Annotated in this window: 49 protein-coding genes and 1 tRNA gene (1 of these 50 running past the window's edge); 28 read left to right on the top strand and 22 right to left on the bottom strand. The window is 42.1% G+C overall.

Features of this window, described 5'->3' with window-relative positions:
* A protein-coding gene (locus tag ACEW80_RS25560; protein WP_373529326.1) for a 4-hydroxybenzoate solanesyltransferase crosses the window boundary here: on the top strand, window positions 1-790 show its 3' portion. Its footprint begins 92 nt before the window's first position; the window shows 790 of its 882 coding nt (coding positions 93-882); its start codon lies off the left edge, out of view; it ends in the stop codon at window positions 788-790.
* A 436-nt stretch (window positions 791-1,226) separates the two neighbouring features.
* Here ACEW80_RS25560 and ACEW80_RS25555 read toward each other — a convergent pair whose 3' ends face one another.
* Window positions 1,227-1,703, bottom strand: coding sequence for a hypothetical protein (locus tag ACEW80_RS25555; RefSeq protein ID WP_373529283.1), 477 nt, complete (start codon window positions 1,701-1,703; stop codon window positions 1,227-1,229).
* 267 nt (window positions 1,704-1,970) lie between these two features.
* Here ACEW80_RS25555 and ACEW80_RS25550 point away from each other — a divergent pair, with 267 nt between their 5' ends.
* Both ACEW80_RS25550 and ACEW80_RS25545 read left to right on the top strand, forming a co-directional pair.
* Window positions 1,971-2,387 (top strand): XisH family protein, encoded by a 417-nt coding sequence (locus ACEW80_RS25550; protein WP_373529282.1) that lies wholly within the window; start codon window positions 1,971-1,973, stop codon window positions 2,385-2,387.
* Window positions 2,375-2,710: a XisI protein gene (locus ACEW80_RS25545; RefSeq protein ID WP_373529281.1), complete on the top strand. Its 336-nt coding sequence runs from the start codon at window positions 2,375-2,377 to the stop codon at window positions 2,708-2,710. The genes ACEW80_RS25550 and ACEW80_RS25545 overlap by 13 nt, the downstream gene beginning before the upstream one ends.
* 76 nt (window positions 2,711-2,786) lie before the next feature.
* On the opposite strand, the gene ACEW80_RS25540 is transcribed toward ACEW80_RS25545, so the two are convergent.
* Genes ACEW80_RS25540 through ACEW80_RS25530 form a run of 3 tightly spaced genes read right to left on the bottom strand, consistent with a single transcriptional unit; the run spans window position 2,787 to window position 6,475 of the window.
* A complete protein-coding gene (locus ACEW80_RS25540; RefSeq protein WP_373529280.1) occupies window positions 2,787-3,011 on the bottom strand; it encodes a type II toxin-antitoxin system HicB family antitoxin in 225 nt (74 codons plus the stop codon).
* A gap of 2 nt (window positions 3,012-3,013) precedes the next feature.
* Window positions 3,014-3,235 (bottom strand): type II toxin-antitoxin system HicA family toxin, encoded by a 222-nt coding sequence (locus tag ACEW80_RS25535; protein WP_373529279.1) that lies wholly within the window; start codon window positions 3,233-3,235, stop codon window positions 3,014-3,016.
* Window positions 3,236-3,250: 15 nt separating this feature from the next.
* Window positions 3,251-6,475: an NACHT domain-containing NTPase gene (locus ACEW80_RS25530; protein ID WP_373529278.1), complete on the bottom strand. Its 3,225-nt coding sequence runs from the start codon at window positions 6,473-6,475 to the stop codon at window positions 3,251-3,253.
* A 152-nt stretch (window positions 6,476-6,627) separates the two neighbouring features.
* Here ACEW80_RS25530 and ACEW80_RS25525 point away from each other — a divergent pair, with 152 nt between their 5' ends.
* Together ACEW80_RS25525 and ACEW80_RS25520 are read left to right on the top strand one after the other, a co-directional pair.
* A complete protein-coding gene (locus tag ACEW80_RS25525; RefSeq protein WP_373529277.1) occupies window positions 6,628-7,407 on the top strand; it encodes a Uma2 family endonuclease in 780 nt (259 codons plus the stop codon).
* A 175-nt stretch (window positions 7,408-7,582) separates the two neighbouring features.
* Complete coding sequence (locus tag ACEW80_RS25520; protein ID WP_373529276.1) at window positions 7,583-8,437, top strand: HIT domain-containing protein; 855 nt, start codon at window positions 7,583-7,585, stop codon at window positions 8,435-8,437.
* Between the two features lie 109 nt (window positions 8,438-8,546).
* Here the strand turns inward: ACEW80_RS25520 and ACEW80_RS25515 are convergent, their stop codons facing one another.
* Window positions 8,547-9,266 carry a Uma2 family endonuclease gene (locus tag ACEW80_RS25515; RefSeq protein ID WP_373529275.1) on the bottom strand — a complete coding sequence of 240 codons (720 nt, stop codon included), beginning with the start codon at window positions 9,264-9,266 and terminating at the stop codon, window positions 8,547-8,549.
* 683 nt (window positions 9,267-9,949) lie between these two features.
* Here ACEW80_RS25515 and serA point away from each other — a divergent pair.
* The gene (serA, locus tag ACEW80_RS25510) at window positions 9,950-11,530 is read left to right on the top strand and encodes a phosphoglycerate dehydrogenase (protein ID WP_373529274.1); all 1,581 of its coding nucleotides are present in this window, start codon (window positions 9,950-9,952) and stop codon (window positions 11,528-11,530) included.
* 117 nt (window positions 11,531-11,647) lie between these two features.
* Window positions 11,648-12,568, top strand: coding sequence for a 50S ribosomal protein L11 methyltransferase (gene prmA, locus ACEW80_RS25505; RefSeq protein ID WP_373529273.1), 921 nt, complete (start codon window positions 11,648-11,650; stop codon window positions 12,566-12,568).
* A 407-nt stretch (window positions 12,569-12,975) separates the two neighbouring features.
* Here prmA and ACEW80_RS25500 read toward each other — a convergent pair whose 3' ends face one another.
* Window positions 12,976-14,532 carry a cellulase family glycosylhydrolase gene (locus tag ACEW80_RS25500; RefSeq protein WP_373529272.1) on the bottom strand — a complete coding sequence of 519 codons (1,557 nt, stop codon included), beginning with the start codon at window positions 14,530-14,532 and terminating at the stop codon, window positions 12,976-12,978.
* Window positions 14,533-15,164: 632 nt separating this feature from the next.
* On the opposite strand from ACEW80_RS25500, the gene ACEW80_RS25495 reads away from it, so the two are divergent.
* Window positions 15,165-15,968, top strand: a complete 804-nt coding sequence (locus tag ACEW80_RS25495; RefSeq protein ID WP_373529271.1) for a hypothetical protein — start codon at window positions 15,165-15,167, stop codon at window positions 15,966-15,968.
* A gap of 455 nt (window positions 15,969-16,423) precedes the next feature.
* On the opposite strand, the gene ACEW80_RS25490 is transcribed toward ACEW80_RS25495, so the two are convergent.
* On the bottom strand, window positions 16,424-17,218 hold the full coding sequence (locus tag ACEW80_RS25490; protein WP_373529270.1) for a hypothetical protein: 795 nt from the start codon (window positions 17,216-17,218) through the stop codon (window positions 16,424-16,426).
* 213 nt (window positions 17,219-17,431) lie between these two features.
* Here ACEW80_RS25490 and ACEW80_RS25485 point away from each other — a divergent pair, with 213 nt between their 5' ends.
* From ACEW80_RS25485 to bcsA, 5 genes are all read left to right on the top strand, one after another.
* Window positions 17,432-19,195 (top strand): carbohydrate porin, encoded by a 1,764-nt coding sequence (locus ACEW80_RS25485; protein WP_373529269.1) that lies wholly within the window; start codon window positions 17,432-17,434, stop codon window positions 19,193-19,195.
* Window positions 19,192-21,549, top strand: coding sequence for a tetratricopeptide repeat protein (locus ACEW80_RS25480; RefSeq protein ID WP_373529268.1), 2,358 nt, complete (start codon window positions 19,192-19,194; stop codon window positions 21,547-21,549). The genes ACEW80_RS25485 and ACEW80_RS25480 overlap by 4 nt, the downstream gene beginning before the upstream one ends.
* 119 nt (window positions 21,550-21,668) lie before the next feature.
* A complete protein-coding gene (locus ACEW80_RS25475; protein WP_373529267.1) occupies window positions 21,669-22,928 on the top strand; it encodes a glycosyl hydrolase family 8 in 1,260 nt (419 codons plus the stop codon).
* Window positions 22,929-23,096: 168 nt separating this feature from the next.
* Window positions 23,097-25,436 (top strand): cellulose biosynthesis cyclic di-GMP-binding regulatory protein BcsB, encoded by a 2,340-nt coding sequence (locus ACEW80_RS25470; RefSeq protein WP_373529266.1) that lies wholly within the window; start codon window positions 23,097-23,099, stop codon window positions 25,434-25,436.
* A gap of 51 nt (window positions 25,437-25,487) precedes the next feature.
* Complete coding sequence (gene bcsA, locus ACEW80_RS25465; RefSeq protein WP_373529265.1) at window positions 25,488-28,100, top strand: UDP-forming cellulose synthase catalytic subunit; 2,613 nt, start codon at window positions 25,488-25,490, stop codon at window positions 28,098-28,100.
* Between the two features lie 504 nt (window positions 28,101-28,604).
* On the opposite strand, the gene trxA is transcribed toward bcsA, so the two are convergent.
* The gene (trxA, locus tag ACEW80_RS25460) at window positions 28,605-28,922 is read right to left on the bottom strand and encodes a thioredoxin (protein WP_373529264.1); all 318 of its coding nucleotides are present in this window, start codon (window positions 28,920-28,922) and stop codon (window positions 28,605-28,607) included.
* Between the two features lie 245 nt (window positions 28,923-29,167).
* Here trxA and fabG point away from each other — a divergent pair, with 245 nt between their 5' ends.
* The 5 genes from fabG (at window position 29,168) to ACEW80_RS25435 (ending at window position 37,394) form a co-directional block, all read left to right on the top strand.
* On the top strand, window positions 29,168-29,935 hold the full coding sequence (gene fabG / locus ACEW80_RS25455; RefSeq protein WP_373529263.1) for a 3-oxoacyl-[acyl-carrier-protein] reductase: 768 nt from the start codon (window positions 29,168-29,170) through the stop codon (window positions 29,933-29,935).
* A 506-nt stretch (window positions 29,936-30,441) separates the two neighbouring features.
* Complete coding sequence (locus ACEW80_RS25450) at window positions 30,442-33,015, top strand: GAF domain-containing protein (RefSeq protein WP_373529262.1); 2,574 nt, start codon at window positions 30,442-30,444, stop codon at window positions 33,013-33,015.
* A 17-nt stretch (window positions 33,016-33,032) separates the two neighbouring features.
* Window positions 33,033-33,458 carry a response regulator gene (locus ACEW80_RS25445; protein WP_373529325.1) on the top strand — a complete coding sequence of 142 codons (426 nt, stop codon included), beginning with the start codon at window positions 33,033-33,035 and terminating at the stop codon, window positions 33,456-33,458.
* Window positions 33,459-33,463: 5 nt separating this feature from the next.
* A complete protein-coding gene (locus tag ACEW80_RS25440; protein WP_373529261.1) occupies window positions 33,464-35,755 on the top strand; it encodes a response regulator in 2,292 nt (763 codons plus the stop codon).
* 82 nt (window positions 35,756-35,837) lie between these two features.
* Window positions 35,838-37,394, top strand: a complete 1,557-nt coding sequence (locus ACEW80_RS25435) for a glycosyltransferase family 39 protein (RefSeq protein ID WP_373529260.1) — start codon at window positions 35,838-35,840, stop codon at window positions 37,392-37,394.
* A 103-nt stretch (window positions 37,395-37,497) separates the two neighbouring features.
* Here the strand turns inward: ACEW80_RS25435 and ACEW80_RS25430 are convergent, their stop codons facing one another.
* The 4 genes from ACEW80_RS25430 to yidD all read right to left on the bottom strand — a co-directional run bounded on the left by ACEW80_RS25430 (window position 37,498) and on the right by yidD (window position 39,388).
* A complete protein-coding gene (locus ACEW80_RS25430) occupies window positions 37,498-37,632 on the bottom strand; it encodes a hypothetical protein (RefSeq protein WP_373529259.1) in 135 nt (44 codons plus the stop codon).
* 13 nt (window positions 37,633-37,645) lie between these two features.
* On the bottom strand, window positions 37,646-38,737 hold the full coding sequence (ychF, locus tag ACEW80_RS25425) for a redox-regulated ATPase YchF (RefSeq protein WP_373529258.1): 1,092 nt from the start codon (window positions 38,735-38,737) through the stop codon (window positions 37,646-37,648).
* A gap of 45 nt (window positions 38,738-38,782) precedes the next feature.
* The gene (locus ACEW80_RS25420) at window positions 38,783-38,968 is read right to left on the bottom strand and encodes a hypothetical protein (RefSeq protein WP_196517717.1); all 186 of its coding nucleotides are present in this window, start codon (window positions 38,966-38,968) and stop codon (window positions 38,783-38,785) included.
* A 183-nt stretch (window positions 38,969-39,151) separates the two neighbouring features.
* Entirely contained in the window at window positions 39,152-39,388 is a 237-nt protein-coding gene (gene yidD, locus ACEW80_RS25415) for a membrane protein insertion efficiency factor YidD (protein ID WP_373529257.1), read from the bottom strand.
* Between the two features lie 61 nt (window positions 39,389-39,449).
* On the opposite strand from yidD, the gene ACEW80_RS25410 reads away from it, so the two are divergent.
* Complete coding sequence (locus ACEW80_RS25410) at window positions 39,450-40,151, top strand: diacylglycerol/polyprenol kinase family protein (protein ID WP_373529256.1); 702 nt, start codon at window positions 39,450-39,452, stop codon at window positions 40,149-40,151.
* 262 nt (window positions 40,152-40,413) lie between these two features.
* Here ACEW80_RS25410 and ACEW80_RS25405 read toward each other — a convergent pair whose 3' ends face one another.
* Window positions 40,414-41,805 (bottom strand): hypothetical protein, encoded by a 1,392-nt coding sequence (locus ACEW80_RS25405; RefSeq protein WP_373529255.1) that lies wholly within the window; start codon window positions 41,803-41,805, stop codon window positions 40,414-40,416.
* 60 nt (window positions 41,806-41,865) lie between these two features.
* Window positions 41,866-42,765, bottom strand: a complete 900-nt coding sequence (locus ACEW80_RS25400) for an alpha/beta fold hydrolase (RefSeq protein WP_373529254.1) — start codon at window positions 42,763-42,765, stop codon at window positions 41,866-41,868.
* A 449-nt stretch (window positions 42,766-43,214) separates the two neighbouring features.
* Here ACEW80_RS25400 and ACEW80_RS25395 point away from each other — a divergent pair, with 449 nt between their 5' ends.
* The 4 genes from ACEW80_RS25395 (at window position 43,215) to ACEW80_RS25380 (ending at window position 46,537) form a co-directional block, all read left to right on the top strand.
* Window positions 43,215-43,775 carry a thioredoxin family protein gene (locus tag ACEW80_RS25395; RefSeq protein WP_373529253.1) on the top strand — a complete coding sequence of 187 codons (561 nt, stop codon included), beginning with the start codon at window positions 43,215-43,217 and terminating at the stop codon, window positions 43,773-43,775.
* 65 nt (window positions 43,776-43,840) lie between these two features.
* Complete coding sequence (gene pyrH / locus ACEW80_RS25390) at window positions 43,841-44,569, top strand: UMP kinase (RefSeq protein WP_069074277.1); 729 nt, start codon at window positions 43,841-43,843, stop codon at window positions 44,567-44,569.
* Window positions 44,556-45,104: a ribosome recycling factor gene (frr, locus tag ACEW80_RS25385; RefSeq protein ID WP_373529252.1), complete on the top strand. Its 549-nt coding sequence runs from the start codon at window positions 44,556-44,558 to the stop codon at window positions 45,102-45,104. Before pyrH ends, frr begins: the two co-directional genes overlap by 14 nt.
* A 311-nt stretch (window positions 45,105-45,415) precedes the next feature.
* Window positions 45,416-46,537 carry a geranylgeranyl reductase family protein gene (locus tag ACEW80_RS25380; RefSeq protein WP_373529251.1) on the top strand — a complete coding sequence of 374 codons (1,122 nt, stop codon included), beginning with the start codon at window positions 45,416-45,418 and terminating at the stop codon, window positions 46,535-46,537.
* Between the two features lie 81 nt (window positions 46,538-46,618).
* On the opposite strand, the gene ACEW80_RS25375 is transcribed toward ACEW80_RS25380, so the two are convergent.
* From ACEW80_RS25375 to ACEW80_RS25365, 3 genes are all read right to left on the bottom strand, one after another.
* Entirely contained in the window at window positions 46,619-47,239 is a 621-nt protein-coding gene (locus ACEW80_RS25375) for a hypothetical protein (protein ID WP_373529250.1), read from the bottom strand.
* Window positions 47,240-47,375: 136 nt separating this feature from the next.
* A complete protein-coding gene (locus ACEW80_RS25370; protein WP_373529249.1) occupies window positions 47,376-48,182 on the bottom strand; it encodes a lysostaphin resistance A-like protein in 807 nt (268 codons plus the stop codon).
* Window positions 48,183-48,433: 251 nt separating this feature from the next.
* Window positions 48,434-48,874, bottom strand: a complete 441-nt coding sequence (locus tag ACEW80_RS25365; protein WP_373529324.1) for an AbrB family transcriptional regulator — start codon at window positions 48,872-48,874, stop codon at window positions 48,434-48,436.
* Between the two features lie 1,445 nt (window positions 48,875-50,319).
* Here ACEW80_RS25365 and ACEW80_RS25360 point away from each other — a divergent pair.
* A complete protein-coding gene (locus ACEW80_RS25360; RefSeq protein ID WP_373529248.1) occupies window positions 50,320-51,327 on the top strand; it encodes a succinate dehydrogenase/fumarate reductase iron-sulfur subunit in 1,008 nt (335 codons plus the stop codon).
* 107 nt (window positions 51,328-51,434) lie between these two features.
* Here the strand turns inward: ACEW80_RS25360 and ACEW80_RS25355 are convergent, their stop codons facing one another.
* The 4 genes from ACEW80_RS25355 to psbX form a co-directional block, all read right to left on the bottom strand.
* Window positions 51,435-51,953: a TolB family protein gene (locus tag ACEW80_RS25355; RefSeq protein ID WP_373529247.1), complete on the bottom strand. Its 519-nt coding sequence runs from the start codon at window positions 51,951-51,953 to the stop codon at window positions 51,435-51,437.
* Between the two features lie 85 nt (window positions 51,954-52,038).
* A complete protein-coding gene (locus ACEW80_RS25350; RefSeq protein ID WP_373529246.1) occupies window positions 52,039-52,599 on the bottom strand; it encodes a TolB family protein in 561 nt (186 codons plus the stop codon).
* A gap of 47 nt (window positions 52,600-52,646) precedes the next feature.
* A complete protein-coding gene (locus ACEW80_RS25345; RefSeq protein ID WP_373529245.1) occupies window positions 52,647-53,567 on the bottom strand; it encodes a Ycf66 family protein in 921 nt (306 codons plus the stop codon).
* A 254-nt stretch (window positions 53,568-53,821) separates the two neighbouring features.
* Window positions 53,822-53,941, bottom strand: coding sequence for a photosystem II reaction center protein PsbX (gene psbX / locus ACEW80_RS25340; protein WP_373529244.1), 120 nt, complete (start codon window positions 53,939-53,941; stop codon window positions 53,822-53,824).
* Between the two features lie 304 nt (window positions 53,942-54,245).
* Here psbX and ACEW80_RS25335 point away from each other — a divergent pair, with 304 nt between their 5' ends.
* The gene (locus ACEW80_RS25335) at window positions 54,246-54,539 is read left to right on the top strand and encodes a YggT family protein (protein ID WP_373529243.1); all 294 of its coding nucleotides are present in this window, start codon (window positions 54,246-54,248) and stop codon (window positions 54,537-54,539) included.
* A 114-nt stretch (window positions 54,540-54,653) separates the two neighbouring features.
* Here the strand turns inward: ACEW80_RS25335 and accC are convergent, their stop codons facing one another.
* A complete protein-coding gene (gene accC / locus ACEW80_RS25330; RefSeq protein ID WP_373529242.1) occupies window positions 54,654-55,997 on the bottom strand; it encodes an acetyl-CoA carboxylase biotin carboxylase subunit in 1,344 nt (447 codons plus the stop codon).
* A gap of 438 nt (window positions 55,998-56,435) precedes the next feature.
* On the opposite strand from accC, the gene ACEW80_RS25325 reads away from it, so the two are divergent.
* The 3 genes from ACEW80_RS25325 to ACEW80_RS25315 all read left to right on the top strand — a co-directional run.
* A tRNA-Leu gene (locus tag ACEW80_RS25325) sits at window positions 56,436-56,516 on the top strand.
* A 135-nt stretch (window positions 56,517-56,651) separates the two neighbouring features.
* A complete protein-coding gene (locus tag ACEW80_RS25320; RefSeq protein WP_373529241.1) occupies window positions 56,652-57,275 on the top strand; it encodes a chorismate lyase in 624 nt (207 codons plus the stop codon).
* Between the two features lie 207 nt (window positions 57,276-57,482).
* On the top strand, window positions 57,483-57,671 hold a 189-nt coding region (locus ACEW80_RS25315; protein ID WP_373529240.1), incomplete at its 3' end, for a Uma2 family endonuclease.

The raw sequence follows: 57,671 nt of genomic DNA, 5'->3' as shown, positions 1-57,671 counted from the left end.
AATGATTCCTGCACTTTGGGCTGTGTTTTTGGCTGCTTCTGGGAAACCGCCTTTACCTCTGGTTGGTGTAATTATATTGGGTACTCTCGCCACAAGTGCCGCCGGGTGTGTAGTCAATGATTTGTGGGATCGAAATATTGATACAGAAGTGGAAAGAACACGCTCACGCCCCCTCGCTTCTCGCGCCCTATCGGTAAAAGTTGGGATTGTAGTCGCTATAGTTTCGTTAGCGTGTGCAGCTATCCTGGCCTTTTATCTTAATCCCCTGAGTTTCTGGTTATCTGTGGCAGCAGTGCCCATAATTTTGCTTTATCCCGGTGCAAAACGAGTGTTTCCTGTGCCGCAACTGGTGCTTTCTATCGCCTGGGGTTTTGCCGTGTTGATTAGCTGGAGTGCGGTAACACAAACTATCTCCCAAGCAACTTGGTTACTTTGGGGCGCGACTGTATTATGGACATTGGGATTTGATACTGTTTATGCTATGAGCGATCGCGACGACGATCGCCGCATTGGAATTAATTCTAGCGCTCTATTTTTTGGTAATTACGCCCCTGTAGCTATTGGAATTTTCTTTGCTGGCACAATTTTGTTATTAGCTTGGTTAGGTATAGTGATAAATCTTCACCTGACTTTCTGGATTAGCCTTGCAGTTGCTACTATCGGCTGGGTTTGGCAATCTCTGCGCTTAAGAGGGCGAGATTTACCTAACCCTGTTTATGGTGAAATGTTCCGACAAAACGTGTGGATTGGTTTTATCTTACTTGCTGGGATGATTACTGGCTCTTGGTAATATGCTTACATCGCAACTTGAAAGTAATTGATTAAACCGCAGAGGCGCAGAGAGCGCAGAGTCAAGGGTTGAGGAATTTTAAAGCTCGTTGACGGAGTTCTAATACCATATAGATTTCTCGTAGGGGCATGGCATTGCCCATTGGTGTCAACTTCAGCTCAAACACTAGAATTTATCGTCGTTTTAGATCCCCCAACCCCCTTAAACAGGGGGCACAAGATTCTAGTTCCCCCCTTTTTTAAGGGGGGTTCTTCTTATCAGAGCAAGCTTTCACGTTAAGTTGACACCTATGGGCATTGCTATGCCCTTATCAACGTATTTGTATCATTATTAAAGTGAAATAGTATAAGATGGATAAACGAAGCTAAAAGACTCGTTAATGAGTATCAAAGGTGGATGAATGGAGTTCAAAGACTCGTTCACGAGTATTAATTTATCAAGATCCGGAAGTTTTTGCAGTTCTGCCTTTACTAATAGCCTTAAAGCGATCGCTCAACAGTTCTGCTACAGTTTTTAAACCTGGAGTCTTTTTCGCTGCTGTCTTGACGTAATTATAAACTGTCAAACTGCCGAGCATTGCTTCGCTACCGACTGCCAACAGAGTATCATCTATTTGTTCGGTGAGTTGCCGGATTGAGATTGAAAGTTCGCTGAGGGTGGTAGCTAGTTGATAACCCTGGATAAATTCTTCAATGTCAAAGCTGGCTGGGAGAATCTCACGGTTAGATTGAGCAGCGTTGACGCTATTGGTAACAAAAGCTAGGCTTTTATCGCCCATTTGGAATAACTTGCGGCGTTCTTGTGCGGTTAAAGCAATGAGAAAGGGGATCTTTTGTTCAATTATTTGTAGGGCTGCTTTAATTTCTTGGATATCTTCTGGCGAAAGAGTGCCTGTGATATTGCGATCGTCCATCGTATAATTACCTGGGGGTAGTAGAGATTAAGTAGCAAGATTTGCTAAGTATATGATCCGCATTTCTCACAAGCTTCAGGCGTTTGATAGAGCACAGGGGCAGAGGGGAAAGAACTTGGTATCTGAACTCTCCCCTGCTCCCCTGCTCCCCTGCACAAGCACAGGCTTTGAGAGGTGTGGTGAGAAATCCGGGATGATTCCCAAAGTAAATGCGATGGTACATCTTTTTATTAGAATTTTTAGTATATTTGATTAAGATGTTGTATTATGCCAGCCAGAGATATCTTTCATAATGCAGTCAAGCAAGCATTAGAAAAAGAAGGGTGGAAAATTACCCATGATCCCTTACCAGTTAGTTTTGAGTTAGGGGATATGTACATAGACTTGGGAGCAGAAAAAATTCTTGCAGCAGAAAGAGAGGGAGAAAAAATTGCTGTTGAAGTTAAAAGCTTTTTTAAAACGTCTGTAATTTCAGAATTTCACACAGCTTTAGGACAGTTTATTAATTATCGACTAGCATTATCTGAACAAGAACCAAACCTGACTCTTTATTTAGCAGTTCCCATCGATACATACACGTCATTTTTTACCATCAGACTTGTACAAAGCATTATTAAAACATATCAACTTAAATTGATTACTTATCAGCCTGTGACGGAGGATATTGTCGAATGGATAAACTAACACAATATGAAAAAATAATTCAACAACTTTTCCAAGAATATGCTGCAATTGCTAGTCAAGATCCCGAAATTGAAACTCAATTAATTTTTGACAAAGAACATCACCATTACCAACTTGTAAATGTCGGTTGGAAAAATCAGCGCCGTGTTTATGGTTGTTTTTTACATATAGATATTAAAGATGGTAAAGTTTGGCTGCAACATAACGGTACAGAAAATGAAGTAGGAGAAGACTTAGCGAATTTAGGTATCCCCAAGCAGGATATAGTCGTCGGCTTTCATTCACCATTCAAACGACAATTTACAGATTATGCTGTTGGTTAAACCAACGAGCTAGAACTTTAGATTATTTTGGTAGATGTTGAGCGATGCCTACGGTGGTAAACTACGCACTTTAGAGTTATGCTACTTTTAACGACTTTTCTAGCGTTTTCGGCTCTGGTAGAGCTTGACCGTCCGCCAAAGATGATTCAATCACCATTTCTAAAACTTCTTGAGCATTTTTGAAAGCTTCTTCGTAAGTATCTCCGTGAGTATGACAAAACTCTCCCCATTCAGGAAGACTAACAACAAAACACTCATTTTCATCAGACCACTGAATAATTATTGTGTAGTGAGAATTCATTCTTATTCTTCCTCTTGAGCCTTTTTTATTTCTTCTAACCTTTGAAGTGCATTATTAACATCTTTCTCTTGGTAAGCTTTAGCATCATTCCCGTCTTTACCTGATATAGTAACTCTCCCAGATAGCAGGGGATGATACCAATTAGTGTGGCTACCTTTTCCAGAACGGTATCTAAACCCTGCTTGTAGCAACAAGCTTTTCAATTCTCTGATTTTCTTAGGCATATACTCAGCTTACATTTACCCTTCCCACTCCTTTAACTTCTGTTGAGCAAACTCTCGCACTTGCTCATCTGGGTCATTTGCTGCTTTGTCGCGCAACAGTGGTAAAGTTTGGGGATGTTGAGGAAATTGCTTGATAATTATCTCCAGTGCAACGCGCCGAGGGTTGGTTTCATAGTCTTGCTCACGCTCAAAGGGAGCATTGACAGCGCAGTTGTAGTAAATCTCAAACAACTCAGGCTGATATCTGAAGTGTTTCGCTAATGCTTGGATGGCTGCACCTCGCACATACTCTTCATTATCAGCAGTGGCGCGGTCTTTGAGAAACGTGCGGGTGTCCGGGTCATCTTTGAAATTGCTAGCTAATGCTTGGATGGCTGCACCTCGCACATTCCCAGAATTATCAGCAGTGGCGCGGTCTTTGAGAATCGCGCCGGTGTCTGGGTCATCTTTGAAATTGCTGGCTAATGCTTGGATGGCTGCATCTCGCACATTCCCATCATTATCAGCAGTGGCGCGGTCTTTGAGAAACGTGCGGGTGTCCGGGTCATCTTTGAAATTGCTGGCTAATGCTTGGATGGCTGCACGTCGCACATCCCATTGATTATCAGCAGTGGCGCGGTCTTTGAGAATCGAGCGGGTGTCGGAGTCATCTTTGAAATTGCTGGCTAATGCTTGGATGGCTGCATATCGCACATCCCCATGATTATCAGCAGTGGCGCGGTCTTTGAGAAACGTGCGGGTGTCTGGGTGATCTGGGAAATTGCTGGCTAATGCTTGGATGGCTGCACGTCGCACATACCCATGATTATCAGCAGTGGCGCGGTCTTTGAGAATCGAGCGGGTGTCGGAGTCATCTTTGAAATTGCTGGCTAATGCTTCGATGGCTGCACGTCGCACATTCCGATCATTATCAGCAGTGGCGCGGTCTTTGAGCCAGTGTAAGGTATTGCCGTTATCTTTCCAAATTGCGGCGATTGTTGCAACTGCTTGAGTGCGAATTTCCCGAACTAACTTAGTTTCTTCATATTGATCGGGTGTGTAATAGTACCAGAGGTCATATTTAGTTAAATCTTGTAGCTTGTCAAATAATTTATTAGCCACTGACCCAATCACCAAGCGATTTCTCACTTCTGCAAGGCACTTAGCCGCTAAAAAGAGGTTGATAAATTTTTCCTCTTCGCCATCTTGCACCATTAAGTAATCAATAATTTCACCAACAAATTTCGCATCAATCATTCCGGCAATTAACAGCAATACCTCATGCCAAGTTTCATCTTGCCAGTGTTTGCCAAAAACTTCAGTTTTAAGATACTCAATTGAAATACTGCGTTCCTTCTCAAACTGCCAGACAAACTCCCAAGCACAGAAATATTCTAAAAAAGTCCGATGCACAAAGGCATAGTAATCTGCACCCAAGAAACATAAAATAAAGGTGCGATCGCGCAGTTGTTTCATCAACCGTCTGGCTTTATCTCTGGCATCACTCACAGGTATGCTTTGCAGATATTTAGTGAAGAGTGCTTCTAAATCATCCGCATAGATAATGTTGCCAGCTAAACCTTTTTCACTGGTTTGCATAAGATAAGCAACTTGACGCAGCATTGCCTGTTTATCTTTATAATCAATAAGATCCAGACGTTCATCCGGCTTTAAATTACGTCCATCGTCCCAATTATGCAACAGAACCTCTGAAGCATCTTTATACAGTTCACTTCTATCTCTGGGTAATTCTCGCTTGAGATTGAGAATTGCCATCATAGTTAACAGCAGAGGATTTTGTGCTAGTTCTGCAATCGCTTTTGATTCATTAATTACTCTTTTAAGACGCTCGCGTTTGATATTTTTATCTCTTTCTTCCGCTTGACTAAAAGTTTTATCATGCCAGCGTTCAATAAAATCTTCAATCTGTCCTGGTTCTAAATCTTGTAACATAAAGTGGCGAAACTCTGCATCTCGCAATTGTTGCTGCTTATAGCCGATGATCCGAGAAGTGACAATAACCTGCACATCGGGATATTCATTAGTAAAGCGATGAATACAGGTAATTACTTCCTCCCGCTTCGCCTGTTCAAAGATTTCATCCAAACCATCAAACATGACTAAAGCGTTACCAGCCTTTAGCTGTTCATGCAATTTATGCTGATTCAGATGATAAAAGCAATTGGGACTATTATGGTAAAATTGGAGAAAATCATTACAACTACCAGCATTGCGATCGCGCATATAATTGCGTAATTCAATCAACAAAGGAATTGGCAGATTAAAATCCTTCTGATCGAGAGTTTTTTCTACCCAATCTAACGCTAGATATTGCAACAATGTAGACTTACCAGAACCAGGATCGCCTAAAATAACTAGATAATTCTTGCGTTGCCGATCTCGGATAACATCTAAGACTGAGCGGATTGGCTGTTCAAAATAATTGCGTTGATAGCGTTCTGTTTCTTCTTGAAGTTTTTCTATTTCAAATTCTGCATCTACTTGGTTACTTTCTTGTAGCTTGCGGAGATGTTCTTTAGGCAGTTCTGGTAAAACCTGATAAACTTGACGCACATTTAGCGCGATAAACATTTGCCATAAATTTACCGGATGTTCGCGGGCTGTAGTCTCTAAACTATCTAACTTCAGATTGCCGTAGCGTTCCCGAATAGTTTCTAAATATTGCGGTAAATTAAAATCCTTAGAAATATCAGCGTTTTCTTTTAAAGTCTTATCAATACTGGATAACTTTTGAAGCTCCAGGATATAACGTAACTCTTCTGAATCAGAAAGAATATCTTGAACTTGTATGAGATACTGCTCTGTAATTGTTTGCCAGTTAAATTTAGGCGGTAGAGGTTCGAGTTGAAGTCTTTTCCAACTATCTGCTAGTGTTTTAAAATCTAGAGAATCACATTTAATATCAAAAGCCTGACCAAGAATTTCTTTAACCAACTTATCACGGATAAATTTATTGATATCTTCAGCGCAATTTTGAATTTCAGCTTCAGAAAGTTTGCAACGAACCTTTAACTGCTGCTGCATCAGTTGCAAAAATTCTGTCAGCGCCATGACTACAACTTTCTGAAGCGATTCTTCTGGTTTAAAGGGCGCGGTTACAGCATTATTAAAGATATATTTGAAAAAATCTTTAGCGTAGTCCTTGACTAAATCCTTGACAAATTCTTCGCTGATAATAGTTTTGACAAGAAACCCAACTGCTTTTTGACCTATCCAGAGAGTGAACCACTCAACTATCATACTCACACCTGCTAAGTGCTTGACTACGAGTAGTATATACACCTGTGAGAGAAATCTTTCCAGATTACTGAGTTTTTAGCTTAAAAGCGATGCTGGCTAAAGATTTGTTAAAAATAACTAATATACTAGGCATTGAGATTAGGAGTAGTTTTATGGTTCTACAAGTTAACCCCATCCAAAAAGAACCTATTGTTACTTGGGAAGCACTTCCTGCCGACTTCATTTTACCAGACGATCCAGTGGAAAATATTCAACAACCCGCGATCGCTGCGGCACTTACCGATGCTTTGGGAAGCACAGGATGCATCCAACCCCAGATGCTGATTGGCTCTAATTTCGGACTTGTAGCCACAGTCAAGAAAAAAATTGTTGTTAAAGCCCCTGATTGGCTTTACGTTCCTCAAGTGCAGTCTGTAGGAACAAATGTAGTTCGTCGCAGCTATACCCCAAATTTAGAAGGCGCTGCTGTGGCTGTAGTGATGGAATTTCTCTCAGACACAGAAGGGGGAGAACTATCAGTCCGCTCAACTCCACCCTACGGTAAACTCTATTATTACGAAAAGATTCTCCAAGTTCCAACCTACGTAACCTACGACCCTTACGAACCAAGTCTAGAAGTACGGTGCTTGCAAAATGGAGAATATACTTTGCCGCAAGCAGATACCAATGGACGTTACTGGATTCCTGAGTTAGAGTTATTTCTCGGAATTTGGCAAGGTGAAAGATTATGCCAAACCATGAACTGGCTGCGCTGGTGGGATAGAGAAGGAAATTTGCTGTTGTGGAGCAGCGAACAAGCTGAACAAGAACGCCAACGCGCTGAACAAGAACGCCAACGCGCTGAACAAGAACGCCAACGTGCTGATGTATTAGCAGCTAAGTTACGTGAACTAGGTGTTGACCCTGATGCGACGCTGAATAGCGCGTCGTAGACACAATACGGTTCAGATCAGCCCAAAACCCTGATGTAGAGACGCGATAAATCGCGTCTTTAAAGATCAATTATCTACACCAATAACCCTTAACCCAAGCGTATTGCTTGTAAACATCGCATAACCTAAAGGGATGCTGGGAATAATAAATTTGGGACATTAGCACCAAAATTCCATGAAACAGCAACAAAATCAATTTAGTCATCTTACTGCGATCGAAAGAAGTTATCTCTCATTTCCTGCACAGCTTTTATTAAATCAAAACCTGTTACAAGGCAAAATACTAGACTTTGGTTGTGGCTTTGGTAATGATGTTAAAATATTGCGCCAAAAAGGTTGTGATATTACAGGCTATGATCCTTCTTATTTTCCAGAATATCCTGATAATAAATTCGATACAATAATTTGCTTTTATGTTTTAAATGTTTTATTTACTGAAGAACAAACTAATGTTCTTATGGAAGTATCGCACTTATTAAAACCAGGAGGTAAAGCTTATTATGCTGTAAGAAGGGATATCAAAAAAGAAGGGTTTCGAGAACATTATATCCATAAAAAACCTACCTATCAGTGTATTGTCAAACTTCCCTTTCCTTCAGTTTGTTTAGATGAACATCGGGAATTATATGAGTATGTTCACTATAATCATCAGCGAAATTCATCTAATTATTGCATATTCTGTAATCCTCATAAAAATCTAAGACTATTAACTGAATCTGCAACTGCTTATGCTATTTTTGATGGCTTTCCTATAAGTAAAGGACATATTTTGGTTATTCCCAAACGCCATGTTAGCAGTTATTTTGAATTACCAGTTAAAGAGCAATCTGCTTGCTGGTTTATGGTGAACAAAGTACAAGAAATTATCAAAACGGAATTTGAACCTGATGGTTTTAATATAGGAATGAATATCAACCGAGCCGCCGGTCAAAATATTATGCACGCCAGTATTCATATCATTCCTCGTTACAAAGGTGATACTGTCTCTACTAAAAGTGGAATCAGGAACGTTATTCCTAAAAGGCAATAGTTTTTCTTTACTGATAGCTTTCAGTAGAAAAACCGGATTTATAACATATACATAAATCTGAAAAAACCAGTTTTTCGATCTTGTTGAAAATATTTAGTAATAAATTCAGTTAACCCAGATTATCTGGATTTATTCCCAGCGCTCTTAATTGTTCTGTTAATTGTTGCACCCGTTGTTCTGCTTGCTCGGCGCGTTGTGTTTCTTGTCGAGCGTGTTGTGCTTCTTGTTTTATTTGTTCAGAAGGCGTGAGATACCGTTGTCCTAGCTCATCATACCAATACATCCATTCCCTTGTTACGCCGCAATAATTTCCCCTCTCACAACCAATTCCTAAGCTAATTTCTGGTAGCCAAACAGGGTTTCCTTGCTGCAATTCATACTTACCATTAACTAACTTATGTACTTCCAGATGCGGTTTGCGGCGGCGACGGGAGGAATAAATCACATAATAAAGTACACCCAAAGCCTCATATTCATCCAATTTAGTAGTGTATTCCTTACGATAATTTTGGGAAACCACTTCTAGCACGAAAATCGGCACAACATTTTCATCCCACAGCACATAACTGGGACGCAGTTCCTCATCATAAAACCGCTCTACCCTTAAGCTCAAAAACCCATCTGGCACAATAGGCGGCTTATCGGGGTGATAATAAATACCCATATCTATGGCAAAAAGCCAGTCCATGCGTTCTGCCCAAAGTATCAGCAGGATTGCCTTCAGCAAGCCTGGTATCAATTCTTGCAGTTCATTATCCACAGGTGTTTCATCAGAGTCTGGTAGTTCCTCGGCTGAGGGCAAGTACCTTGGCAAGTTGTACTCTAACATGGCTGGTTTCCTCAAAACTCAAAGGATATTTAGCTCTCCAGAATTATAACGATTTCTCAGTTAGCGATGCCTCTGGTGGTAACTGAGCAGCGCCGTACCCTTCTCCTGTCGGAGACGCTACGCGAACGGGATATTGTCTCGCAGAGAAGTGCAGCCTCTCAGAGAGAAGTGCGAACTACGCCAACGCGCCTACGCATAACTATATCATTATTTATACTATTAGATGAAGGGACTCTACTGACACTAAGCAATTCTAAATCTGTCGCAATTATCAGCCAAAAAATTTATCTGTAGGCACGGTGAAAATCACGCTACCTTTTAAAATAGTGAAAAAGCTTAGAATATAAGTCTTGTAACTTCTGCGTAGCAGCACTAGTGTCCAAATTCTAACGCTTGACCTGACAAGATTTTGGTAACTCTTAACTATATAATAAATATTTAAGTGCTTAGTACTATTCATGCTTTATATTTAGCGGCAAGTGGCACAAACAGCCACTCATCTTTAAATATTAGCAGGCAGTACCACATTATCTCTGCGGCTCACGCTCTAAGACCATCGCTACCAAGTGTAAAGTTAAGGTTAAGTTGATATTAAAACGAATAATTTTTGCGGAATTGCAACAGATAAATACTAAACTAAAAAGTCTTGTGTAGCAAAACCTGTAGCTTTTAATGAAGTAATCATGTCTAAGGTTCTTGTCTCCGATCCTATTGACCAAGCTGGAATTGACATTCTTTCGCAAGTTGCTACCGTTAATGTCAAAACAGATCTAAAACCAGCGGAACTGATCGAAATTATTGGTGAGTATGACGCGCTGATGATTCGCTCTGGTACGCGCGTCACTCAAGAAGTTATTGAAGCCGGTACGCAACTAAAAATCATTGGTCGTGCTGGTGTGGGTGTGGATAATGTGGATGTTTCCGCTGCCACACGCCGGGGAATTGTGGTAGTCAATTCTCCAGAGGGAAATACAATTGCCGCCGCTGAACATGCGCTAGCCATGATCTTGGCTCTATCTCGCCACATCCCCGATGCTAACGCTTCGGTGAAACGCGGTGCGTGGGATCGTAATAGTTTTATCGGCGCGGAAGTCTACAAAAAAACTCTCGGCATTGTCGGCTTGGGTAAAATCGGCTCCCATGTTGCCGCAGTGGCTAAGGCAATGGGGATGAAACTCCTAGCTTATGACCCTTTTATTTCCACAGACCGAGCTGAACAAATTGGCTGTCAGTTGGTAGAACTTGATTTGCTCTTCCAGCAAGCAGACTATATCACCCTACACATCCCTAAAACCCCAGAAACCACCCACTTAATCAATGCCGTGACCCTGGCAAAGATGAAACCCACAGCCCGGATTGTCAACTGCGCTCGTGGTGGCCTCATTGATGAAGTAGCTTTAGTAGCAGCTCTGAAAGCTGGTAAAATAGCAGGTGCAGCCTTGGATGTGTTCGAGTCAGAACCACTGGGTGAATCTGAATTGCGATCGCTAGGCAGGGAAATTATTCTCACTCCCCACTTGGGAGCCTCTACCGCTGAAGCTCAAGTGAATGTGGCGATTGATGTTGCCGAACAAATTCGGGATGTACTTTTAGGACTACCAGCACGTTCAGCCGTCAACATTCCTGGACTCGGCCCCGATGTGTTGGAAGAACTCAAACCCTATATGCAGCTAGCAGAAACTCTAGGTAATCTGGTGGGACAGCTAGCTGGCGGGCGAGTGGAAGTACTTAATATTCGACTGCAAGGGGCACTAGCGACCAACAAAAGTCAGCCTTTGGTAGTAGCTGCCCTCAAAGGATTACTTTACCAAGCTTTACGCGAACGGGTAAATTACGTAAATGCCAGCATAGAAGCCAAAGAACGGGGAATCCGGGTGATTGAAACCCGCGATGCTTCCATTCGAGACTATGCCGGAACTCTCCATCTTGAAGCCACCGGGACTTTAGGTACTCATTCTGTCACAGGCGCTTTGTTGGGTGAAAAGGAAATCCACTTAACCGACGTTGATGGTTTCCCGATTAACGTTCCCCCCAGCAAATATATGCTCTTTACATTGCACCGTGATATGCCAGGGATTATCGGCAAACTCGGTTCTTTACTCGGCAGTTTCAATGTGAATATTGCCAGTATGCAAGTAGGTCGCAAAATCGTCCGTGGTGATGCAGTAATGGCTCTCAGTATAGATGATCCTTTACCTGAGGGAATTTTGGATGAAATTATTAAAGTCTCTGGTATCCGGGACGCATATACAGTAACTTTATGAGTGCTGAGTGCTGAGTGAAGAAAAAAGTCAAGAGTGAAGAATTAGGAGCATAACTCATAATTCATAACTCAGCACTCATAACTCATAACTCAGCACTCATAACTCAGCACTCTAAAGATGGCAAACACCTGGTGGGAACTACAGATTTTATGTGAGCCAGACCTAGAAGATTCTATCTTTTGGCGACTGGAAAATTTTGGCTCTCGTGGTACAGCGAGTGAAAACAAGGGAAACTTATCTTTAGTAAGGGCTTACTTGTCAACAATTCAAACACAGCTACTAGATTTAGCGGCGCTGTCGCTGTGGTTACGCCAAGATGCCCTCTGTATAGGACTGTCATCTCCCTTAGTACAGTGGCAATTGATTGATGAGGAAGATTGGGCGACTAGCTGGAAACAATATTGGCATCCGCAAGAAATAGGCGATCGCTTTCTAATTAACCCGGCATGGCTACCATCACCAGAAGCATCGGAACGATTAGTAATTCGTCTTGACCCTGGTGTAGCATTTGGTACGGGCGGACACGCCACTACTCAGCTATGTTTGGAATCCTTGGAAATGCGGTTGAGTGGTCTTCCTCAGTCGTTTGTAGGTACTGGCGGCAAACAGGAACATCTGGTAATTGCGGATATTGGCTGTGGTTCTGGTATCCTCTCCATTGGGGCGTTGCTACTGGGAGCAGAGAAAGTTTATGCAGTGGATACTGATCCTTTGGCAATACAATCAACTATCAGTAATCGCGATCTTAACGATATTAGCTCAGAACGTTTATTACCTGCCCAGGGAAGTGTAGACGTTTTGACAAAACTAGTTGAAAACCCGGTGGATGGGATCGTCTGCAATATTTTGGCTGACGTGATTATTGAGTTACTCCCACAAATAAGTGCGATCGCTAAACTTGAAACTTGGGCTATCTTCAGTGGTATTTTACTGGAACAATCTACAGCTGTTGCTGATGCCTTAGAGCAGAATGGTTGGGTCGTTGCTACTCTATGGAAAAGAAAAGAATGGTGTTGTTTGAATGTACGACGTTCTTGAGCAAAAAAGATGATATACACAGAAAGTAGCCCGTCTTAGACACGCCCTACAGATAAGTTAATTGTTTCTTTTGGGTGAGTTACTATAGCAATCCTATTTGAGATCCGAACAGGATGCATACTGATGTAGCTTGGGAAAATCAAATTCTTGATGATTAGTAAAGAACTTAAACAGCCACTTACCAACAGGAAAAGATTTGCACAAAGGCCAAAACTTTCTTAAAAAGTTCTTAGTTTGTAACCAAACATATCCACACACATCATTGCACTAATTAATTGATTGAATCCCAGCAATAAATTAGAATTTGGGAAAATATGTATCCAGGGATAAATCAACCAAAATTGAAAATTTTTTAAATTAAAAAGCCCTGAGAAAAATCCAGGGCTTTGTTTTATGAGCTTTAGTTTCTAATTAAGGATTCGCACTTGCTGCGGTTGGTAGTCAAAACCAAGTTTATTGGCACAAAAGCCATTATTCCGTACTTGATTTGGTTCAATTATTTTTCCCCAGTCCAAAGGAGTCACTACATACTGTATCCCTCCTTGCTGCTTAAAATCTGCGTTCCAAGAGTTATTAATCTTAACTTGATTCATATTAAATGCCAGTTGCCAGTTGTTAACCTTGGTATTGCCCTGATTTGTAATTTTGAAGCTGACACAAAATCCAGTTTCCCAGTTGGAATTGATCTCAGTAGTGACTTTTAGTTGGACAGTACTAGTAGGAGTTGCAGAAACAGAAGGAGATGGGGAGACAGAAGGAGTAGGAGTTGGAGAAACAGGAGGATTACTCGGTTGGTCTGGCGATTGAACTTGTACAGGTGGGAGTAGTTGGGACAGTAATTGCTGCTTGGGTAGATCAACACTTTGCCAATCATCTAGTAAAATTCCGGCTGTATCACTACTATTCGGATTCCAACTCCAGTAAGTAAAGCTCAAGTTATTTTTTTGAATGTATTTCACCAACTCATTTTGCCAAATTCCTTCTTTGGAATTTAAGTCTACTTTCCGTCCCCCAAACTCCCCAATCCAGATAGGAGCAATATTCTCACTAGCGATATAGTTAAATCCTATTTGCCAGCGATCAATTAGATTATTAGGAAAGTTAGAGTCATAAAAGTAGGGCTGATTGTACACCCCAGCACCATACTCATGAGGAGAATAGACTAGCTTATTAGAATGAGATAAACGTACTGGGTAGCGCTTCACACCTTCTAAATTCCCACCATACCAGTGCTGTAGCAGTTTTTGACCAGGAACATTCTTTTCTACTCCTTCAACAACAATCAGCCAATTAGGATTAACACTGAGAATCGCATTACCTGCGCGTTCTGCTGCTAGTCGCCAGTCGGTATTGATGTTGTTATCACCCCAGCTAGCTTTCCCGTGAGGTTCATTTTTTAAGTCTGCGCCAATAACGTTAGCTTGATTCTTGTATCGGATTGCTAACATTGTCCAAGTATCGATCCAGTCTGCTTCCGTAAAGCCGTCTCCATACCACAATTCAGGAATTTGCTGGTCGTTGAGACGGTGGCTGTCGAGCAGGATTAGCAATCCTTGACGTTGCGCTTCCTGAATAACTGAGTCCATTACCTCCAAGGGGGTTTTACCTTGAAGTTCTATGTTGCTACCAATTCCAAAGTCAATGCCACTGATATTAAGCGATCGCAATGCTGCTACAGAATAAGGCAACCGGATAACGTTATATCCTAAGCTTTTAATCTGCGCCAGCATTTCTTTATAATCTCGTTTCCATAAACCGTGAGGGGCGTGCGTATCAGTTTCCATACCAAACCAATTAACACCTCTGAGCAATACAACCTTGTCTTTCGTATCCACAATTGTTCTACCAATCGTTGAAAGTGGTAGCTCTATTGGCGTCGCAGCCATAGAAGCATCTAGCTGGATACTAGCAGGTGATTTAGTCAAAATAATTACTAAAAACACCACTAAACTTAGGGAAAACATCAGTAATTGCTTATGTAAGCTCAATGTTCTTGGTTTATTTTTATGGATAATTTGCATACTATATTACTTTTCTTGTAGAAGAATATCTAAGTTAACTTAACATATAAAGTATATAAAGCTTTTTACAAGGAAAATTTTTTTGCAGTATCTTTACGTAAAAGCTATTTTTGTAAATCTGATTTTTAGCCACTGATAAATTTTCGTATTATGATTACAAAGCATTTACTTTACAGCTTTTTATATTACTTAATTAATCTTCCGTACATCCGACCATCCTAATAATCTTAGAGCAATAATTGGCTACGATTGTTTCTGTATCTGCAAAAATTGGATAGTGGAGGTGAAAAACGCTAAAATATATGACTGGCAATACGTATAAATTTCTATCTATGTTTTGCATTTCCCCTTATATAATCTGTGTTAGTTGCTTAATTTACAAAAAATTTACGTAATTTACTGACTTCTTCATGAGTTTTCTATTGAAAACATCTCGGATAGAGAATAATTTAGATACTAAGGGAGTACAGATACTGAGCGACCGTGAAAACTCTATAAAAGCTAGATGTTATGAGCGGTAATTATATCTGATGCAATCTATCCATAGTCTTTTATTTGACAAAAACTTTTTTAATATGACACTTTCTGCACTGCAAAAATTATTACTACCATCTGCGATCGCTTCTCTAAGTGTATTTTCCTTAATGTCATTTCCCCTTGCTACACTAGGCGATAAGCAAATAGCCATCAAATTTCAGGAAGAACCTATTTTTGACGGGAAACTTAGAGATATTGCTATTCCTTACGTAGTTTTTGCAACTGCACTTAGTATAGGGTCTGGAATTTCAGCACTCGCTTTCTGTGGTTGGCGAAATTCTTCTTTCAAATCAGCGAAAATTCAGCAGGAATTATCTAATTTAGAACAACACCTACAGCAAAAAGAGGCATTACTAAAAGAATGGCAAGTTTCCGAGCCTCGGCTGCAAATTTCTGGATTGAACGCTTTTTTAGATGACGAGATACCTTTTGATCAAGCTTTCAGCTCAAAAAACTCTGCAATAACTGCATCTCAATCTATTGGAGCGCAAACCCCGATGCCAATGCACGCACAGTCAGTAAATCCTGTACCAAAAGTTGCAACTCAAAACACCCCTACCACTATAAGAGATAGTGCTGCTACTTCTGCATTTGCATCTGCCCAAACTTTCCTTGGCTATGCTCAAGAAAATCCCAACAACATCAAAGAAATTGCTGCTGCTGGTGAAGTAAATCAAACAGCAATCATGCCATCAGAATTTGAAGAGTTGCAAAAACAAATTAAACAGATGATGTTACAGATGCAGGCAATGCAGAAGAATTTGCAACTAACGTCTCAAGCAACAAATACTGAAGTAGAATCCACAGCTAAATTTCAGATTTACTATAATACTGTCCTTTAAAATCTACTCAAACCTGTTTATCAAAGAACAAAAGCTGAAGATAAACAGGTTTAATGTTCATTACCTACATCTTTATGTAATAGACAAATAACCAAAAAAACAAAGCATTAGAGAAGCAGAGGATAAGATTTAAACCACTCAAGAGCATAGAAGTATAGAGCAAGTGTCTTTAGGTATGAATTTTCTCTCTGCCTCTTTCATGAAGCTTCCGAAATTGCCATAACTCTTTTAATAAAGACAAAGCACTTTTCTCTATAGACAATGCCCACTGAATTAGTGGTTATTGGGTAATTAATATCTGGATGCCAGCGCTCATATTGAGGCTGGTATTCCTGTTTTTATCTATTAAAAAGCGAGTAATGGAGGGCTACAGTATCCCGTCCTCAATCAAGTAGGAAGTAGAGTAGGGGTACATAGACAGGATTATTTGATAGGTTTGATGCCCATCTTAATTCTCACCTGAGAAACTCTGAAGGAGTCATATAGGCATTCGTTTGCCTATTTTTAACCTGTGGAAGTAGGGTAGTTTTAGAAGCTACGGATTGCGGCGGGATTTGATATCGGTTTCCCCAACCACCATTCAAGTCTTCCGGTTGCGGACGAGGTGGTATTGTTTTCCCCGTAGGTAGGGGTATTGTTAAGGTTTGGCTAACTTGTAAATATTTTTCACCTTCGTTAGTAAAGCGAATCAACTTGCTTTCAAGCTTTTCAAGCTGTTGATTTTGTGACTTTAACTTTTGAGAGTTTTGATTATCTGGCTGTTCCCACTGACTAGCAGGATCGAAAATAGCTACAAATGTAACGCCATCTTCTGGAAACAGTCGTATTTGTGCTGGATTTGCTTGCCAGACTTCTTGGAAAGTACCATCGGGTGAAACTTGCCACAGATTCAGCGCAGCCTCCCATTGTCCCTGTTTCACTTCCACAATTTGACGAGCCAGAATTGAACGGTTAGTATTCGTGTCTGAGTTTAGCAAAGCTTCTGCTTGTCCTGATACTGGACGCAAATAACGCACAGCAGCTACTGTAATCTTGCTAGACTCAGGCAGATTGGTACTACCAACGACATTGTATACACCTTTACTTGATACAGGTTGTACATCTCCAATTCTCATCTCCACCTTTTCTTGTGCTTTTTGAACACATCCATAACTGGCAGCTAAAAGCATTAGGCAAATGGCTGTCTGGAGATTAGTAGGATATAAAGCTTTAAATTTAGTCAAAATAGTCTTTAAAGCAAGATTTTTCATGATAAAAGGCATTTTTATTTGGATTTTTTCCAATTAACTTAGGTTTTTACCTATTATGCCCAATTTATTTTTATAAATAACAAGTTTTATCGACTCTTAATCAATTAATTGAAAATTGCAAAGTTTATTCTATCTAGTGGTTAATACTCATTTAATTTGCTAAAGTAGCGACATTCAATAACCTAAATATGTAATTGTTACCCAACTAGGCTGATGAGGCAAACAGTACTCGATTGTTATAAATTTACTTTTCCAAGCCAGTACCACAAGGTTTATCTACTGCTTTGCACTGTCGCCGTCTCGATTTGCTGGGTACTGGCAGTGAGCGAAAAATCTTCAGCTCAAGTTAACCCATCTCAGCTACAGACTAGCGACTACCAATTAGGTTTAGTAGAACCGCTACCAGTGCCTAAATTACCCGTCAATAAGAGTCAATCGCAGCCAGCGCAAACATTGCCTCCTCCACCCCTAACGACTGGTGTAGCAGTTGCACCGATCGCCAATCCAGTGTCCAAAGTTGTAGAACCCAAACCAGTCAACGATCTCCAACAGCTAGAGAGTGTCTTCATCCAGCAGCAGGTAACTGGAAAAGCCCCGGTAGCAGCACGTAGTTCTGTTGCACCACAAGTGGCAGCAGGTGGGGACACTTCTGACCTTAATTTAGGATTGCAGGGAAAGATGAACGGCTCGGAGCCACTAAGTAGCTCAGTCCCACTGCCACCACTCCCCAACTCGGCTGCAACGCAAGAATTCACTGCACCAGCAGCACCAACTTTTAATCAACTACTCAGTTCTCAAACAGCCCCTCTGCCACCACTTCCCAACTCGGCTGCAACGCAAGAATTCACTGCACCAGCAGCACCAACTTTTAATCAACAATTACTCAATCCAGAGATAACACCATCAGTCCCTAGTATTATTCCCACTCCAAGCACAGCAGTGCCAGTTACCCAATCAGTAACGACTCAACAACGCCGCCAGCTCGCTAGCACTAGTTTAAGGGAACCCTCTTTACAATTCCAAGGAGTTTATATCACCCAAGGCGGCGACACCTCAGCACGAGCGAGAGTCACCGGAGTCTACCCACTGTCTCCTCAAGCCTTGGTTGGGGCAACCCTGGATTTAACAAGCGAAGGCAGCAACTTGGATGACTCCCGAAACGAGGGTTTGAACATTAACGAGCTGTATTTGGCGACTTCACTGGCAGGAGTGCCTAATCTGCGGTTTGTGATCGGTCAAATAGATTTAACGTCTTATTTTGATCGCAACAGCTTTGCTAAAGATGGAGCAAGTCAATTCTTTAATCCGGTATTTCAAACCAACCCAGCACTGGCGGCGACAGGGATTAGTTCACGTACTGGTTTGTTAGCCGATTGGAGTGTCACCGACAATATTGAAGCGAAAGCAGCAGTCTTTTCATCAGCAGACAAAATCGGTGACTTTTCTTTAGATGGATTTGCTGGCGAAATCGGCATCCGTTACGGCAATGCGATTATTCGTGGTACTTATGCCAGCGATCGCGACGCTGGTGTCCGTGATAGCTTCCTCGAAAGCTTTAGCATTGCCAGAGGTAACAATCAATTTGGCCCTGATGAAAACGATCGCGAAGAAGCATACGGTGTCAACGCCGAAGTCTTTATTCCCAATCTGAAATTAGGTTTGTTTGGGCGCTATGGTCGTTACGAAAACCGTACTTTAGGAGAGGGTGCAAATACTTACGTCTTGGGAGCTAGTTTTGTGGATCTGTTTACCCCAGATGACCGAGTAGGAATAGCTTATGGACGCGCTCTCTCTAATGATCGCCTCCGTCGTGGAGATCGTCCAGATGTATTGGAAATGTTCTATGATTTTAAATTTCTTGACAATCTCCGGCTAGGCTTTTCGGTTCAATCACGTGATGATTTCTCAGAAACAGTCTTCGGTATCAGGGTGAAATCAGAACTTGATGTCACTCCCAGAGGGAGAATCACTCAATGAGTCAAAACAATATAGATAAAAGGCAAAAGGCAAAAGCTAAAAAAATTAAATATCGTTCTCTTTTTACTTGTTCATTTTTCCTTTTTACTTACTTGCTAACTGTGCCACCCTTGGGCAGCATTGCCCCTGCTCAAGCGCAGAACTTATCGGCGTCAGCACAAAAGGGTTTTGCATTGTTAAAAAAAGGCTTGATTAATGATGCGATCGCAGCCTTCAAGCAAGCCCTCAAAAGTCAACCACAATCTTCCCAAGTTAGGTTAGGATTAGCGATCGCCTATCGTCGAGCCGGACGTATTCCCGAAGCTTGGAGTGCTTATCAACAAGTATTGGCAGTAGACTCCAACAACCAACTAGCTTTAAAGACAGTTGGTCTATTGGCTACTTATCGTCCTGAGTGGAACTTAAAAGGAATTGAGGCTCTGACAACTTTATTAGAGTTAAATCCTAATGACTCAGAAGGTCGTGGTTATCGGGCTGTACTCTACTCCTCTCCAGGACGATTAACTGAGTCCCTGGCAGACTACCAAATAGTACTGAACAACACCCCCACACCAGAGGCAGTCGTTGGTGCAGCTCAAACTTACAGTTATAGCGGGGATTTTCCTAAAGCACTGGAGTTGTTTAACCGCTATCGCTCCACTGGTAAAGCCATTACAGGGTATGCAGCAGTAGCCTACGGTCGCACCTTACGAGAAACAGACAATCCTGGAGGGGCAGTACAGGTGTTAGAAGCGCAGTTGCAGCGCTCCAAAAAACTTGACCAGATCGGGATTGAAACCCGCAAAGAACTGGCTGTAGCATACCTTGTCAATCAACAACAAGCTCAAGCGTTGGCGGTCTTAGATGTATTACAGGGAAGGCCAGATGCGATTTTGCCCTTAGCGCGATCACTCAATGAAATTCGCAAGTACACCAATAACCCCACCCTCACCCAGCAAGTTTTCAATCTCTACCGTCAAGCCCTCCAAACCGATCCCAACCCTTCCCCCAAACTAATGCGCGAAGTCGCTGATGTCTTTAGTGGGTTTCCTGAAGGACGACAAACAGCGCTGCAATTATATCGACGGGTGGCGTTAGAATTTCCTAACGATCAAAGTTTGCTGGTGCAGCAATTAGCTTTGGAAAATCAGCTAGGTTTACTCGGTAAAAATGACTTGAAACAGCGTTTGGCGACTGTAATCCAATCACTGCCGAGCGATCGCGTGCAGTTACAACAGCTAGCTAATGCCTTAGTGAACATTGATCTTCCCGACCCAGAATTTTTACCTGTGTATCAAAATATTTTGCAAACAGGGGTCAACGTACCGTTTTTGAATTTCCGGGTGGCGCAGATGTATGTGCAGCGCCAAGATTTGAATGGGGCAAGGCAAGCCTTGGCGGCTTACACAGCTACCCCCGCAGGTGCTAAAGACCTCGCACCCCAGTTATTGGCAGCAGAAATTGAGCGTCGTGAGGGTAGTCTCGAAGCTAGTGCCCAACGTTACCAAGCTGTGGTTGCTAGCAAGCCAAATAGTAGCGATATTATTGATGCTGCTTTGGGCGGACTGGCTGGAGTGCGACTGCAACAAAAGCGTTTTGATGAGGCTGTAACAGTTTATGACCAATTGATAGCTCGCAATCCTCAAAATTTGTCGATTCAATTAGGGCGTGCTAGTATCGCCTATCAAGCCAAGCGAATCTCCCAACCAGAAGCAGAGGCAGTTCTCAACAATTGGTTAGCCACACAACCTGCAACCAATACTCCTCCAGAACTATACAGTTTGTTAGGAGCGCTGCCTACTGATCCGCAAAGAGAAGCTTTATATAGTTACCTGCTAGAAGTTGATCCTAGTTCCATACCACTACAACTGCGCCTCTTACAGGTGATAGCAAAACGCAATCCTGCCCAAGCACAAGCGCGGATGAAGCAGTTGATTGCTCGCATTCCCAACACTCCTGACTCATACCAGTTGCAAGCCGAGTTGGCTCGATCTGTAGGTGATTTTAATTTGGCTAGCAGTACCTATCAGAAGATTTTGGCGCAGCAACCAGATAACATCGATGCCCTAGCGGGTTTGGGCGGAATTCGCTTTGAACAGCGCCGCTTTGAATCGGCACAGGAGATTTATGCTCAAGTGTTGGCACAAAAACCGGAAGATAAAGGCGCACGCCGCGCCCTCGCTGGATTGAATGCAATTTTAGATCAGCCTTTGACAGCAATAGCACAGCTAGAACAACTGCAACTAGAAGCAGCCGCAGAAGGAGGAAACGATAGTGATGCATCTCGGCAAATACAGCAAATCCAAACAGACTTTCTGCTACGACGAGGATTTCAGCCCCCTTGGGAAGACTATCAACGTCGAAACAGAAATTAGCTTAAATTCCTTCATGAAAGTTAATTTTCAACAACTACAAGGGAACAATAAGGGCAGGAAGATCGCACTCTTGCACTCTTCCCATCAGCTAATGTTTTACAAATCAAACTGTTCTTAGGATGTGGTACCTCCCAAGAGTGGCAGCTATTGCCAGCCTGATTGGTTTATCTGCCTGTATCTCTAGTTACTGGGCAGCAAAACCTAAAACACCGGATCAGCAAACACCGGTGGCAAACGTCCCCACTGAAGGTAGTAGTCAAAATCTCGCTGGATTATTAGCTGATCTCCCTAAATCCACCCCCAACCGGGAATTACTAGCCCAAAGTTGGGATAGCTACCGCCAAAGATTTATTCAGTCAGATGGGCGAGTAATTGATTACGAAGCAAGCGATCGCTCAACTAGTGAAGGTCAAGCTTATGCTTTGCTACGAGCAGTACTGATTAATGATCCGGCAACTTTTGCCCTGACTTTAAACTGGTCGGAAAATAACCTTCAGCGCCAAGCGGATGGTAAACGCACAGATCATTTGTGGGCTTGGAAGTGGGGACGAAAGGAAGATGGTAATTGGGGTAGCATCGACACCAACTTTGCCAGTGATGGGGATATAGATGCGATTACTGCCCTGATTTTGGCATCACGGCGTTGGAATCGTCCCGAATACCTGGAACTGGCAAAACTTAAACTGCAAGATTTGTGGAACTTGTCCACCATCTCAAAAACCCAAGGTAAGCGCTACCTCTTACCAGGGCCTGTAGCTGCATTTGTCCCGAATGCATCTACCCTTTACCTGAATCCCTCTTATTTTGCACCCTATGCTTTTCGCATCTTTGCACAAGTTGACCCCCAACATGATTGGTTGAGTTTGGTAGACAGCAGCTATCAAGTGCTAGAAAATTCCGCAAAGCTTTCTAGCGTAGGTTTACCCAGTGACTGGGTAGCTCTAAATACCAAAACAGGACAATGCCAAATCCTACCAGCATCTAGCACTCTGAAGAGTTTGTATGGCTTTGATGCCTATCGGGTGTGGTGGCGTTTGTCGTTGGATGCTGCCTGGTTCAACTCACCCCAAGCGCAACGCTATCTAGCGACATCCACTCAGCACCTGCAAAAACTGTGGATTAAACAATCGAGTCTACCAGCACGCATTGATCTCCAAGGGAAAGCATTAGTGGATTACGAAGCTACATCCCAATACGCTATGTTGTATGCCGCTATGCAGTTGGTGGAACCAGCGATCGCTCAAGAACTGCTTGTGAAAAAAATACTGCCTCAATACAAGCAGGGAATTTGGGGTGATCAATCTGCTTATTACACCCAGAATTTGGCTTGGTTAGGATTGCTACCTCCAAAGACAATTCCCCAGCGACTGCTTAAATAACATTCGTTGAGGCTGAGTTAGAGCCACGGGCTTCCCAGATACCTCTTACTCCCGTTGATTTCCTTTAAAAAATTCGATGGGATGATTTTTAAATTCTAAAAGCAACAAAATACTTGTGCTTTTTGCATAAAAAGTTTGAGTAAATTAACCCTAAAATCACGCTCTACCATGAAGCATTTGTTTCATCTTTCCCAAATTAGTAAAAAAGCAATTATTGTTACTTCTTGCTTTTTTTTGTTTCCTAGTTCATTATTGAGCGCTCAAGCTGAAACTAAAGGCGAGCTGCAACAACAAGTAACTTTATTAGCTCAAGCAACGACATTAGAAAGTACTAGTAAAGCAGACTTAAAAGCTCCTAGTGCCAAGAATCTGGCAACTTACACCCTAGAATTTAATCGTAGTCCGATTGTGGGCAACCGGATGCGCTTGCGCGGGGTTTACTCAGAAGGTCGTCTTGCCTTTACCCGTCCTCGTGGCTGGAAACTAGATCGGGGTAAGGTACAAGCTTTAATCCGTTTTCAACACTCACCATCGCTGTATGCCAATCGCTCTAACCTGACCGTGCTAGTCAATGGCACCAGTGTTGGTAGCGTACCACTCAACCGCAAAGAGTCCCAAGTAGGTCAAGTACTGTTCAATATCCCACCAAAGCTGGTTCAAGACTATAACGAACTCATATTGGTAGCACAGCAGAATAACACCCTCGAATGTAGCGACCCTAGTAGCCCCGACTTGTGGACAGAGATTCTGCCAGATTCCAAATTAATCTTAAACTATGAACGGCAGCCGATTCCTTTGAATTTCAGCCGCTATCCTTATCCTTTCTTTGACGAACTCGGCTTAGAAACTAACCAAATTGCTTATTTGCAACCGAGTCAAGTTAATCAATCCTGGCTGACAGCAGCAGCTCGCTTACAAGCGGCATTGGGCAGAATCGCAGATTTTCGCCCAATTCAGACGAGTTTGGTGTCTGATGTTGCAAATGTGAAGGCAAGCGATCGCTTGGTAATCATTGGTACTCCAAATGAGCAACCAACCCTAAATACTTGGAAGAATTTGCCCCTGAAAGTCGTTAGCAATCAAATTCTTGATCGTGATAACAATCCCGTACCAGATGAAACTGGGGTATTGATGATCACTAAAACTGAAAAGAACGGGGTTCCGGTTTTAATTGCCACTGGCAACAGCACAAAAGCTGTGGAAAAGGCAACCCAATTTTTATCACAGCCAGACTTGCGGAAAATGGGGACTGGTCAGGTAGTTTTCGTCGATACCCTCAAGGAAGGCTCGATACCAGGACTCCGCCAATGGCCTCGTTATTTACCAGAACAAAATTCTTTTAAACTGGGCGACATCAAAACCCAGGTCAATGGTGAGCCGTTTAATGATGTAACTGTACGTGGGATGGGAGCGCCGCCAATTGAAGTTGATTTTCGCGCTTTGCCGGATGATAGATTTGTCCGGGGTAGTTCTATGAATCTGGTGTACAGCTACGGGCCGCAGGTTAATCCGCGAACTTCTGCGATCGAAGTTTTACTGGATGGAGTTTTCATCGGTGGGGCACGTCTTGATTCGGAGTCGGGAGAAACTCGCAAAAACCTCAAAGTCAATTTGCCGGAAAACTTGATCAAACCCAACTCGAAACTGCAAGTTTTCTTCAGGATGAATCCTAGAGAACCGTTTGATAAACAGAACTGTCTTCAGCCACCAGATCAACAACTTACAGGGACGGTGCATTCTGATACTAGCTTCGACCTGAAGCGGGAAATTTCTACACAACTACCAGACTTAAACCTGCTGAAATTTGGTTTCCCCTTTGCTGCACCACAGGATTTGTCTCAGACGGCGATTGTCGTGCCACAAATCCCCTCGAAGACAGATATCTTGACCTTGTTAGCTTTTAGCGAACGCTTAGGAAGGCTCAGTCAAGCAGATGCTGTCAAACTAAATGTTTATACATCGGATGCTTTGCCCACAAAAGTCCGCAAAAATGACCATTTGGTAGGAATTGGAACGCGAGAAGATTTTCCTTTTCCCGAAGTGTTTAATTCCACTGGCTTCAACTTGAACCAAGCATTTTCCCGCTCCTCTGCCAATGCTGTGGTTCAGACCCCACAGGACACACAAGGCATGATTAAGCAAATTATCTCTCCTTGGAACAGCGATCGCGTCGTTCTAGCTTTAACATCTCAAACCGAAACTGGTTTAGAGCGAGTGCGGCAAGTCCTCAATCAAGATCCGTGGTTCTTCCAACTTAAAAAGGATACGGTGCTAATTAGTAGCGATCAAAAAGACTCAGTTTCCGACGATGCTGATGCCTATCAACTACAGTTTTTTGAAAGCGCCCCGAATAGTCGTCGCTGGGAAAATACCACTCCCCTGAGCAAAGCATCACGCTTTTTACAAGAAAATTGGCTATTGCTACCTGTAGGCATTTTCAGTGTGTCTCTAATTCTTTACGGGATTCTTCAGTTGTATCTCAAGCGGCTGACTGCTGAGAAAAAATAGACACTTTCGGTTAGGTATCGCCAATTTTAAATTTCAAAATTTAGATCCAAAATGTCTTCTTCTCCACACACATCGCCCCGGAAATCACGCGATCGCCAGCGCTTAAAATTGAGCAATTGGTTGATTGATATTACCCCCCGCTTTTTTGACCGCACTCTTCAAAAGGTGGGTGTTAAACAATTTAAGTGGTTGATCCTGCTGCTATTATTGCTCTCAGTGCCACTGATTGTTACCCCGATAGAAGTTTGGCAGCAGGGATTGGTAGCAGTGTTTCTCGTGCTACTCGGTCAACTGCTTATACACGCAGAGTTTCAAGAGTCCTCTTCAGAAATCAGCCAGTATTATCATCTGTTTATGCTGTGGCTGAGTATGGTAACAACGCTGCGTTATTTGTACTATCGCACCAGCTATACCCTCAACTTTGATGGTTGGCTCAACAGCATCGCTTGCGTATTGTTATTAGCGGCCGAACTTTATGCCATCCTCACCTTGGTATTGGCATACTTTCAAACCCTGAAAATTCAAGAACGCGAACCAGTTAATCTCACAACCATTCCTGTTGACGAATGGTTCAAAGTTGATATCTACATCCCCACTTACAACGAAGACGTGGAGATTGTTCGTAAGACTGCCGTGGCAGCCTTGGCCTGTGATTATGCTCCTGATAAAAAACAGGTTTATATTCTTGATGATGGTCGTCCAGAAAAATATAAAGAGAACGACCCACGCCGTGAACAGTTTAGCGCCAGACGGGAACAGCTACAGCAAATGTGCGAAGAACTTGGCTGTACACACATGGCGCGGGACAATAACGACCACGCTAAGGCTGGTAATATCAATACTGCCTTTTATAAAACTGACGGCGATTTAGTATTGATTTTGGACTGTGACCACATTCCATCGCGGCAAATTCTCTTGCATACAATGGGTTTTTTCTTCGATCCCAAAGTATCGTTTGTCCAAACTCCTCACTGGTTCTATAATCCCGACCCCTTCGAGCGTAATTTGGTCACCAAAGGTAGAATACCCGCAGGCAATGAACTGTTTTACAAGGTGCTGCAAAAAGGTAACGATTTTTGGAATGCTGCTTTTTTCTGCGGTTCCGCAGCATTAATCCGCAAATCCCACGCTTTAGAAGTTGGGGGAATTGCGGTGGAAACCGTGACGGAAGATTGCCACACCGCCTTGCGATTGCATTCCCTGGGTTACAAATCTGTCTACTACGACAAAATTATGGTGGCTGGTTTAGCGCCAGAAACGTTTTCTTCTTACGTAGGACAACAAGTGCGTTGGGCAAGGGGGATGGCGCAGATTCTGCGATTGGAAAATCCCGTTTTTAATCCGAAGCTGAACCTGACATTTGCTCAGAGGATTTGTTATTTCAGTGCGACTTCCCACTTTTTGTATGGTTATCCCCGTCTAATATATGCGATCGCTCCCACGCTATTTTTATTATTTGGCGTTAACTCTGTCCAAGGTTTGGGTTTAGAAACTCTAGCCTACGCCCTACCCCATATTCTCCTCTCCCTTTTTACCAACTACATCATTTACAAAAACGTCCGTTTCTCCTTCTGGAACGAAATTTTTGAATTTGCGATGGCTTTCCAGGCTGGGTGGGTGACGATGTTAGCACTGTTTAATCCCAAGCTGGGTTCATTTAATGTTACCGACAAAGGAACGTCTATAACCAAACGCACCTTTGACTGGGAATCGATGCGTGGTCTTTTGGTGGTGACAGGACTTGTAGTCTCTTCCTTGCTAGCTGTTCCCTATTGGCTGCTGCTACATCCTGAAGATTGGCAAGCAGTCTTAGTCAACACCATGTGGTCTATTTTTAATCTGGTTTTGCTGATAGCTGCTTTGCTGGTTGGCTTTGAACAACCACAAGTACGTACTGCCCACCGTTTACAGCGTCGTCTCCCCATCTTAATTACCAGTAACGGTCAAACAATCATGGGCAAAACGGTCAATATTTCAGAAACTGGGGCATTAATTTCTTTGGAAACTTGGCCTAATTTACTGGATGAAGTAGAAGTTGAGGTGATGGGAGATTATACTGCTAGCGCCTCTTTAACAGCGCAGATTGTCCGAGTCTCTCCTATTAATGACACAGAAACGCTTTTGGCTGTTGATTTTGTGAAGCTAAACAATGCCCAACGCGATGCTTTAACTCTAGTTTTGTATTCTGATGTCCGGGAGTGGTATTCTCAAAAAGGGCAGTATGTAGACCGACCCATAGCTTCCCTGGGATTCCTAGCCACGAGTCTGACTCGGGCCTTGCGTGACGTGAAACAAACTAGCGGTAAAAAGGTACGCAAGCAGGTAAATACCAATAGCCAACTCTACTGGGATGGTAACTTTTTCTTTGGAGTAGCCACAGAGCTAGGAACAACCGGTTTGCGCTTGGAAATAGAGGATAAAAAAGCCGTGTCTTCTCACAAAATGCTCGGACAACAGGATTTGCATACGATGCGAAGTGTTAAACCATTGGTTGGTTTACTGTTAAATCAGGATGCCGATAATTTATCATCTAACCGATTTGTTGCCGAAATTTATGCAGTAGAAGAACAGGCAAATGGCAAGATTACGCTCGAGTTAATTTTTCCAGAAAAATTCAAGGAACGCCAAGACACCAAAATTAAACAACTGTTGCAGGTTCTGTAGCAACTAGGACTAGGGCGTGTTTTCAAACCTCTCCTTAACACCCCAGTCTTTGAAGATCCCCCCAGCCCCCCAATTTATCGGGGGGCTTTTAGAGTTTCTTTCCCCTCTTTTTAACAATGGGGGTTTAAGTCCCCAGCAAGATAGGTGTAGCGAACTGCAAACATAAACGCTTCAAACCACAAACAAGGCATTTTTGAAACCACCAGAACTTACGCATTGACAAAATTCACCCAAATATAGGCTTTGTCAGGTGCTTCCCGCTTAAATAGCATAAATTATCTCACTTGTCAATATATTTTGTTATATCTATACCATATAGCGATTTCAATTTCTAAACTACTTTCTGAAGACATATAGGTAGATATACTTAATATTTGCTTCAGGTTTTATCTGCTAGGAGTTTAATCAAACGGTGATTTTTAGGTAGCGCAGATAGCTGCGCTACTGAAAAAGATGCAATATTTCGCGCATCAAGGAGCTAAAAGCTAAATTCTTAACGCTAGCTTAAATAATTGTTTGTAGATGTCTTACCAAATCTGCTGCTTGTTTTACACCCTCAATCCGTTCCACAGGCTGACCCTGCTTAAATAAGACTAAAGTTGGTAGAGCGGAGATTTCATACTGACTAGCCAACTCCGTGTACTTTTCGGTGTCGATTTTGACAATCCGCAGGCGATCTTTGAGTTGGGCATTGACTTGTTCTAAAATTGGCACCATCATTTGACACGGGCCACACCATTCAGCATAAAAATCTACCAATACAGGTACATCAGAAGCAGAGAGCATCTCTTCAAAGCTGTTAAATTGTTTTTTAGTTGCCATGTCATACACACCGATTTTCTATTGTTTGATTCCAATATTAATACTTGCTATCTGGAATCAGTGTAAACTCATTTTATTTTTATTGTTGTTGGATTTTACTACCAATCCAAAAGGTATAGATACCTTGTTTCGGGTGGTGTAGTTATAGGGTAATATTTAAATTTAACATTCAAAGTATATAAGTATTAAGTACAAATCACCATAAGATAATTAGCGCGGTGATTCAAAATGTTGAGGAATATTTCATGGAAGTTTTGAGTGAAAATTTGCAGGGCTTACGGGGACAGGTAGCTATTATTACGGGTGCTTCACGGGGAATTGGGCGAGCGATCGCAATTGAATTAGCCGCACAGGGAGCCAATATAGTTGTTAATTATGCCAGTTCTAGTGCAGCTGCCGACGCAGTTGTTACAGAAATTATCGATGGGGGAGGTCAAGCGATCGCTTTTCAAGCTGATGTTTCTAAAATTGATCAAGTAGACGCACTGGTTAACGCCGTCATGGAAAAGTTTAGCCGTGTGGATATCTTAGTCAACAACGCAGGTATTACCCGCGACACATTGCTTTTGCGCTTGAAGTTAGAAGATTGGCAAGCTGTGATAGACCTTAATTTGACTGGTGTTTTTTTATGTACACGCGCCGTCAGTAAAATCATGCTCAAACAGCGATCGGGGCGGATTATCAATATTACCTCCGTAGCTGGACAAATGGGCAACGCAGGTCAATCAAACTATAGCGCCGCTAAAGCAGGTGTCATCGGCTTTACCAAAAGCGTTGCCAAAGAACTTGCTTCTCGTGGCATCACAGTTAACGCCGTCGCCCCTGGCTTCATCGCCACCGACATGACCAGTGATCTCAAGAACCCCGAAGATATTCTCAAATACATCCCACTCGCTCGTTTCGGGCAACCAGAAGAAGTCGCTGGGATGGTGCGCTTTCTCGCCGCCGATACTGCCGCAGCCTACATCACCGGACAAGTATTTAATGTCGATGGCGGTATGGTGATGGCGTAAATAGTCCTTACTTAGGAGTTAGTAATTTTTGTAGGGTGCGTTACGCCATAAGCTAACGCGCCATCTTAATACCAAATCCCTAAAAATATGATGCATATTATAAAAGAGTTTAACTAGTATGCAAGATTTATTTAAACGTTTAAATAATATAGGTTATGAGAGTGGTATCTCAACTTTCTCAAAAGTAAACTTAACATAGAAGTCAAGAACGGAAATACCTTGCTAATATAGGACTCATATTTGATTTTTGAACAAACTCAGTACAACTTAAAGGGACTTCTTCCCTACTTCCCACTCCTAGCCTACGCAAATAATTTCAGAAATCAAATCGGATTGCTATATGCATTACTTTTAATGTAGATGTAGCATTTTGAAAAAATTTAAACAGACTTCCCTGAACAGTCAGAGGTGGGGAAATGACTAGGATTGTTAAAAAATGTTAATCTGTTCTTTAGATAGCCATGCTGCGGACTAGGTATAACATTTAAATTTATTAATAAAAGTTAATGAAAGCTGCACACATTGATACAGAAATGGCAAGACTAGAAGCTCTGCGCCAGTATCAAATTCTTGACACTGAACCCGAAGAAGCCTACGACAATCTTGCTCAGTTAGCGGCATTCATTTGTGGCACTCCTATCTCCTTGGTAAATTTTATTGATGAAAACCGTCAGTGGTTTAAGTCAAAAGTAGGCTTAGATATATCAGAAATGCCTCTGAGTAGTGGGTTCTCATACCTTTGCCAAGAGCGGCGTAACGTTGTAGTGGTTACGGATACTCTAGCTGATGAAAAATTGGCAAAGAATTCGCTAGTGACTGGCTATCCCTATGTGCGGTTTTATGCAGGTGTACCCCTAATTACTCCTAAGGGAGATATGCTGGGAACTCTGTGTGTAATTGACCAAGTTCCACGGCAATTGAGCCAAAAACAAATGGAGGCGTTTGTAGCTCTAAGTCGTTTGGTAATCGACCAACTAGAACTCAGGCGTCATGTAATTGAGATATCTCAAATTACCGAGAAACTAATGACGCACGAGCAAGCAGCTCGCGCTCAATCTGAAGCTGCGAGAACCCGGATGACTAATCTGCTCGAAAGCATCACTGATGGTTTTTTTGCCCTGGATAAAAAGTGGCGATTCACCTACGTCAATGGTCAAGCAGAACGGCTGTTGCAAAAAAACCAGAATGAAATATTGGGTCAAAGCATCTGGAAAGTGTTTCCAGAAATCATTGGCACAACATTCTATCGTGAGTATCATCGGGCAATTTTAGAACAGGTAAGTGTGGAATTTGAGGAGTTTTATCCGCCACTAAACTGCTGGCTTCAAGTCCACGCTTATCCCGCAAGAGACGGCTTATCTGTTTATTTCCAAGACATTACTGAACGACGGAAAACAGCAGAAGCACTAGAAGAGAGTGAAAAACGCTGGCAATTAGCATTAGATGGTAATAATGATGGGATTTGGGATTTGAACCTCAAGACTAATCAAGTGTTCTTCTCAACTCGATGGAAAAAAATGTTGGGGTATAAAGACGACGAAGTTTCCAACGGTTGGGATGAATGGAAAAAACGAATCCATCCCGATGAGCGAGATTGGGTACTTCAAGCCTTCCAAGACCACTTTGCCAAGAAAACACCGTTTTACGTCTGTGAATATCGAGTCCAATGCCAAGACGGCAGCTATAAATGGATTCTAGATCGAGGACAGGCACTTGGGGACGCATTAGGTGATATAGTACGGATGGTCGGTTCTTATACTGATATCACAGATCGCAAGCAAGCAGAAGAGGAATTAAAACGGCAAAATCTGCGATCGCAACTATTTGCTGAAATCACTCTGAAAATTCGAGAATCTTTACAAATTGAGGAAATTCTTCAGACTGCGGTTACTGAGGTGCAAAAACTACTACAAGCTGACCGAGTTTTGATTTTTCAACTAGAGACTGACGGTTCGGGAACAGTGGTACAAGAAACGGTGCTACCTGGTTGGCCGGTAATTCTAGGAAAAAATCTGCTCGACACCTGTTTTAAAGAAGAATACTTAGAAAGATATCGCCAAGGAAGAGTTAGTAAAATTGAAGACATTGAATCTTCTGATATTAGCCCCTGCCATCGAGAATTTCTTGGGCAGTTTGCTATCAGAGCTAACCTCGTAGTACCAATTATCGTCAGGCAAGGTATTTGGGGCTTGTTGCTGGCTCATCAATGTGCTGCACCTCGACAGTGGAATAACTTTGAGACGGAGTTGTTAGAACAACTAGGTAACCAAATTGGAATTGCTTTATCTCAAGCGCAACTATTAGAAAAAGAAACCCAGCAAAGTCAAGAACTGGCGCGTTCTAATGCGGAATTAGAACAGTTTGCCTACGTCGCTTCCCATGATTTGCAAGAGCCGTTGCGGATGGTAACTAGTTATTTACAGCTACTAGAGCGAAGATACAAAAATAAACTAGATGCCAATGCCGATCAGTTTATCACCTACGCTGTAGATGGGGCACACCGGATGCAGACGCTAATTAATGATTTATTGAACTATTCCCGCGTCAGCAGCCGTGGTCAGCCTTTTATGCCAGTTGATGGTAATGTTGTGTTAGGAGTTGCGATCGCTAATCTTCAACTGGCGATCGTCGAAAGTAAAGCAGTTGTCACTCATGATCCTCTACCGGAAGTGATGGCTGATGCCACCCAATTGATCCAAGTATTTCAAAACCTCATCGGCAACGCCATCAAATTTTGCCAGAATCAGCAGCCACAAATTCATATTGGGGTAGTGAAGAGAGATATAAAAGCTGGGGAAGAAAATACTACCTCATCCTTCCCACTCCCCACTCAACTCAACGAATATTTGTTTTGGGTGCGCGATAATGGTATAGGTATAGAAGCCCAGTATGTTAAACGAATTTTTATAATTTTTCAACGCTTGCATGGTATAAACAAGTATCCAGGTACTGGAATTGGTCTAGCAATTTGTCAGAAAATTATAGAACGCCACGGCGGACATATCTGGGTTGAGTCGAAACCGAGTCAAGGCTCGACTTTCTACTTCACAATTCCAGATAGAGCAGGTAAGCAATCGTGAGCAGCGAAAAGGCAATTATGCCTATTGAGGTTTTGTTAGTAGAAGATAATCCTGGCGATGCCCAACTCACACGCATCGCCCTGGAAGATAGCAAAATTTCGGTTCACTTAAACGTGGTTGAAGATGGTGTAGAAGCAATAGAATTCTTGCGAAAACAAGAAAAATATGCTCAAGCAGCCCATCCAGATATTATACTACTCGATTTGAACCTTCCTAGAAAAGATGGGCGGGAGGTACTGGCAGAAATCAAAGGAGATGAAAATCTTAAACGAATTCCTGTGGTGATTTTGACGACTTCCCAAGCTGAAGAAGACATCCTTGAAGCTTATAACCTTTCTGCAAACTGTTATATAACTAAGCCAGTAGATTTTGATCAATTTGTTAAAATTGTAAAATCAATAGAAAATTTTTGGTTTGCGATCGTAAAACTGCCACCGGAGTAATGGAAATGGCAGCTAATAATATAAAAGTTTTGTTAGTAGAAGACAACCCTGGTGATGTCTTTTTGTTACAAGAGTTATTAAAGGAAGTTACCACAGATGTAGTTGAGTTAATGCCCGTTGAACGCCTTTTGGAAGCTCTCAAAGACTTATCTAGAGAAGATTTTGATGTAATTCTGTTAGACCTTTCGCTACCAGATAGTCAGGGATTAGAAACCTTTATCATCGCTCACAATCAGGCAAAAGCGACTCCGATAATTGTACTGACGGGTATAGACGATGAAACCCTGGCAATTAGGGCAATGCAAGAAGGAGCGCAGGATTATTTAGTCAAAGGGCAAGTCACTGGCGACTTGCTGGTGCGCTCAATGCGTTATGCAATCGAACGTCAACGGGCAGATAACGCACTGCGACAGAGTGAGGAACGATTTCGGGTTGCTCTCAAAAACTCCCCAATCTTTGTTTATAACCAGGATATGGAGTTACGTTACACCTGGGTTTACAATCCCTCTTATGGATTGACGGTTGAGGAAATATTGGGCAAACAAGACTTAGATATCATCCCAATTGAAGATGCTCAACGTCTTACCACTATTAAACTTCAAGTATTGACCACGGGCATAGGAACACGAGAAGAAGTATCAATTACAATCAAAGAAGCAACTCGATATTACGACTTAACTATCGAGCCATTGCGGAATGAAACGCAAGAAATTGTTGGGGTGACTTGTGCGAGTATTGATATTAGCGAGCGACAAGCTGCGCTACGGGAACGCAAGTTAGCAGAAGAAAAAATCCGCGAACAAGCAGCATTACTTGATGTCACCACAGATGCTATTTGCGTAAGAAATTTAAACAATCAAATTATTTTATGGAACAAAGGTGCAGAGACACTTTACGGCTGGCTAGCTACAGAAGCTTGGGGCAGAAATGCAAGTGAGCTTTTGTATGACGAACCTTGCCCGGAAATTGAAGCGGCTCTATTGCAAGTTCTTAGTAAAGGGATGTGGCAGGGCGAATTAACTAAACTTACTAAAACTGATAAGGAAATCCTCGTTGCTAGTCGCTGGAGTTTGGTGTACGACGAACAAGGGAAACCTAAATCAATTCTCACTGTTGATACAGACATTACCGAGAAAAAACAACTAGAAGCCCAATTGTTTCGCGCTCAACGCCTGGAAAGTATTGGCACCTTGGCTAGTGGCATTGCTCACGACCTCAACAATATTCTGACACCGATTTTGGCAGGAGCGCAACTGTTACCGCTCAAATTTCCCGATGTGGATGAGCGGACTCGTCATATACTAGAGATTTTAGAAATTAATGCTAAACGTGGCGCTGATTTAGTTAAACAGGTGTTGTCATTTGCGCGGGGTGTGGAAGGGAAACGCATCACTTTGCAACTCAGACATATAATTGTGGAACTTGCCAAGGTTCTTAAAGAGACATTTCCCAAATCCATAGAAATCAGCACTGATGTACCACAGGATTTGTGGATGGTTTCTGGAGATAGTACCCAACTGCATCAAGTGCTGATGAACCTCTGCGTCAACGCCCACGATGCTATGCCTAATGGTGGTACTTTAATAATCTCTGCCGAAAATCTGTTAATTGACGAAAATTATGCCCGGATGAACTGGGGAGCTAAAGTTGGGCATTATATAGTAGTTACTGTCTCTGATACGGGTATCGGAATTCCTAGAGAAATTTTAGATAGAATTTTCGAGCCATTTTTTACCACAAAAGAAGTGGGTAAGGGTACAGGGCTGGGACTTTCCACTGTGCTAGGTATCATTAAAAGCCACAAAGGTTTTGTGAACGTTGATAGCGAACTGGGAGCTGACACCAGCTTTAAGGTTTACTTACCAGCAGTGGAAGGAATGGAAACACTAAAGCAAGCAGATTTGATACCGTCGACAGGAGAGGGAGAATTGATTCTGGTTGTGGATGATGAACCCGCCATTTTAGAGATTACGAAAACATCGCTAGAAACTCACAACTACAAAGCTATAGTAGCCAGTGATGGCATTGAAGCGATCGCACTCTATGCTAAAAACATGGAAAAAATTAGTGCCGTACTGATGGATGTAATGCTGCCCTCTTTGGATGGTTTAACTGCCATCCGTACTTTGCAAAAAATCAACCCAGAGGTTAGAATTATTGCCACCAGTGGCCTAATGTCTAGCAATAAGCTAGGCACAATTGCTGCCCTTGGTGTCAATACCTTTTTGTCGAAGCCGTATACTGTAAACGAATTATTGCTTTCTTTACAGAAAGTACTAAGTAAGCAGGCAAGATAAATGAGAGTAGCTGATATTGAGAAATCCGTCACAGAATGCTAGAATCATTTATTTTGTAGAAAGTTTTTCAAGCTTTATAACTATGAAAAAGCCTCTTATTTTATTCAATATTCTTTTCATCGCTGTCTTAACATTAGGGATATTTTTTAGATTTTATAATTTAGATAAGAAAGTTTATTGGTTTGATGAAACAATTACATCATTAAGAAGTGCTGGTTATACAGAAACCGAATTAATTCAGCAGACTTATGATGGTAATGAGATTGGCTCTGATAAACTAAAAGATTATTTGAAGACAAATTCAACAAGAGGATTTTTTGATGTGATTAAATCTCTTGCTAGAGAAGATTCACAGCATCCACCTCTATATTTTGTGATTTTGCAACTGTGGATGAAATTATTTGGAAGTTCAACATCTGTAATCAGAAGTTTATCGGCAATATTCAGTTTTTTGACACTTCCCTTAATCTATTGGTTATGCGTAGAACTTTTTGAATCACATTTGACTGCGAAATTAGCAACCCTTCTGATCGCTATTTCTCCGTTTCATATATTATATGCTCAGGAAGCGAGAGAGTATAGTTTATGGATTGCCACCACTCTTTTGTCAAGTGTAACTTTTTTAAGAGCAATTCGGATAAACACAAGATTTACTTGGTGTATCTATGCCATATCTGCCATAGCAAGTTTGTACGCCTTTTTGTTTAGTGGGTTTATCTTAATTAGTCATCTCACATATCTTTTAATTAAACAAAGTTTTAAACTTAATAAAATTATTATTTACTCTTTGCTTTCATATACATCTGCCATCATAGTTTTTATGCCCTGGCTAATAATTGTACTTATTAATTACAAAAAAGTTAATAAAACTACAGATTGGTCTACTCAGCGTTTGCCTATACTTCTATCTGCAAATGGTAATGATAGTTTGGTATACAGATGGATGCTAAATATCAGTCGCCTGTTTATAGATATAGACAATAAATCAGGAAATTTTTTGACATTTATCCTGATTGGACTAACTACTGCTTTAACTATTTACTCTCTCTATTTCTTATATAAAAAGTCTTCTCCAAGAATCTGGATATTTATCCTAACCCTAATTGCCATATTAGCTTTTTCTCTGATGATTCCCGATGTAATTTTCCGGTGGCAGCGCTCGGCAATGTCTCGATATTTATTTCCCTCGTACTTAGGAATTCAAATTGCTGTTGCTTATCTTCTTAGTAAGAAAATTGTCTCCCAACAAATTTGGCAAAAAAGGCTATGGTCGAGTGTAATGGTGATGTTAATCTCAAGTGGAATTATTTCTTGTATTTTGAGTTCTCAATCGGAAGGATGGTGGAGTAAAATACAAAGTTATTCAATTCGCCCTGTAGCCCGTACAATCAATGCAGTTGCTCGTCCATTAGTTATTAGTGATACTTCAGTTGGCAATATTCTTCCCTTAGCTTGGATTCTCGATTCAGACGTAAAACTGAAACTTCTAGTGAAACCTAAAGTCCCTGTAGTACCAGAAAACTTTAATGATATTTTTTTATATAAAGCTTCGGGTTCAATGCAGGAACAACTTAAATCAAATTACAGAATAGAAAAAGTCAAAGATTTGAACAACTTAAAACGTCTAGTAAAAAAGTAGACTGCAATTAGATTTTGAGAAATGCTGGTTTAAGTAATCAGATAGAGCTATTTATATATGAGATTTTAGGTAAAAATTTGTGTAATTAATTTTATCTTACTACTTATTTGCGATCGCCTCGCATCGGAACTAGGCATATATCGAATATTTTGTCAAGTTCTTTAGAGCGATGCCTACGGCGGGTAAAGCCTACGCAACTTGGTGTAACTTGACCATTATCTTGATTGATAACGGCCACTGATTAATTACCCCTAGACATTAAATCGGAACAACATTACATCCCCCTCCTGCACAACATAATCTTTCCCTTCACTGCGAACCAACCCTTTCTCCTTCGCAGCATTCATTGAACCAGTTGTTACCAAGTCGTTATAAGCAACAGTTTCGGCACGAATAAATCCCCGCTCAAAATCACTGTGGATTACACCTGCGGCTTGAGGTGCAGACATTCCAGCATTAATTGTCCAAGCGCGGGTTTCTTTAGGACCACAGGTAAAATATGTCTGTAAGCCTAATAGAGCGTAAGTTGCACGAATCAATGATTTTAAACCGCCTTCTTCCACACCTAAAGACGCAAGAAAATCGGCTTTATCTGACTCTGGTAATTCCACTAATTCCGCTTCAACTTGTGCAGAAACTATTACAACTTGGGCATTTTCTGTCGCTGTAATCTGCCGCACTGTTTCCACAAAAGCATTACCAGTTGCCAACTCATCCTCAGATACATTGGCGGCGTAGATAATCGGTTTATAAGTGAGCAGTTCCAGTCCCTTAATAATTTCTGCTTCTTCCTCATTCAAGCTTACCTGACGCACCGATTTACCTTCATTTAAAGCCGCAGCTAATTTTTCTAATACTGAGACTTCAAATTGTGCATCTTTGCTGGTACGAGCTTGTTTGCGAGTCCGGTCAATTCGCCGCTCAATTTGTGATAAATCTGATAAACCCAGTTCTATATTAATGATTTCAATATCTCGCGCTGGGTCAACAGAACCAGCAACGTGGATAATATCGTCATTTTCAAAACAACGTACCACATGGATGATCGCATCAACTTCCCGGATGTGGGACAGGAATTGATTCCCTAGTCCCTCACCCTGACTTGCACCTTTAACTAAACCGGCAATATCTACAAATTCCACCCGCGCCGGAATAGTTTGCGCCGAACTGGCAATCTTAGCAAGAACATTTAACCGCTCATCCGGTACTGCCACAACGCCGACATTTGGTTCAATCGTGCAGAAAGGGAAGTTAGCTGCTTCGGCCTTGGCATTAGCAACTACAGCATTAAATAAAGTAGATTTTCCGACGTTGGGAAGTCCGACAATTCCGGCTCTTAGCATTTTGGATTTTAGATTTGGGATTTTGGATTACATTACCAAGTTAATTCAAACAGGTTCCGGTATGGTTTGGGGAATTGGCCCTGGAACTGTTTGAGGAATGGGAGCAGGTACTGGTTCTGGTAAGGGTTGGGGTATCCCTGGCCCCGGTACAGGTTCGGGACTAGGTAGCGGGTTCGGGCCAGGAGTAGGAATTTGTGGTTCTGGTATAGAAATCGCAGTGGGATTAATCATGGTAAATCTAAATTAAATTATTCAACCTTCTCAACCTAGATGACAACCTCAGCCGTTGACATCTCCCCAAAAGACTATACCCACGAACACTTCCTTTGACTAAAACAACTTTGCGTCCCTCTGCGCTTCCCTTTGCGCTCCTTTGCGTTAAAATTACCCACGATTCACGCAAAGCTTACCAAACTACTCCTCCTTCACCTTGTCTACCACCTCTGGCACTGGATCGTAACCACCTGGATGAAACGGATGACAGCGCAAAATCCGCCCAGTTGCCATCCACCCACCACGTAACACTCCAAATCGTTCAATAGCTTCAATAGCATACATCGAACAAGTTGGTTGAAAGCGACAACTTGGGAGAAACAACGGCGAGATAAACATTCGGTAGCCCCGAATCAGCCAAATAAATAATAGTTTCATTACAGTTACCCAAATCTTATAAATTAGTAACAGAGGTAAAAATTTTCATTTCGTCGCATCTTTGTTAATTACATTTTCTGACTTCACCTCAATTCCGGTTTTTTGGCTGCAAATTGCCTTGGCTGCAATTTGGGTGTTACTCATCCTCCTAATTGCATCGGTGGTAAACCGCTTCGCCGACAAGCCAGAAATCGTGCGGAAGATAGTTCATATTGGCACTGGTAATGTGATTTTAATCGCTTGGTGGCTCAATATTCCCGCCAGCGTAGGGATTACAGCTTCAATTTTAGCGAGTGCAATCACCTTATTATCCTACCGATTGCCCATTCTTCCTGGTATTAATAGCGTTGGCCGCCAAAGTTTAGGGACATTTTTTTACTCTGTCAGTTTCGGTATTTTAGTTGCGTGGTTTTGGTACTTACAACAACCCCAGTACGCAGCACTAGGAATTTTGATAATGACTTGGGGAGATGGATTAGCAGCCTTGATTGGGCAACGCTTTGGTACACACAAGTATAAAGTTTTTGGGACGCAAAAAAGTTGGGAAGGCTCCCTAACTATGATGCTCGTTAGCTATCTTGTCAGTAGTTTAATTTTAGTTGGAACTCAAGGAAACAGTTGGCAAACTTGGGCGATATCGCTGATAGTGGCAGTTATAGCTACTGCTTTAGAGGCTGTTTCATTTTTGGGTATTGACAATTTGACAGTTCCTTTAGGCAGTGCAGCCCTTGCTTTCTTCTTAAGTCACTTAGTCTTGAATTAGTAACGGACTTCTAAGAGGATGTTTGAAAAGTCCTCTTGTCGGTAGCAAAACGTTCTAGATCCCCCTAAATCCTCCGATAAATTGGGGGACTTTGATTCCGGTTCCCCCATTTTTAAGGGGAGCCAGCGCGGTCTTCTCCCAAAGGGAGAGGCTAGCGCCAAGGGGGTTTCCCCATGAGTGACTGGCGTGGGTTAGGAGGGATCAATAAGTGCTTAAAATCACAGCCAACCACTTTTCAAACAACCTCTAAAATGTAATGCATCTATTTCAAATAGAGTAAGAAATGAGCAATTAAGGTATTCCTTTCGTAGGAGAGTAAATAAAGATGCAAAAGATTTGGGTTCTCCTGATCAAGGTGCATCACTGAACCATCAACTGCTAAATGGTGATGGTCTATCCACCTATCTTTTGAATCTAGCAAAAAACTGAAGAATGGGCTTTCATGTGGAGGAGACTTTGTTAATTCTTCGTAACTTTGATAAAAAGGAGGTATGCCAATTCCCATAGGCATATATGAGCCTTTATAATATTCTTTTACAGGCAATTTCGGAAGATTTTGGATATTGATTCCACTGATAAATAATCTATTTTGTTCACCAGTTTTTGTATCTCTTAGTAGCAACTCTATTTCCTGTAAATTTTGCTTAACCCCGATAGGTTGAATGTTTCTCAAAATAGTTTTTTCAAATTTCCCTATTCTCCAGTATTCATTTCCCCAAGGTTTATTGGGATCGTAGAATCCTGGTGGTCGAAAAGTTGCAAATTTAATTTTATTCTCACTCTTATAAATATCCCTCCAGCTAGTCAAGTTAGTTGCTAGTGTAGTCCTGATTTTCCTACTTTGCTCTCCTGCTACAATAATTTTTTCATCGATTGGGAACTGTGTAAAGGCTTCTTTTTCATCAATTACCTTCCTGAGAGAATTAGTATTTATTACTGTGCCACTTGGATCTTGCCAGTGTTCTAATCTCCACCAATGCTGCCAATAAGAAATATTATTGTTCTTTTCAAATATATTTTTGTAATGTCCTATAGGAAAGGTAAACCAACTTTGATAATAGAGAGATTTATTATTATCTTCTTTAGTGAAAAGCAAAATTTCCCAAAATCCAGCATTTAAGCAATTGTTAGCCAAAGCAACCTCTACAAGATTTTGCTTTTCAAAACCATCTCCTCCGATAACTTCTATATTTTTTGAATTATCGGGAAAGCTAACTTGTTGCCTGTTCCACTCACGGTCTGTAAAGGCGATTAGTTCTAAAGCTTTATCTTTTTTGACCCATTTTGGTTCTTTAGGTACTAATAGCTTTAAATCAACATTTTTTATAACTATCTTTGCTGTTTTGTTATTTGTCGGTTCCAGTACAAAATCAAAATGAGTTTCATCCCTCTTGATAATTGTTAATTTTCGATTGGAATATCTTTGAAAGTTTTTGCCCAATGGAGCAGGATTTGCTGGATACTCGGCATTAGATAGTTCTTGAAGTTTAACCGTCATCTGATTATTAAAATCATATCTGGATTTAAACCAGAAAGTAGAAATCCCAAGCAAAGTAAAGAATCCTATGAGGCTACTGAATAAAATCTTATTAGTAACTTTTGATTTAAGTTGGTCTAAACCAATACCTAGAGTTTTTGGTAATTTATTTCCCATTTGTTCGATTACTTTTAAAGTCGTTACTACAAAATTACGTGAAAATTGAGCCCTTGTCTATTACCGCGATCGCTCTAAAATCCAATCGAGTAAAATCGGATTGACTAACTCCGGCGCTTCATCCTGCGGACAATGCCCTACTCCCTCTAAAGGAATAAACTTTTCTACTTGCGGAAAGTTAGCTAATTCTCTCCCTAACTTTATTGGTTCCCACGGATCAGCCGTTCCCCACAAGATAATCGCCGGACAGGGTAACAGTAGTAAAAGGTCTTCAGGTAGTGGCCCTGTAGAATAAGAAGTAAAGGCCAGAAACACAGCCCCAGCCCCCGGATCGCTTGCTGGTGAAGTGAGAATATCTACCAACTCATCTGTCACCATCTCAGCATTCGCATAAGCTTGCAGCAGAATTTTCCGCACCGTTTTCGGTTTGGCGAGTTGATTGAAAAAGAAATCACCAACTGGTTTAATAGATAGCAAGCGTTGCAGTAAAGGCGCTCCGAAACGACGAGTCCAAGGTAAAGTTACCCGTTTGCGATCGTGCAACAGCCGTAAAGAACAGTTTAGCAAAGCAACTCCCAAGGCAATATCTGGGTTGCTGACTGCTGCTTGCATGGCTACAATACAGCCAATAGAATTTCCGACTAAAAAAGCTGGCTCACCGACAACTTCGCGGCAAAAATCTGCTACTTGCTGTCCCCAGGTTTCTAGTGTATAGGTAATTTTTTCACCAGGTTGAGGTTTTGCGGAAGCGCCAAAACCTATCAAATCGATCGCATAAACACGACAACTTTCCGCTAATACCGGAATATTTTTTTGCCAATGCCACCAAGAAGCGCCAAATCCATGTATCAAGACAACAGCTGGTCCAGTAGTGCCTTGGGTTTGATAGCAAATCGGGAAATCTTGCCAAATCCAGATTTTTGTAGAGTTAAGTGCTGTTTTTGAACTTGAGGTGGTCATAGGAAATTTGATAAACACAAGGTTAAAAGACTTTTAGCAGCAAGGCGCAAGTAAAATTGTTTTGAATTTAAATAAAGTTTATCAAATTTTAAAAGTAAATCCTTTGCTCTAATGATAGCTTAGACATATAGTACAAAGGCTTATAGGCTGAGAACACTAGCATCAAGCTGATAGTTTTGATCTTGTTGATCAAGGTAATTTACTCACAACTTAGATTATGTCAGTATTAGGAATAATATATTTTGTAAGATGAGTAATACTTTAACTATTTTTTAGATGTCAACGAATTAACATCAGTGCTAAATTCAGTAGTTTCACAATTTACGACAGCCAATTTGGTCTATAGGATTGTCGAATATGAGGCATCGGCTCAGGGGTGGTTTGCAACTGGAAACTGACGCTGAATTTAACAATATTTTTCTTGTTCTTAATTCTGCGAGCCAGAAAACATGAATCTAGTAGAAACAATTGATACTCCCGTTGGGAGCTACGCACCAGATTTTGAACTGCCAGGAATTGATGGTCAAGTACACCATCTCAGGCGTTATCTTGAGAAGTTCCGGGCAGTCGGCGTTATTTCCATGTGTAATGACTGCCCTTATGTAGAGTGGTATGTAGGCAGGTTAAAAAACATTCAAGCCGAATGTGCCCCACTGGGCTTCACACAAATTGGCATGAATGGTAGTAATGGCGATCGCGAGACTAAATCAAGCTTTGAAAATATGAAAGCTTTTGCCCTGCGTCACGATTTGAACTTCCCCTACCTGTGGGACTCGACGCAAGACGTGACCGGTAGTTTTGGTGCGACAAAAACACCAACGGCCTTTCTAATCGATACTAATGGTATAGTACGCTACAAAGGTCAAATTGACGATTATCCCCAAGATCCATCAGCAGTGGGAGAGGATTATTTGAGAACTGCGATCGCTTCTCTGTTTGATGGTAAAAAAATAGACATACCACAAACAGAACCAATAGGTACTACATTGATTTGGCGTAACTATACATAGATAGTCCCTGTAACTGTTATCTTAAATTGGAGGCAATTGCAACTTTTTTGATAAAGCGTAACTTCATGGGAACGAATTACCGACGGGTTTTACTCAAACTGAGCGGTGAAGCCTTAATGGGCAACATGGGCTATGGCATTGATCCCGAAGTGGTCAAAGGCATAGCACAAGAATTAGCAGAAGTGATCGCTACTGGCACTCAAATCGCCATCGTTGTTGGCGGCGGCAATATTTTTCGTGGCGTCAAAGCGGCATCGGCGGGGATGGACAGAGCAACCGCTGACTATATTGGGATGATTGCCACGGTAATGAACGCCATGACGCTGCAAGATTCCTTAGAACGTATAGGAGTACAGACGCGGGTGCAAACTGCGATCGCTATGCAAGAATTAGCAGAACCGTATATCCGTCGTCGTGCCATCCGTCATCTTGAAAAAGGACGGGTGGTAATTTTTGGTGCTGGTTCGGGAAATCCCTTTTTTACTACAGACACCACTGCGGCATTAAGAGCCGCAGAAATTGATGCGGAAGTGATTTTTAAAGCTACTAAAGTAGACGGAGTATATGATGCTGATCCTCATATTTATCCTGACGCCAAGCGTTACAATAGCCTCACCTACGCGCACGTTTTAGCCAAAGATTTGCGGGTGATGGATAGTACTGCAATCGCTTTATGTAAAGAAAATAATATCCCAATTCTGGTCTTTGACCTGACGGTGCGAGGTAACATCCACCGAGCAGTCTTGGGAGAATCTATCGGCACCCTTGTGGGAGGTTCTTGTGAAATTAGCTGAAGCTGAGAGTACGATGCAAAAGACCGTTGAGTCAACTCAACGAGCTTTTAACACAATTCGCACTGGTCGCGCCAATGCGAGTTTATTAGATAAGGTATTGGTGGACTATTATGGTACGCCTACATCCTTGAAATCACTGGCAAACATTAGCACGCCGGATGCCACGACGATTTTAATTCAACCCTACGATCGCACCAGTTTAAATATAGTCGAAAAAGCGATTTCTTTGTCTGATGTCGGTTTAACCCCCAGCAACGACGGTTCCGTGATTCGGCTGAATATTCCGCCCCTGACAAGCGAGCGGCGTAAAGAATTCGTCAAAATGGCTGCTAAGTATGCTGAAGAAGGTCGTGTTAGTATTCGTAACATCCGCCGCGATGCCATAGACGCGATTCGCAAACAGGAGAAAAATGCCGAAGTTCCTGAAGATGAAGCACGAGATCAGCAAGACAAACTGCAAAAACTGACAAACAAATACAATGCCAGAATAGACGAATTGCTTGCAGAAAAAGAAAAAGACATCACGACTGTTTAGAGTCTAAAGTCTGAAGTATAGAGGCTGAAGGATGATGAATAAATCCTTCAGCCTTTATAGCGGTTCCCATTCAGATGCGGTACAACGTTAGATCCCAAGGTGTAGGGACACGGCATGCCGTGCCCCTACGGGTATACCTCACGTAAACGAGAACTGCTATATCATTTTTTAAGTATCTAACAAAAATTGATCAAGTAGGGGCAATTTATGTAGATGCATTCGCGGAGCGTCTCGTAGAGAAGCGTCTTCCCGCAGGGTATTCCCCCTACTTAATAGAAAATAAACTAATTCAGGAGCACAAATTCAGCCTTATGTACGACTGCATCATTGTCGGCGCTGGGCCAGCTGGTGGAACAGCTGCATATCATTTAGCTAAACAAGGCCGCTCGGTATTAGTATTAGAAAAAGAATCCCTGCCAAGATATAAACCTTGTGGTGGTGGTGTATCTCCAGCGATCGCTCAATGGTTTGACTTTGATTTTAGCCCAGCGATTTCTGTAAAAGCCGATTCCCTTCGCTTTACCTGGAAATTGGGTGACCCCGTGGAAGCAAAAATCGCCACAAAAGAACCGATTTGGATGGTGCAACGAGATGTTTTTGACCATTTCTTAGTGCAGCAAGCACAGAAGCAAGGGGCTGAACTACGAGATAATACTGAAGTAGCTGGTATTGAGTTTCAAAGTGATTATTGGCAAGTTAATACAGCTAATGGTTCAGTTACAGGTCGCTACTTAATCGCGGCTGATGGTGCTAAAGGTTCAATGGCCAAATGGCTAGGCTTCAAAGACCGTAAACGCAGTTTAGCAGGAGCTTTGGAAGTAGAAGTTCCCGCAACTGTGAAGGACAAATCCACAATTCACATCGAGTTGGGCTGGGTGAAAAATGGCTACATTTGGAATTTCCCAAAAGCTGATGGTTATTCCATTGGTGTTGGTACATTTATGGGCGGCGAACGCCAAGACTTTAAGAATATTTTAGATCAGTACGCACGATCATTTAATCTAGATATCAAAACTAGCAAGCAATACGGTCATCCCCTATGTATTTGGGATGGTAATCAAAAGCTGCACACCCAAAATGCGGTTTTAGCTGGGGAAGCTGCTTGTGTGGTTGCTCCCATGACAGCAGAAGGCATTCGCCCCTCAATGTTTAGCGGGTTGCTGGCAGCAGCAACCATTAATCAGGCACTTTCTGGTGACACTAACGCTTTAGAAAAATATAGCGAAACTATCAATGAAGAGTGGGGTAATGAGATGGCTTGGGCGCAAAAATTAGCTGGAGCATTCTATCGGTTTTCCAACATTGGCTACAAAGTTGCTGTTAAGCACCCCTCTGCTCCTCAAATTATGGGTAAGATTATGTGTGGAGAACTGCGCTATAGCGACATTGCCGATCGCGCCCTCAAGCGTTTAATTCCTGGTTTTGGGCGCTAGAAATTGGGTAGAATCTCAGGCAGGCGGGCGATATGCCTGCCTTATTTTCACTTTATTTATGCCTATTTACTTACCATTTCTTTAAACTAGGGTTTTAGACAAAGAAGTATCAAAGGTCTGCAATATAATTCCCAGAATCTTATCGACGGAATTAACATGGTATTCTACTGGGTCAATGCAAACAGTATTCTGTTCTAAAGTTAAGAATTTCCAAGCGGTTCCACTTGTCACTGCTCCATAGATGACTGGAATCTCATTACCTGCCCTTTGATTGAATATCTGAGCAGCAACCATCGTGGCTGTACATTGCCCCAATCCGGCGATGATATTCTCATTTTTGGCTTCTATAACAGTGACTACTGGAGCGCCGATAAAATACTGTTCACCAGATGCACTGAGGATAAAATCACAAAAGCCTGAGAGTCCTTGAGCAGGATCAACATTGAACTCTGTACCTGAAAATAAGCTGATCCGATAATCTAACTGTCGCCTCACCTCAGACAGAATAGGAGCGATTAAAAACTCAGAACGAGCTTTTTCGGTGTTAATGGCAGTCGCTAAAGTTAGGTTCTCATCCAGCAACCGTTTTAGTAAATCAGATGGCTGCACCCCGCCTACAGTTAGAAACAAATTACGTGTCTCTTCCAGAGTTAAGCCAAACGCATTTCTTACTTTAGCGAGACTAAAATCACTGTATGCCATAGACTTCTACTCCAGTTCTATCTTTAGGATTTACGCAAAATTACTCGCGGTAGGGGCAATTCATGAATTGCCCCTACCTTAATTGTGTACGGCTTCCCTGTCCTCGTAAAACATTGATCGCTCCATTAACGCGAAATTAAAAATACTTAGAGAAAAGCCAGATAATCACCCCAGTTCCCAACACACAAATAATTCCCGCCAAACCAGCTAGGGGTTTTTTGTTCTTACCTGTGAACCAGTCAGGGACTTTACCTGTGTAAGTAATTAGTTCTGCTGTGTCTAGGGTTGCGATCGCCCATATCCATCCCGCGTGCAGTCCCCAAGCTAAACCCAAATTGCCACTTGCGGCAAAGCGTGCCAACACCAGCACCATTCCCATCAGCCATAATCCAGGGAGTTGGGGTGCAGTTTCGCGTTGCTCCCAAACTAGGTGTAGCAAGGCAAAAATCAAGCTAGAAATTGCTGCTGCTACCCAAATGGGGTAATCCTGAGCTAATTCAGTGAACAGGAAACCGCGAAAAACTAACTCTTCTATCCCACCAACTAATAACGCTATCAAGAAAATCGGTAGCAAGATGGGTAGTAGTAACTTGAAATTCGTTTTTTCAAAAGCACACCAACCTAAACCGAATTGCCCACTAAATACAATAGCGAGGCTCACCACTCCCAAACCGAAACCTAGTGCTAAAGAACCAAGAGTTGAAATATTGCCGACAAAGCCGTAATCTGAAAAAGATTTATTGGTTAGCCAACTAACTCCCCAAATAATCAGGGGAGCTAATAGGTAGAGTGATACCAGTAACGGCATTTTTTGCTCTGGCTGCAAAGGTTTAGTGGGTTGCCAATTGAGTGCGATCGCTAATACTGTTGCTACTGGCAACCAGCAAACTATCCAAAAAATAAAAAATCCCATCACTATAACTAGCGCTGGTGCATTTTTCATAAACGCCAATAAGGCATTGACTGAAGGCTCAAAGTAAGTTATCAAAATAAACAAAAAACACGATAGACTTCTTGCATTATAGATTTCTTGCTGATTTATCAAGACTCTACTAGATTTGGTGACTTCTGCAAGGGGTCTAATCGTATTTTTTCTCTAGGACAAAATTTTCTAAATAGAGCTACCAGTTTGCTGTCAAGGTAAGAATAAGTTATCAAGTATTGACATGAAACTTATCCTTACCATTGGCAAATTTACTCTTCCTCTTCCAATTCTTCGTCCAATTCTTCGTCAGAGTCTATATCTGGTAAGGTTAGTTTTTTATCACTTTCCCCGAGTTGAATCAGGTGAATGTGCTTGTATCCCAGCCTAATTTCAAACTCATCTCCAGCCTTTAAGCCCATTGCTTTGGTATATGTGGCACCAATCACAATCTGACCATTTTGATGAACACTAACCCGATATGTCGGTTCACGACCACGACCATCTTTAGGCGCTTCTGGACTTAAAGGAATTCCTCTAGCCGACAGCAAAGCGTCATAAAAATCGGTGAGATTGACACGAACCTGGTTATTCTTAGTAACAGTGTAATAGCCGCACTGTTTAGCTCTTTCTCGGCGTGGTAACGTGGAAAGTTCTTTTACTTTAGCAAGTAGTGTTTTTCCAGTTAATGGCGCGGTTGCAGTTTCAGTCATTATGCTCAAATTTTCCTTACTCTCCAAACTGATAAACGATGTAGTCTCATGCTGGCATTTGACTTTTTAGCATTTGCATAGAGCTACTTAGGACTCTAGTGTGACGGGTCAATTCCTGCTCATAGAAGCCAAAAGTACTTCTATTATGGTTATCCACAACTAATTAGAGGTCATAGTTGCCACAGAAATTAATTTTGCTGATTTTACAGCACTTTTAACCATTATTCGCCATCAGAAAGAAAACTATTTTTTCCTTTGGCGCTACTGTAACGGTGTAACTTTCAGCCACCTTTACAAATTGGGTTGGCTCTACTACAAATAAGTCGTAGACCCAAGAAATTACAGGCTTTTCACTTTCAGTGCTTGCCTTTCTGGCCAATGAGCAGGTAGAGTTTTATCTACTCGTCCTCTCAAGCTGAGGACAGCATAGTATTTCAATAGAGTCCTATAGGGATACGCCCTTTGTCCTGCCAGTAGAGACGCGAATTTTCTTGTCTCTACATTACGAATAAACAAAGCAGTAGTAGCCGCGCTGATACGGCTATTAATTCTGATTTTGTAACTTCGTAATTTTATATTAAATACTAGCATGGACTAATAATAGCAAAATAGTTGTTTAATTTTGAATTAAAGTTGCTAGTAAATTTTTATTTAAATTCCTGGACTTAAAGAAGGAAAAAGCAGGGATGATTTTTTTAACCCTTAATTGTAAGCGTGAGTATTGCCCTGTGGATTTTATAAAAATTTATCCAATTTAGACGAGCAGTTTTGACTAATGAGTAAAATCCCAGATTTTCTTGATTGAGAGGAGGCAAAAGCAAAAAGTATCAAGCATCCAGGTTTCCCGGTGCAAGAACTTTTATTTGAAAGTGGTGAGAATTTTCCCTCGGTTTATTACTTTAAGGTTAAAAGCAGTTAGAGGATTTTGCACGTCTGTCTATGGTAAGAATAAATCTCTTAACATATGCCTAGCACTTGATTGCCACCACTAGATATTGAATATGCGCTTTCACACACTTCTATATAATCAAAAAATTCCGCCTTCGCTACCGCTTGATGGATTTTCAGAGCTAGTTGCTCTGACTCAAGTTGACATCAAGAAATGTTGCTGACCTGATATGCACTTAATTTAAATATTATCGTTAGGTCGGAGATCAACGTAAGTCCCTCTTTAAGCAAACCTTCTTTCCTTTACATTTCCAAACAGGTAAATTCAATGCCAAGCTGCAATTAAATTTTTGGCGTTTTAGCTCAGAATTGGCACAAATATGGTCTACAGTGCTGCTACAACTAAAATTTTAATGGTTATCCTTAAACTAGAATCAGTCGCTCTTTCATCATCAGCCTATTAACACCAGGCTGGAATCAAGGGCTTTTCGCAACTACCTGCCTTGACTGATGATTGCTGAGGCTGGTGAGCAATTTTAAAATTTTGGTTAGTGGTAATGGAAGTTATTTTTAAGGTCATTCGACAACAACCAAATTCCTCTCCTGTTGTGCAAACCTACCTTGTAGAGGCAGAACCAGGTAATACAATTCTGGATTGCCTCAATCATATTAAGTGGGAGCAAGATGGAACTTTGGCATTTCGCAAAAATTGCCGCAATACTATTTGTGGTAGCTGTGCTATGCGAATCAATGGGCGTTCGGCTTTAGCTTGTAAGGAAAATGTTGGCAGTGAACTTGCCAGATTACAAAAAATACCATCATTGGAAAGTAAAGTAAATGCCATTGGCGAAATCACGATCGCACCTCTGGGCAATATGCCAGTGATTAAGGATTTGGTTGTCGATATGAGCAGTTTCTGGAATAATTTAGAGGCAGTTGCTCCTTATGTAAGTACGGCAGCCCGACTTGTACCAGAAAGAGAGTTTTTACAAACACCACAAGAGCGATCGCGCCTCGATCAAACTGGCAACTGTATTATGTGCGGTGCTTGTTACTCGGAATGCAACGCTCGTGAAGTTAATCCAGACTTTGTAGGACCCCATGCCCTTGCCAAAGCTTACCGGATGTTAGCAGACTCCCGCGATGGCGACACCGAAAATCGCTTAGATAGCTACAACGAAGGTACTAAAGGCGTATGGGGTTGCACCCGTTGTTTGTACTGCGATTCAGTTTGTCCAATGGAAGTCGCACCATTAGAACAAATCACCAAAATTAAACAAGAAATTCTTACCCAAAAACAAGCTAGCGACAGTCGCTCAATTCGCCACCGAAAAGTATTGGTAGATTTGGTTAAAGAAGGTGGTTGGATTGATGAACGGCAATTTGGGTTACAAGTTGTCGGTAACTACTTTCGGGATTTAAAAGGATTACTTAGTCTTGCACCCCTCGGTTTGCGGATGATCCTCCGAGGTAAGTTTCCCTTATCATTTGAAGCTTCTGAGGGGACGGAACAAGTGCGATCGCTTATTGAATCTGTGCAAGAAGAATTAGGGAGTGGGGAGTAGGGGATTTTATTTCTCCACATTCAGCAAATATGGGGAATTTTTCAGAAAGTAGGAATAAGGAGTAGATAATTTTATTTCCCCATTCCCCACTCCCCACTCCCCATTCTTCAACGCGGTTCTTGAGGTATATTTAATGGTTGTCCATTCCGGTCATAGACTAAAACATCCCACTGACCATTGTTACTGGACTCAAAGGCAATCCTACTACCATCAGCGCTAATTGTCGGATTGCGGACTTCCGCTTGCAGGTTAGCAGTCAAATTTCGTGATTGGCGTGTTTCCCGGTCGTAGAGAAAAATAGCCGATCGCCCCTGACGGCTAGCAGCAAAGACAACATAACGACTATCTTGTGAAACGCTAGGATGAGTTGCGATCGCATCAAAGGAATTTAACCCTGGCAAATCAACTAAATCACGAGTCACCGTATCAAACATATAAACATCCTGGCTACCGCGTCGGTCAGTAATAAAAACAATGTATCTCGCAGAGATTTGGGGGTTTAATTCCGACGCTAAACTATTGAGACTGCGCCCCCCCGGATCAAAGGGATAACTCAAAAGGCGAGGGTAGCCAAAACATCCAGTCAATAAACTTAAGCATATAGGTATAAAAATAAGATGTCTCATATATATTTCATTGGGCATTGGGCATAGTTATTCTCCTTGTCCCCCTTGTCCTTTCATTTCCCTCATCCTCCCCTACCCCTCTCCCTTACGGAGGTGAACCTACAGTTGCACCATTAGGAATATCTAACTCAATATTTGGCCCCCGGTCTAAGACTTCGATATCCCACTGACCACGGCTGGCGGTTTCAAAGACAACATAACGTCCATCTGGGCTGATATTTGGTTTTCTCACCCAGCCACGATAAGTTGGTGTGACGATTTGCGACTGTTGCGTAGCGCGATCGTAAAGCGCCACCACTGGTCTACCTTGGTCGCTAGTAATATAAGCAATATAACGCCCGGTGTAACTCAAGCTAGGACTTTCAGCAATTGTCTCCGCTCGGTTTATCCCCGGTGTGCGAATAAACAGTTGCCTCTCCAAATCGTACACTAGTAGTTGCTGATTACCATTTCGATTAGATACAAATGCTAAAAAGCGCCCATTTCCACTCAAAGCCGGCTGTTCCTCAGTGTAGCGACTGTTGAGCGAAGTAGTCCCCACGGGAATATTGTTAGAACCACAAGATACAAGTAAACTTGTTAAACTAAAAAACAGGCTCCAATGAATTGGTCTTTGGAGCCAAAATGTCGGCTTAAATTTTTCCACCTCAACTTTTATCCGTCGCCTCTAAACCTACTTCCACGCCAACTGCTTTAAACATCATCATCAAAATCGGTCGAATTATCTGGCTCCTGATTTGGTTTTTCAAGCGGGTTGTATGGTACATAATCAGTTGGGATCGCTTCATCATCTTCGCGCGGTCTTCGAGGAGCCGAATCAGTAGGTGGACGACGCCTTCTTGGTCTAGGAGCAACATCATCTTCACGACTTTCGGGACGCTGAGGACTGTTCTTACTGCGGCGAGAAGGTTTTCTGACTTCCCCACTCGAACTTTCCCAATCATCGACTTCCCTAGACGAAGAACCCCAATTTTCTTCTTCAGAGCTTTCAGAAGGGCGATTCATCGGACGCCCAGAATTCCGCCGACGCGTTCTATCTGTTGGAGCCTGTCTTTCACTACTGCTGCTGTTACGGCGTTCTGTACTACGGGGGGGTTGCTCCTTGTAGTAATCATCACGCGTTGAAATCTCATCCCTGCTACCCCGAATCCGGGGACGTACAGGGCGCTCTTCTTCTTCATAAGGCAATGGATCTAAGTCTGCATCCATTTCAGCCTGATACTTTCTGCGATTATTGTACGAATAGTTTTTGCTTACCTCTCGGTCTTCATCTTCGTCCACAATCGGAGTATTGCGCTTTGCTTGCTGGGTAGCTATACTTCGCAGACGAATACTTTCAACTGCAAAAAACACAGTTGTACCCACTAAAAGCAGTTGACCGAATTGTAGAATCGGGTCTAGCCGCCATCCTTGAAAGACGAGAATGAAGCCGCAGAGCAAGCCGACTGCCGCAAAAAAGATATCTTGATCCCGTGACAATTCTGGGCGCACAGTGCGGAGAAAATACAGTGCTGCCCCAGCCACAGCCAGGAAAATTCCTAAAATACTGGCTGAGTTTGCCCCAAAATTTACCTGAGCTAGAAAACTGGCTGAGTTCAGCCCAAAATTTATCATTGCTGTTTTTCCAATACCAAATCTATGTTAGCGAGTCACAATTAAAATCACTACTCTAATTAGGTGCAATAGATTAAAGCTTCAAAGCCTCTGGTAAAGAAGCTTTGAAGCTGTTCACCGAAAAGTAAATAAACCTATTTCTTTCAGCTACTACTGCCAGTAACGGCAAAAACTGCTGCTTTTGGTGCAATCAATTATTAAGTAGATAGTTGACAGAAAATCGGTTATGAGAGTCAAATTGACTCTCATAAGCATTATAAACGCTGGATTTTATCTTTTTGGCTAATGAAAACTAGACCAACTATAACGGGGATCACAACAATTGCAGTACCCCAAACCAGACTCCAAAGAAAATTTGCTAAAGAAGGCGTCATACTTCTCAACCTTTTTTTACACACTTCATCCTAATTTTAATGGTGTATTACTTTCTTGAGAAGCCTTTGGGCGTGAACTGCCAAATTTGGTAAACGCTCTCACCGAAGTAGTGCTGAAGAGCCAGTGCGTTGCGGAGGTTCCCTCCGTTGTAGCAACTGGTGTTGCTGAGTTCCTGTTTATTGAAATAAAATTATAATGAGAGTGCTTTACAAAGCTTCAAATTTTCTGGCGATAGCGAAGCGCGGCTTGCCGTTCGCCTAAGTTTTTCTTTCTTCACAGATAGGTAGATAGTAGCTTAAACTGATGACTGGTGTTAACCTGACTGCTTGGATTCTTAGCCCCGTATTAGGGCTGATGACATTTTTATTTATATTCCGCATCATTCTCACTTGGTATCCCCAAGTGGATTTGAATCGTTTGCCCTTTAATTTAATCGCTTGGCCTACCGAACCATTTTTAGTGCCGTTGCGAAAGCTGGTGTCACCAATAGGCGGAGTGGACATAACACCGATTATTTTGGTTGGTATCTTCAGCTTGCTGCGAGAAATTCTGCTAGGTCAGCAAGGATTGTTAACTATGCTATCTCGTGTAAATTAGGGATGGGGCATGGGGCATTGGGCATTGGGCATTGAGAAAGAGGAGGTAGGAGTTCTTCAATTTTGAATTTTGAATTTTGAATTTTGAATTGATTTCTCCCCACTCCCCACTCCCTTAACCGTTCATCTCCTGCACAAAATTTGTATAGACATTACCCTGTAAAAACTGTGGATTTTCCATAATTTTTTGATGAAACCCGATAGTGGTGGGTAATCCAGTGATGGCACACTCCCGCAGTGCGCGTTTCATGCGGTTAATAGCAGTAGGTCGGTCTGGCGCCCAAACAATTAACTTGCCGATCAAGGAATCGTAGTAGGGCGGGATTTGGTAATCTGTGTAAACATGGGAATCAATGCGAACACCAGGGCCTCCAGGAGGAAGATAGCCGCTGATCCGTCCAGGAGAAGGGCGAAAATCATGATCAGGGTCTTCAGCGTTGATCCGGCATTCGATCGCATGACCCCGCAAGACTACTTGCTCTTGGGTAAGTTTAAGTCTTTCCCCTTGGGCAATCCGAATTTGTTCGGCAACTAAATCTATGCCAGTAATCATCTCTGTTACAGGATGTTCTACTTGAATCCGGGTATTCATTTCCATAAAATAGAATTTACCGGATCTATCCAAGAGAAACTCGATAGTACCCGCCCCGGTGTAATTAATGAATTGGGCAGCTTTTACAGCAGCTTCTCCCATTTTCTCACGTAGGTCTTGGTCGAGAGCCGGACTGGGAGCTTCTTCTAATAGTTTTTGATTCCGGCGCTGAATAGAACAATCTCGTTCGCCCAAGTGGATGACATTGCCGTAGTTATCCGCCAAAATTTGAAATTCAATATGGCGGGGACGTTCAATAAATTTTTCTATATAAACGCCAGAATTACCAAACGCTGCTCCTGCTTCGCCTTGGGCTGCTAGGAAAAGTTTGGCAAATTCATCTTCAGAACGAACTAGGCGCATACCCCGTCCACCGCCCCCAGCTGTGGCTTTGATCATCACTGGATAGCCGATATCCTTAGCGAATCCTAATCCTTCTTCCTCAGATTCTACCAACCCCTCACTACCTGGTACTGTTGGTACTCCAGCTTTTTGCATCGTTTCTTTGGCAGTGGCTTTATCCCCCATCCGCCTGATAGCTTCTGGAGTTGGGCCGATAAAAGCAATATGATGGTCGGCACAGATTTCCGCAAACCGGGCATTTTCTGCCAAAAAGCCATAACCTGGATGAATGGCAGTCGCATTGCGCGTCAATGCAGCAGCAATAATATTGGGAATATTCAAATAACTTTTACTGCTAGCAGGTTCGCCAATACAAACCGCTTCGTCAGCAAGCTGGACGTGGAGGGCATTACGGTCAACGGTAGAGTGAACCGCAACTGTCGCAATCCCCATTTCTTCACAAGCGCGGAGAATGCGAAGGGCAATTTCTCCCCGATTGGCAATTAATATTTTGTCAAACTTCATTTTTTAGTTTCGATATCATTACCAGTAGTTGGTATTTTCTCTTATCCAACTTGAAACAACACTTTCGCATTATTTCAAATTATCACAGGAGATTTGCCACCCCGATCCTAAGCAAACTTAAGATTACATCCTTGCTGCCTCTATGGGTCTTACTAAACTAACAACATTGGTGCTGTAAGTCTTGGTTAGCTTCCCAAACTGGACTTTGGCGTCACCGATAGCGTAGCGTTAGCGACGCAGGAGCGTCACAGCCCGTCGTAGACATCGCACCCTGCCGAACACATTAGCTCTACCCTTTTTAATATCACTTGTCCAGATGCTAGATTTCTGTCAGTCTGATACCGCCTTGAAGAAATTTATATTTTTCAAAAAAATAACTTAGATATCACCTTACTATAATTATTTTCTTATGGTATAGTCTATATTTAGACAACCCGTGCGGATGTGGCGGAATTGGTATACGCGCACGCTTGAGGTGCGTGTGGCTTTGCCTTGCGAGTTCGAGTCTCGCCATCCGCATAAATTTGTTTATTACTTAAGGATGAAGGGTCAACAGTCAACGGTCAAAAGACCTGAGACTGTTGACCCTTAAATCTGGGTATAGCTCTGGGTTTTTATGCTTTTATAGAGATAGGTGAAGTTTTGTAAAAAGCATTGACTATTACTTTTACGCCAACAAACAACTTAACACTGCCAACAGCTTGGCATCGCCTCGCTCCGATTTGGGAAGGAGGGGAAGAAATAATTCAACAAAGTTTGCCTCACACTCAGCTGGCACCAGCCTGGCAGCTAATGCTTTTGGGTGACGGCTCTCCAACACGTCACTTAGAATTGCTCACAGGTGAACCTGTAGAAGTAGATGTTATTGATATGTCATTGATTGGCATTGATTTGGATGATGCCCCTGACGTAATCCAAGCTGTCCCAGGGCCACGACTACGGCGACAAGTGTGGCTGCGTACCGATTCTGGTCAGCGATTAGCCTATGCTGCTTCTTGGTGGGAAGCCAGTCATGTAGATGAGTATTTGCAAAATCGCTCATTACCAATTTGGGCGAGTTTAGCTCGTCTCCGCACAGAGTTATATCGGGATGTTCGAGGAATTTACTATGGTGACTCATCAGCGCTAGAGTCTGGCTTTGATGTAACTGGGCCTTTTTGGGGACGCCACTACTTGTTTTGGCATCACGGACAACCACTGACTTTAATTTATGAAGTTTTCTCGCCTTATTTAATTAAATATTTGGGGGCTATGCAATTAAATTCTAAAAATCAGTAAAAAACCATAATGTGGTGCGATGTCTCCGACGGGCTACGCCTACGCGTATCGCAAAAGACCTATGACTAATTTACCCACAGAAGCGATTTCTACGGCAACCGGAAGCGAGAACGCCCAAAAGTAGAAACGAGGAATCCCAGATGAAAATCTTCCAAAAAGCAAGAATTTCCTACTGATGTTAGCAAAAAAGACACGAGGAAAAGTTGAATGAATACTGTTGTGCTAAATCTAGAACCAATTGCTCATTTAACCGACGAGCAATTTTATCAATTGTGTATTGCCAATCGTGATTTAAGCTTGGAAATGAATGCAGCCGGAGAATTAATAATTATGCCACCAGTAGGAGGAGAAAGCGGAAATCAAGAAGCAGATTTAATTACAGACTTGAATAATTGG

This window comes from Nostoc sp. (assembly GCF_041747015.1).
Classification (GTDB): Bacteria; Cyanobacteriota; Cyanobacteriia; order Cyanobacteriales; family Nostocaceae; genus Nostoc.
Note: the sequence above shows the minus strand (reverse complement) of the source record. Positions and strands in the feature narration are given on the sequence as shown.

Bases quoted from the DNA above. Each gene is read 5' to 3' on its own strand.
- ACEW80_RS25545 (WP_373529281.1), top strand. From the start codon at position 2,375: ATGGATAAACTAACACAATATGAAAAAATAATTCAACAACTTTTCCAA.
- ACEW80_RS25470 (WP_373529266.1), top strand. From the start codon at position 23,097: ATGAAGCATTTGTTTCATCTTTCCCAAATTAGTAAAAAAGCAATTATT.
- ACEW80_RS25480 (WP_373529268.1), top strand. From the start codon at position 19,192: ATGAGTCAAAACAATATAGATAAAAGGCAAAAGGCAAAAGCTAAAAAA.
- ACEW80_RS25550 (WP_373529282.1), top strand. From the start codon at position 1,971: ATGCCAGCCAGAGATATCTTTCATAATGCAGTCAAGCAAGCATTAGAA.
- trxA (WP_373529264.1), bottom strand. From the start codon at position 28,922: ATGGCAACTAAAAAACAATTTAACAGCTTTGAAGAGATGCTCTCTGCT.
- fabG (WP_373529263.1), top strand. From the start codon at position 29,168: ATGGAAGTTTTGAGTGAAAATTTGCAGGGCTTACGGGGACAGGTAGCT.
- ACEW80_RS25400 (WP_373529254.1), bottom strand. From the start codon at position 42,765: ATGACCACCTCAAGTTCAAAAACAGCACTTAACTCTACAAAAATCTGG.
- ACEW80_RS25435 (WP_373529260.1), top strand. From the start codon at position 35,838: ATGAAAAAGCCTCTTATTTTATTCAATATTCTTTTCATCGCTGTCTTA.
- ychF (WP_373529258.1), bottom strand. From the start codon at position 38,737: ATGCTAAGAGCCGGAATTGTCGGACTTCCCAACGTCGGAAAATCTACT.
- ACEW80_RS25490 (WP_373529270.1), bottom strand. From the start codon at position 17,218: ATGAAAAATCTTGCTTTAAAGACTATTTTGACTAAATTTAAAGCTTTA.
- ACEW80_RS25500 (WP_373529272.1), bottom strand. From the start codon at position 14,532: ATGTTTTCCCTAAGTTTAGTGGTGTTTTTAGTAATTATTTTGACTAAA.
- ACEW80_RS25335 (WP_373529243.1), top strand. From the start codon at position 54,246: ATGACTGGTGTTAACCTGACTGCTTGGATTCTTAGCCCCGTATTAGGG.
- ACEW80_RS25520 (WP_373529276.1), top strand. From the start codon at position 7,583: ATGAAACAGCAACAAAATCAATTTAGTCATCTTACTGCGATCGAAAGA.
- ACEW80_RS25355 (WP_373529247.1), bottom strand. From the start codon at position 51,953: ATGAGACATCTTATTTTTATACCTATATGCTTAAGTTTATTGACTGGA.
- yidD (WP_373529257.1), bottom strand. From the start codon at position 39,388: ATGAAACTATTATTTATTTGGCTGATTCGGGGCTACCGAATGTTTATC.
- ACEW80_RS25345 (WP_373529245.1), bottom strand. From the start codon at position 53,567: ATGATAAATTTTGGGCTGAACTCAGCCAGTTTTCTAGCTCAGGTAAAT.
- ACEW80_RS25375 (WP_373529250.1), bottom strand. From the start codon at position 47,239: ATGGCATACAGTGATTTTAGTCTCGCTAAAGTAAGAAATGCGTTTGGC.
- ACEW80_RS25475 (WP_373529267.1), top strand. From the start codon at position 21,669: ATGTGGTACCTCCCAAGAGTGGCAGCTATTGCCAGCCTGATTGGTTTA.
- ACEW80_RS25540 (WP_373529280.1), bottom strand. From the start codon at position 3,011: ATGAATTCTCACTACACAATAATTATTCAGTGGTCTGATGAAAATGAG.
- ACEW80_RS25555 (WP_373529283.1), bottom strand. From the start codon at position 1,703: ATGGACGATCGCAATATCACAGGCACTCTTTCGCCAGAAGATATCCAA.
- ACEW80_RS25365 (WP_373529324.1), bottom strand. From the start codon at position 48,874: ATGACTGAAACTGCAACCGCGCCATTAACTGGAAAAACACTACTTGCT.
- ACEW80_RS25495 (WP_373529271.1), top strand. From the start codon at position 15,165: ATGACACTTTCTGCACTGCAAAAATTATTACTACCATCTGCGATCGCT.
- ACEW80_RS25485 (WP_373529269.1), top strand. From the start codon at position 17,432: ATGAGGCAAACAGTACTCGATTGTTATAAATTTACTTTTCCAAGCCAG.
- ACEW80_RS25515 (WP_373529275.1), bottom strand. From the start codon at position 9,266: ATGTTAGAGTACAACTTGCCAAGGTACTTGCCCTCAGCCGAGGAACTA.
- ACEW80_RS25420 (WP_196517717.1), bottom strand. From the start codon at position 38,968: ATGATTAATCCCACTGCGATTTCTATACCAGAACCACAAATTCCTACT.
- ACEW80_RS25535 (WP_373529279.1), bottom strand. From the start codon at position 3,235: ATGCCTAAGAAAATCAGAGAATTGAAAAGCTTGTTGCTACAAGCAGGG.
- prmA (WP_373529273.1), top strand. From the start codon at position 11,648: ATGGCAAACACCTGGTGGGAACTACAGATTTTATGTGAGCCAGACCTA.
- ACEW80_RS25530 (WP_373529278.1), bottom strand. From the start codon at position 6,475: ATGATAGTTGAGTGGTTCACTCTCTGGATAGGTCAAAAAGCAGTTGGG.
- ACEW80_RS25405 (WP_373529255.1), bottom strand. From the start codon at position 41,805: ATGGGAAATAAATTACCAAAAACTCTAGGTATTGGTTTAGACCAACTT.
- ACEW80_RS25395 (WP_373529253.1), top strand. From the start codon at position 43,215: ATGAATCTAGTAGAAACAATTGATACTCCCGTTGGGAGCTACGCACCA.
- psbX (WP_373529244.1), bottom strand. From the start codon at position 53,941: ATGACGCCTTCTTTAGCAAATTTTCTTTGGAGTCTGGTTTGGGGTACT.
- ACEW80_RS25440 (WP_373529261.1), top strand. From the start codon at position 33,464: ATGGCAGCTAATAATATAAAAGTTTTGTTAGTAGAAGACAACCCTGGT.
- ACEW80_RS25360 (WP_373529248.1), top strand. From the start codon at position 50,320: ATGGAAGTTATTTTTAAGGTCATTCGACAACAACCAAATTCCTCTCCT.
- serA (WP_373529274.1), top strand. From the start codon at position 9,950: ATGTCTAAGGTTCTTGTCTCCGATCCTATTGACCAAGCTGGAATTGAC.
- ACEW80_RS25450 (WP_373529262.1), top strand. From the start codon at position 30,442: ATGAAAGCTGCACACATTGATACAGAAATGGCAAGACTAGAAGCTCTG.
- ACEW80_RS25445 (WP_373529325.1), top strand. From the start codon at position 33,033: ATGCCTATTGAGGTTTTGTTAGTAGAAGATAATCCTGGCGATGCCCAA.
- bcsA (WP_373529265.1), top strand. From the start codon at position 25,488: ATGTCTTCTTCTCCACACACATCGCCCCGGAAATCACGCGATCGCCAG.
- ACEW80_RS25370 (WP_373529249.1), bottom strand. From the start codon at position 48,182: ATGAAAAATGCACCAGCGCTAGTTATAGTGATGGGATTTTTTATTTTT.
- accC (WP_373529242.1), bottom strand. From the start codon at position 55,997: ATGAAGTTTGACAAAATATTAATTGCCAATCGGGGAGAAATTGCCCTT.
- ACEW80_RS25525 (WP_373529277.1), top strand. From the start codon at position 6,628: ATGGTTCTACAAGTTAACCCCATCCAAAAAGAACCTATTGTTACTTGG.
- pyrH (WP_069074277.1), top strand. From the start codon at position 43,841: ATGGGAACGAATTACCGACGGGTTTTACTCAAACTGAGCGGTGAAGCC.
- ACEW80_RS25380 (WP_373529251.1), top strand. From the start codon at position 45,416: ATGTACGACTGCATCATTGTCGGCGCTGGGCCAGCTGGTGGAACAGCT.